At 60.3% G+C, this 56,761-nt stretch carries 54 protein-coding genes and 1 tRNA gene (2 of these 55 only partly in view); 27 read left to right on the top strand and 28 right to left on the bottom strand.

The window, feature by feature from the left end; all coding sequences use genetic code 11:
- Together hflC and ACEWMW_RS06475 are read left to right on the top strand one after the other, a co-directional pair.
- Nucleotides 1-702: the 3' portion of a protease modulator HflC gene (gene hflC, locus ACEWMW_RS06480; protein WP_409413076.1), read on the top strand. The gene continues 168 nt to the left of window position 1, outside the view; 702 of the gene's 870 nt are visible here — the last part of the coding sequence; its start codon lies beyond the left edge, outside the window; the stop codon is at nt 700-702.
- Between the two features lie 124 nt (nt 703-826).
- Nucleotides 827-2,353 carry a Do family serine endopeptidase gene (locus ACEWMW_RS06475; RefSeq protein ID WP_409413075.1) on the top strand — a complete coding sequence of 509 codons (1,527 nt, stop codon included), beginning with the start codon at nt 827-829 and terminating at the stop codon, nt 2,351-2,353.
- A 15-nt stretch (nt 2,354-2,368) separates the two neighbouring features.
- Here the strand turns inward: ACEWMW_RS06475 and ACEWMW_RS06470 are convergent, their stop codons facing one another.
- The 7 genes from ACEWMW_RS06470 to metX form a co-directional block, all read right to left on the bottom strand.
- Nucleotides 2,369-4,555, bottom strand: a complete 2,187-nt coding sequence (locus ACEWMW_RS06470; RefSeq protein WP_409413615.1) for a transglycosylase domain-containing protein — start codon at nt 4,553-4,555, stop codon at nt 2,369-2,371.
- Nucleotides 4,556-4,647: 92 nt separating this feature from the next.
- Nucleotides 4,648-5,049: a peptide-methionine (R)-S-oxide reductase MsrB gene (gene msrB / locus ACEWMW_RS06465; RefSeq protein ID WP_409413074.1), complete on the bottom strand. Its 402-nt coding sequence runs from the start codon at nt 5,047-5,049 to the stop codon at nt 4,648-4,650.
- A 43-nt stretch (nt 5,050-5,092) separates the two neighbouring features.
- Entirely contained in the window at nt 5,093-5,764 is a 672-nt protein-coding gene (locus ACEWMW_RS06460; protein ID WP_409413073.1) for a glutathione S-transferase family protein, read from the bottom strand.
- Between the two features lie 75 nt (nt 5,765-5,839).
- Nucleotides 5,840-6,301 (bottom strand): hypothetical protein, encoded by a 462-nt coding sequence (locus ACEWMW_RS06455; RefSeq protein WP_409413072.1) that lies wholly within the window; start codon nt 6,299-6,301, stop codon nt 5,840-5,842.
- Between the two features lie 71 nt (nt 6,302-6,372).
- Nucleotides 6,373-6,723: a hypothetical protein gene (locus ACEWMW_RS06450; RefSeq protein WP_409413071.1), complete on the bottom strand. Its 351-nt coding sequence runs from the start codon at nt 6,721-6,723 to the stop codon at nt 6,373-6,375.
- A gap of 56 nt (nt 6,724-6,779) precedes the next feature.
- Nucleotides 6,780-7,382: a methionine biosynthesis protein MetW gene (metW, locus tag ACEWMW_RS06445; protein WP_409413070.1), complete on the bottom strand. Its 603-nt coding sequence runs from the start codon at nt 7,380-7,382 to the stop codon at nt 6,780-6,782.
- Nucleotides 7,375-8,490, bottom strand: a complete 1,116-nt coding sequence (gene metX, locus ACEWMW_RS06440) for a homoserine O-acetyltransferase MetX (RefSeq protein WP_409413069.1) — start codon at nt 8,488-8,490, stop codon at nt 7,375-7,377. The genes metW and metX overlap by 8 nt, the downstream gene beginning before the upstream one ends.
- A 98-nt stretch (nt 8,491-8,588) precedes the next feature.
- Between metX and hisC the strand changes: the two genes are divergently transcribed.
- The 3 genes from hisC (at nt 8,589) to ACEWMW_RS06425 (ending at nt 11,173) form a co-directional block, all read left to right on the top strand.
- The gene (gene hisC / locus ACEWMW_RS06435) at nt 8,589-9,707 is read left to right on the top strand and encodes a histidinol-phosphate transaminase (protein ID WP_409413068.1); all 1,119 of its coding nucleotides are present in this window, start codon (nt 8,589-8,591) and stop codon (nt 9,705-9,707) included.
- Complete coding sequence (locus tag ACEWMW_RS06430; protein ID WP_409413067.1) at nt 9,704-10,615, top strand: prephenate/arogenate dehydrogenase family protein; 912 nt, start codon at nt 9,704-9,706, stop codon at nt 10,613-10,615. Before hisC ends, ACEWMW_RS06430 begins: the two co-directional genes overlap by 4 nt.
- Before the next feature lie 162 nt (nt 10,616-10,777).
- Complete coding sequence (locus ACEWMW_RS06425) at nt 10,778-11,173, top strand: hypothetical protein (RefSeq protein ID WP_409413066.1); 396 nt, start codon at nt 10,778-10,780, stop codon at nt 11,171-11,173.
- A gap of 156 nt (nt 11,174-11,329) precedes the next feature.
- Here ACEWMW_RS06425 and ACEWMW_RS06420 read toward each other — a convergent pair whose 3' ends face one another.
- From ACEWMW_RS06420 to ftsE, 6 genes are all read right to left on the bottom strand, one after another.
- Nucleotides 11,330-11,881 carry an MOSC domain-containing protein gene (locus tag ACEWMW_RS06420; RefSeq protein WP_409413065.1) on the bottom strand — a complete coding sequence of 184 codons (552 nt, stop codon included), beginning with the start codon at nt 11,879-11,881 and terminating at the stop codon, nt 11,330-11,332.
- 17 nt (nt 11,882-11,898) lie between these two features.
- On the bottom strand, nt 11,899-12,126 hold the full coding sequence (locus ACEWMW_RS06415; protein WP_409413064.1) for a hypothetical protein: 228 nt from the start codon (nt 12,124-12,126) through the stop codon (nt 11,899-11,901).
- 292 nt (nt 12,127-12,418) lie between these two features.
- Nucleotides 12,419-13,099: a lysophospholipid acyltransferase family protein gene (locus ACEWMW_RS06410; RefSeq protein ID WP_409413063.1), complete on the bottom strand. Its 681-nt coding sequence runs from the start codon at nt 13,097-13,099 to the stop codon at nt 12,419-12,421.
- A gap of 10 nt (nt 13,100-13,109) precedes the next feature.
- Nucleotides 13,110-13,640, bottom strand: a complete 531-nt coding sequence (locus tag ACEWMW_RS06405; protein WP_409413062.1) for a YdcF family protein — start codon at nt 13,638-13,640, stop codon at nt 13,110-13,112.
- A complete protein-coding gene (locus tag ACEWMW_RS06400; protein ID WP_409413061.1) occupies nt 13,637-14,572 on the bottom strand; it encodes a cell division protein FtsX in 936 nt (311 codons plus the stop codon). Before ACEWMW_RS06400 ends, ACEWMW_RS06405 begins: the two co-directional genes overlap by 4 nt.
- Nucleotides 14,569-15,309 (bottom strand): cell division ATP-binding protein FtsE, encoded by a 741-nt coding sequence (ftsE, locus tag ACEWMW_RS06395; protein ID WP_409413060.1) that lies wholly within the window; start codon nt 15,307-15,309, stop codon nt 14,569-14,571. The genes ACEWMW_RS06400 and ftsE overlap by 4 nt, the downstream gene beginning before the upstream one ends.
- Nucleotides 15,310-15,465: 156 nt before the next feature.
- Here ftsE and ACEWMW_RS06390 point away from each other — a divergent pair, with 156 nt between their 5' ends.
- Entirely contained in the window at nt 15,466-16,323 is an 858-nt protein-coding gene (locus ACEWMW_RS06390) for an MJ0042-type zinc finger domain-containing protein (RefSeq protein WP_409413059.1), read from the top strand.
- A 16-nt stretch (nt 16,324-16,339) separates the two neighbouring features.
- On the opposite strand, the gene ACEWMW_RS06385 is transcribed toward ACEWMW_RS06390, so the two are convergent.
- Nucleotides 16,340-16,561, bottom strand: a complete 222-nt coding sequence (locus ACEWMW_RS06385; RefSeq protein ID WP_409413058.1) for a hypothetical protein — start codon at nt 16,559-16,561, stop codon at nt 16,340-16,342.
- Between the two features lie 227 nt (nt 16,562-16,788).
- Here ACEWMW_RS06385 and ACEWMW_RS06380 point away from each other — a divergent pair.
- The 11 genes from ACEWMW_RS06380 to ACEWMW_RS06330 all read left to right on the top strand — a co-directional run bounded on the left by ACEWMW_RS06380 (nt 16,789) and on the right by ACEWMW_RS06330 (nt 32,910).
- Nucleotides 16,789-16,875, top strand: a tRNA-Leu gene (locus tag ACEWMW_RS06380).
- A 405-nt stretch (nt 16,876-17,280) separates the two neighbouring features.
- Nucleotides 17,281-20,241, top strand: a complete 2,961-nt coding sequence (locus ACEWMW_RS06375) for a S8 family peptidase (protein ID WP_409413057.1) — start codon at nt 17,281-17,283, stop codon at nt 20,239-20,241.
- Between the two features lie 80 nt (nt 20,242-20,321).
- Complete coding sequence (locus tag ACEWMW_RS06370) at nt 20,322-22,907, top strand: EAL domain-containing protein (protein WP_409413056.1); 2,586 nt, start codon at nt 20,322-20,324, stop codon at nt 22,905-22,907.
- A gap of 90 nt (nt 22,908-22,997) precedes the next feature.
- A complete protein-coding gene (locus ACEWMW_RS06365; protein WP_409413055.1) occupies nt 22,998-24,881 on the top strand; it encodes a beta-galactosidase in 1,884 nt (627 codons plus the stop codon).
- An 84-nt stretch (nt 24,882-24,965) separates the two neighbouring features.
- Entirely contained in the window at nt 24,966-25,877 is a 912-nt protein-coding gene (locus ACEWMW_RS06360; RefSeq protein ID WP_409413054.1) for a hypothetical protein, read from the top strand.
- Nucleotides 25,874-26,962, top strand: a complete 1,089-nt coding sequence (locus ACEWMW_RS06355) for a CaiB/BaiF CoA transferase family protein (protein WP_409413053.1) — start codon at nt 25,874-25,876, stop codon at nt 26,960-26,962. Before ACEWMW_RS06360 ends, ACEWMW_RS06355 begins: the two co-directional genes overlap by 4 nt.
- Before the next feature lie 75 nt (nt 26,963-27,037).
- Nucleotides 27,038-28,456: an aldehyde dehydrogenase family protein gene (locus ACEWMW_RS06350; protein WP_409413052.1), complete on the top strand. Its 1,419-nt coding sequence runs from the start codon at nt 27,038-27,040 to the stop codon at nt 28,454-28,456.
- Between the two features lie 55 nt (nt 28,457-28,511).
- Complete coding sequence (locus ACEWMW_RS06345) at nt 28,512-29,114, top strand: exopolysaccharide biosynthesis protein (RefSeq protein WP_409413051.1); 603 nt, start codon at nt 28,512-28,514, stop codon at nt 29,112-29,114.
- 87 nt (nt 29,115-29,201) lie between these two features.
- Nucleotides 29,202-31,124, top strand: a complete 1,923-nt coding sequence (locus tag ACEWMW_RS06340) for a DUF3604 domain-containing protein (protein WP_409413050.1) — start codon at nt 29,202-29,204, stop codon at nt 31,122-31,124.
- Between the two features lie 14 nt (nt 31,125-31,138).
- A complete protein-coding gene (locus ACEWMW_RS06335) occupies nt 31,139-31,948 on the top strand; it encodes a peptidyl-prolyl cis-trans isomerase (RefSeq protein WP_409413049.1) in 810 nt (269 codons plus the stop codon).
- Nucleotides 31,945-32,910 carry a HupE/UreJ family protein gene (locus tag ACEWMW_RS06330; protein ID WP_409413048.1) on the top strand — a complete coding sequence of 322 codons (966 nt, stop codon included), beginning with the start codon at nt 31,945-31,947 and terminating at the stop codon, nt 32,908-32,910. The genes ACEWMW_RS06335 and ACEWMW_RS06330 overlap by 4 nt, the downstream gene beginning before the upstream one ends.
- An 8-nt stretch (nt 32,911-32,918) precedes the next feature.
- On the opposite strand, the gene ACEWMW_RS06325 is transcribed toward ACEWMW_RS06330, so the two are convergent.
- Together ACEWMW_RS06325 and ACEWMW_RS06320 are read right to left on the bottom strand one after the other, a co-directional pair.
- Nucleotides 32,919-33,305 (bottom strand): DUF1761 domain-containing protein, encoded by a 387-nt coding sequence (locus ACEWMW_RS06325; protein WP_409413047.1) that lies wholly within the window; start codon nt 33,303-33,305, stop codon nt 32,919-32,921.
- A gap of 25 nt (nt 33,306-33,330) precedes the next feature.
- Nucleotides 33,331-33,939, bottom strand: a complete 609-nt coding sequence (locus ACEWMW_RS06320; protein ID WP_409413046.1) for a TetR/AcrR family transcriptional regulator — start codon at nt 33,937-33,939, stop codon at nt 33,331-33,333.
- A 159-nt stretch (nt 33,940-34,098) separates the two neighbouring features.
- Here ACEWMW_RS06320 and ftsH point away from each other — a divergent pair, with 159 nt between their 5' ends.
- The gene (gene ftsH / locus ACEWMW_RS06315) at nt 34,099-36,060 is read left to right on the top strand and encodes an ATP-dependent zinc metalloprotease FtsH (protein ID WP_409413045.1); all 1,962 of its coding nucleotides are present in this window, start codon (nt 34,099-34,101) and stop codon (nt 36,058-36,060) included.
- 14 nt (nt 36,061-36,074) lie between these two features.
- Here ftsH and ACEWMW_RS06310 read toward each other — a convergent pair whose 3' ends face one another.
- Nucleotides 36,075-37,169 carry a DUF3667 domain-containing protein gene (locus ACEWMW_RS06310; RefSeq protein WP_409413044.1) on the bottom strand — a complete coding sequence of 365 codons (1,095 nt, stop codon included), beginning with the start codon at nt 37,167-37,169 and terminating at the stop codon, nt 36,075-36,077.
- Nucleotides 37,170-37,295: 126 nt separating this feature from the next.
- The gene (gene rpoZ, locus ACEWMW_RS06305; RefSeq protein ID WP_409413043.1) at nt 37,296-37,643 is read right to left on the bottom strand and encodes a DNA-directed RNA polymerase subunit omega; all 348 of its coding nucleotides are present in this window, start codon (nt 37,641-37,643) and stop codon (nt 37,296-37,298) included.
- Nucleotides 37,644-37,755: 112 nt separating this feature from the next.
- Here rpoZ and ACEWMW_RS06300 point away from each other — a divergent pair, with 112 nt between their 5' ends.
- Entirely contained in the window at nt 37,756-38,946 is a 1,191-nt protein-coding gene (locus ACEWMW_RS06300; protein WP_409413042.1) for a phospholipase D-like domain-containing protein, read from the top strand.
- Nucleotides 38,947-38,954: 8 nt separating this feature from the next.
- On the opposite strand, the gene ACEWMW_RS06295 is transcribed toward ACEWMW_RS06300, so the two are convergent.
- Both ACEWMW_RS06295 and ACEWMW_RS06290 read right to left on the bottom strand, forming a co-directional pair.
- Complete coding sequence (locus tag ACEWMW_RS06295) at nt 38,955-39,209, bottom strand: hypothetical protein (protein ID WP_409413041.1); 255 nt, start codon at nt 39,207-39,209, stop codon at nt 38,955-38,957.
- Nucleotides 39,210-39,250: 41 nt separating this feature from the next.
- On the bottom strand, nt 39,251-40,780 hold the full coding sequence (locus ACEWMW_RS06290) for a replicative DNA helicase (RefSeq protein ID WP_409413040.1): 1,530 nt from the start codon (nt 40,778-40,780) through the stop codon (nt 39,251-39,253).
- A gap of 137 nt (nt 40,781-40,917) precedes the next feature.
- Here ACEWMW_RS06290 and ACEWMW_RS06285 point away from each other — a divergent pair, with 137 nt between their 5' ends.
- From ACEWMW_RS06285 to ACEWMW_RS06275, 3 genes are read left to right on the top strand one after another with little or no spacing between them, the layout of a single operon-like run.
- Nucleotides 40,918-41,412, top strand: coding sequence for a UPF0262 family protein (locus tag ACEWMW_RS06285; RefSeq protein WP_409413039.1), 495 nt, complete (start codon nt 40,918-40,920; stop codon nt 41,410-41,412).
- 17 nt (nt 41,413-41,429) lie between these two features.
- Nucleotides 41,430-42,167 (top strand): glycoside hydrolase family 25 protein, encoded by a 738-nt coding sequence (locus tag ACEWMW_RS06280; protein ID WP_409413038.1) that lies wholly within the window; start codon nt 41,430-41,432, stop codon nt 42,165-42,167.
- Nucleotides 42,164-42,580 carry a cytidine deaminase gene (locus ACEWMW_RS06275; protein ID WP_409413037.1) on the top strand — a complete coding sequence of 139 codons (417 nt, stop codon included), beginning with the start codon at nt 42,164-42,166 and terminating at the stop codon, nt 42,578-42,580. Before ACEWMW_RS06280 ends, ACEWMW_RS06275 begins: the two co-directional genes overlap by 4 nt.
- Here ACEWMW_RS06275 and ald read toward each other — a convergent pair.
- On the bottom strand, nt 42,577-43,692 hold the full coding sequence (gene ald, locus ACEWMW_RS06270) for an alanine dehydrogenase (protein WP_409413036.1): 1,116 nt from the start codon (nt 43,690-43,692) through the stop codon (nt 42,577-42,579). The genes ACEWMW_RS06275 and ald overlap by 4 nt on opposite strands.
- A gap of 219 nt (nt 43,693-43,911) precedes the next feature.
- On the opposite strand from ald, the gene edd reads away from it, so the two are divergent.
- Genes edd through ACEWMW_RS06245 form a run of 5 tightly spaced genes read left to right on the top strand, consistent with a single transcriptional unit; the run spans nt 43,912 to nt 48,924 of the window.
- On the top strand, nt 43,912-45,747 hold the full coding sequence (edd, locus tag ACEWMW_RS06265) for a phosphogluconate dehydratase (RefSeq protein ID WP_409413035.1): 1,836 nt from the start codon (nt 43,912-43,914) through the stop codon (nt 45,745-45,747).
- On the top strand, nt 45,744-46,721 hold the full coding sequence (gene glk, locus ACEWMW_RS06260; RefSeq protein WP_409413034.1) for a glucokinase: 978 nt from the start codon (nt 45,744-45,746) through the stop codon (nt 46,719-46,721). Before edd ends, glk begins: the two co-directional genes overlap by 4 nt.
- Nucleotides 46,721-47,332: a bifunctional 4-hydroxy-2-oxoglutarate aldolase/2-dehydro-3-deoxy-phosphogluconate aldolase gene (gene eda, locus ACEWMW_RS06255; protein WP_409413033.1), complete on the top strand. Its 612-nt coding sequence runs from the start codon at nt 46,721-46,723 to the stop codon at nt 47,330-47,332. The genes glk and eda overlap by 1 nt, the downstream gene beginning before the upstream one ends.
- A 58-nt stretch (nt 47,333-47,390) precedes the next feature.
- Nucleotides 47,391-48,368: an NAD(P)H-dependent flavin oxidoreductase gene (locus ACEWMW_RS06250; protein WP_409413032.1), complete on the top strand. Its 978-nt coding sequence runs from the start codon at nt 47,391-47,393 to the stop codon at nt 48,366-48,368.
- A gap of 1 nt (nt 48,369) precedes the next feature.
- The gene (locus ACEWMW_RS06245) at nt 48,370-48,924 is read left to right on the top strand and encodes an NADPH-dependent FMN reductase (protein WP_409413031.1); all 555 of its coding nucleotides are present in this window, start codon (nt 48,370-48,372) and stop codon (nt 48,922-48,924) included.
- A 14-nt stretch (nt 48,925-48,938) separates the two neighbouring features.
- Here ACEWMW_RS06245 and ACEWMW_RS06240 read toward each other — a convergent pair whose 3' ends face one another.
- From ACEWMW_RS06240 to ccoP, 7 genes are all read right to left on the bottom strand, one after another.
- Nucleotides 48,939-49,937 carry an acyl-CoA dehydrogenase family protein gene (locus ACEWMW_RS06240; RefSeq protein WP_409413030.1) on the bottom strand — a complete coding sequence of 333 codons (999 nt, stop codon included), beginning with the start codon at nt 49,935-49,937 and terminating at the stop codon, nt 48,939-48,941.
- Nucleotides 49,934-51,073: an acyl-CoA dehydrogenase family protein gene (locus tag ACEWMW_RS06235; protein ID WP_409413029.1), complete on the bottom strand. Its 1,140-nt coding sequence runs from the start codon at nt 51,071-51,073 to the stop codon at nt 49,934-49,936. Before ACEWMW_RS06235 ends, ACEWMW_RS06240 begins: the two co-directional genes overlap by 4 nt.
- Nucleotides 51,074-51,977: 904 nt before the next feature.
- Entirely contained in the window at nt 51,978-52,133 is a 156-nt protein-coding gene (gene ccoS / locus ACEWMW_RS06230; RefSeq protein WP_409413028.1) for a cbb3-type cytochrome oxidase assembly protein CcoS, read from the bottom strand.
- Nucleotides 52,130-54,265: a heavy metal translocating P-type ATPase gene (locus ACEWMW_RS06225; RefSeq protein ID WP_409413027.1), complete on the bottom strand. Its 2,136-nt coding sequence runs from the start codon at nt 54,263-54,265 to the stop codon at nt 52,130-52,132. Before ACEWMW_RS06225 ends, ccoS begins: the two co-directional genes overlap by 4 nt.
- Entirely contained in the window at nt 54,262-54,711 is a 450-nt protein-coding gene (locus tag ACEWMW_RS06220; RefSeq protein WP_409413026.1) for a FixH family protein, read from the bottom strand. The genes ACEWMW_RS06225 and ACEWMW_RS06220 overlap by 4 nt, the downstream gene beginning before the upstream one ends.
- Entirely contained in the window at nt 54,708-56,138 is a 1,431-nt protein-coding gene (gene ccoG, locus ACEWMW_RS06215; protein ID WP_409413025.1) for a cytochrome c oxidase accessory protein CcoG, read from the bottom strand. Before ccoG ends, ACEWMW_RS06220 begins: the two co-directional genes overlap by 4 nt.
- Nucleotides 56,125-56,761, bottom strand: partial view of a cytochrome-c oxidase, cbb3-type subunit III gene (ccoP, locus tag ACEWMW_RS06210; protein WP_409413024.1) — the 3' portion only. The gene runs 284 nt beyond the window's last position; the window shows 637 of its 921 coding nt (coding positions 285-921); the start codon falls outside the window, past its right edge; the stop codon is at nt 56,125-56,127. The genes ccoG and ccoP overlap by 14 nt, the downstream gene beginning before the upstream one ends.

The following is a 56,761-nucleotide window of genomic DNA, read 5'->3' as shown; positions in this document are numbered from 1 at the left end:
GGGAGCACCGGCGCAGGCCTGTGGTATCGCATTCCGATTATCGAGCGGATCCAGACTGTCGACCGACGCATTCTCGATCTCGACATGGAGCGCGAAACCGTGCTCTCGAACGACCAGCAGCGCCTCGAAGTGGACGCCTATGCCCGCTTCAGGATTTACGATCCGGTGCTGTTCGTCGAACGTGTAGGCAGCGAAGATTTGCTGCGCGGACAGCTGGCACAGATCCTCACCTCAGTCTTGAGGCAGGAACTGGGTCGCCGCACTTTCGCTTCGCTGCTCACAGCTGAACGCGGGAATGCAATGAACAACATCCGCGATGCGCTTGATACGCAGGCTCGCCAGTACGGCGCGCAGGTACTCGACGTGCGGATCAAGCGCGCCGACTTGCCGCAGGGAACGCCGCTGCAAGCAGCGTTCACGCGGATGGAATCGGAACGGCAAGAGGAAGCCGAAACGATCCGTGCCGGTGGTCGCCGCGATGCGCAGATTATTCGCGCGGAAGCGGAAGCCGAAGCGGCAGAGATTTACGCCGACGCCTATAACAAGGATCCGGGCTTCTACGATTTCTTCCGCGCAATGGAGAGCTATCGCCGTACCTTCGGCCCCGCTCGCGCAGGCGAGAATGCTGAAAACGTGGGAGAAAGCTCGGTAATCTTGTCGCCTGACAATGAATATCTGCGTCAGTTCCGCGGGGGTCGCTAATCCGCAACCGACACGACAATTACAAGTGTCGTTCAAAGCCCGTTAAGCGCCCGGGCGCTGTATCAGCGGGCAGAATTGTGGACTGCACGTCAGTAACCAGAACACTCGGAAGGAAGCCTTACTCGTGCGATATGTATATGGATTGACATCGGCGCTGCTGGTGGGCGGCGCGGCTATCACTCTCACCACCGGATATCCGGCCGGCGCTCAAGTCGCCCAGAATGACGATGCGCGTATCTCGTCGGTAGTGCCTCGCGCCGGCGCTCCGGCAAGCTTTGCCGACCTGACACAGGCGCTTCAGCCGGCAGTGGTCAATATTTCGACCCGCCAACGGATCGAAGTCCAGACCAACTCAAATCCCTTCGCCGGGACTCCCTTTGAGAACTTCTTCAATCGGCGCAATCGCCAACCGCAGCAGCCGCAGACACGCGAAGCGCAATCGCTCGGCTCGGGCTTCTTCATTTCGTCGGACGGATATGTCGTGACCAACAATCACGTCGTCAGCCCGACCGGTCGCGGTACGGTAGAGGAAATCACCGTCACCCTGCCCGATGGGACAGAGTATGATGCCACGCTGGTCGGTGCAGACGCCGATTCCGATCTCGCAGTGCTGAAGGTCAATCGCCGCGAGGCCTTCCCCTTCGTCGAATTCGGCGATTCGAGCCAGGCGCGCGCGGGCGACTGGGTGGTTGCGATCGGCAATCCCTTTGGCCTGGGCGGAACTGTGACCAGCGGGATCGTCTCCGCGGTGCTCCGTAATACCGGCCAGGGCGGCGCCTATGACCGCTATATCCAGACCGATGCGGCGATCAATCGCGGTAATTCGGGCGGCCCGCTGTTCGACATGCAAGGCAATGTGATCGGCATTAACAATGCGATCTTCTCACCTTCGGGCGGCAGCGTCGGGATCGGCTTTGCCATCCCGGCAGAGATCGCAGCCCCGATCGTTGAACAATTGCGGCGCGGCGAAGAAATCGAGCGCGGTTACCTTGGCGTGCGCATCCAGCCGGTCAACGACGACCTGGCAGATGCTCTCGGGCTAGAACGCAGCAGCGGTGAATTCGTGCAGATGGTCGAACCCGACGGCGCAGCAGATCGCGCCGGGATCCAGGCCGGCGACGTGGTCGTGGAAGTCAACAACCAGACGGTCACTTCGGAGCAAACGCTGTCCTACCTGATTGCAAACACCCCTCCGGGTTCGCGTATCCCGATCGAGCTGTACCGTGATGGCGAGCGCCGGACGGTCACGGCTACTGTCGGTCGCCGTCCGAGCGCGGAAGAGATGCGCCAGTCGCAGATGTTCGATCCCGATGCGGAACCAGAGGAGCCGGAAGGCGATTCGAGCACGATCATCGAGGAACGTGCCGGCCTCCAGGTGCTGGAACTTACACCGGACATCGCACGCCAACTGGGCGCTGATACGGATACCGTGGGTGTCGTGATCGGTGCGGTCGATCCGAATGCCGATGCGGGCCGCAAGGGGCTGCGCCGGGGCGATATCATCCTGAGTGCCGACTACCGCGAAACGGGGTCGATCCCAGCTCTAGAGGATGCGATCCGGGCGGCCGACAGCGATGATCGTGACGCGATATTGCTGCGCGTCCAGCGTCGCGGCGGCGCTGCGCAATACATTCCGATCCGGTTGCGCTAGTCCTCGCCAGCCCGGCTAGTTCTGGGGAATTTCGATAACCCTGACGCCGCGTTCCTGCCGGGAGCGCGGCGCATCTTCTCGCCTCAGCGCAGCACCCTGCGTTTGCCGGGGCGCACTGCGGGTCGCTTCATCGAGGAAATTCTCATCCACTGCGCGCGGCGCGGGTGCCGGTGCAGGCCTGATCGCGCCGGTCGGGTCGACGATCGTCCCCGGCGCCTGCTCGCCTTCGACGGGGAATGGCAGCGAGCCTGGCTCGCGGCTTCCGCCTGGTTCGATCAAATTGCCTTGCTCATCGATGAAGTAATAATCGTCGGGCTCACCGAAGAGATATTCGTCATCGGGCTCCAGCTGCCATTCGGGCAGTTTTACTTCGGTATCGAATTCCTCAACCGGACGATCTTTCACGGCATGACGCATGAAGGCGGCAAAAGCCCGGGCTGGCGCGGTGCCGCCCTGCAATCCGCGTACCGCGCGGGCATCGTCGCGCCCCATCCACACGCCGGTGGTAATCCCCGAAGAGAAGCCAAGGAACCAGCCATCCTTGTTTGAATTGGTGGTGCCCGTCTTACCTGCTACGGGCCTGCCGATCTGCGCCGCGCGACCGGTGCCGGTATTGACGGTGGTCTGGAGCAGGTCGGTAATCCCGGCCGCTACGTAGTCGGGCACCAGTGCTTTCGCGGTTCTACGCGGTTGACGATAAAGCTCTGTGCCGTCGGCTGCAGTGACCTTGACGATCCCGTAAGGCTCAACCGACTGGCCCTTGGCCGAAACCGCCGCAAACGCGCGGGTCATGTCGATCACGCGGACTTCGGAGCTGCCCAGCACCATGGCGGGAAAGGTCGATATGGAGGTGGTAATGCCGAAGCGCTTGGCCATTGACGCGACGGTGCCGAAACCCACTTCGTTGCCGAGCTGCGCGGCCACCGTGTTTTTTGAATAGGCAAAAGCGCTGCGGACATCGATTTCGCCCGCATACTGCCCGTTGGAATTCCGCGGGCTCCATCCGTCGATCGTGACCGGCGTATCGACCACAAGGTCGTCGGGCGTGTAACCTGATTCCAACGCCGCCAGATAAACGAACAACTTCCAGGCCGAACCCGGCTGACGCAGGGCGTTGGTCGCGCGGTTGTAGTTGGTTTCGACGTAGTCGGTCCCGCCCACCAGCGCGAGAATTGCCCCATCGCGGTCGAGACTGACCAGCGCACCCTGTGCCCCATCGGGAGTATTGGCCTGGATCGCTGCGGTCGCCGCGCGCTGCATGCCGACATCGAGCGTCGTCCACACTTCGATCGGCTCGAAAGTTTCGGGCAGCAGCAGATCAAGCTGCGGCAAGACATAGTCGGTGAAGTAACGGACTGAATTCTGCGATACCTCCTCCTTCAGATTGACCGCGGAAATGTCCACCGCCGCTTCGCTTGGAGAGATCCGTCCCTGCTCGCGCATAAGGCGCAGGACAACGCTTGCCCGCCCGACGGCAGCATCGACATCGGCAGTCGGCGCATATCGCGAAGGCGCCTTGACCAGACCGGCAATGATCGCAGCCTCGGCTGTCGAGAGCTCGGTGGCGGGATGACTGAAGAAGCGCCTGCTTGCGCTATCGACACCATAGGCCCCGCCCCCGAAATAGACCTTATTGAGATAAAGCTCGAGGATCTGCTCCTTGGAAAACTTCATCTCCATCGCCATCGCCAGCAGCGCCTCGCGCGCCTTGCGGTCGATCGTCCGGTTGGAATTGAGGAAAAGGTTTCGTGCCAGCTGCTGGGTGATGGTGGAAGTTGCGCCCAGGCGCCGGTCCCCTGTCACCCAAACAACAACCGCGCGCGACAGTCCGATGGGATCGACGCCGAAATGCGAATAGAATCGGCGATCCTCGACCGAGATCATTGCATCCTTCATTACCTGCGGGATCTCGTTGTAATCGAGCCACCTGCCATAGCTCGGTCCGAGTTCGACGATTTCGGTGCCGTCCCTTGCGCGCACGACAATCGTCTGCCCGACCTGCGTCGCTTTTAACTGGTGGTATCCCGGAAGCGACCGCATCGCGAAGGTGACCGCCAGCCCAAGACAGATGGCACCGAGTACCGCCAAAACGCCGGTCCAAAGCGCAAGACGCTTCAGCCGGCCGGGCCAGCCGCGCTCGCGCTTATCACGCTTGCGCGCCTTGGTATCGGCTTCGCGCCTGCGCCCACCGCGCTTGGTTATCTTACGACGCCTGTTAGCCACCTTGCCTCATCCGTAATCCGGAACTGCGGTGCATAGGCGAGTTGTAACCGCGCGTGAACGGTCTAGCGCGATCAATCCTCTGGTTTGAAATCGAGCGAGGCGCTGTTGATACAGTAGCGCAGGCCGCCGGCCTCGGATGGTCCGTCGGGAAAAACATGGCCGAGATGGCCATCGCAATTCGCACAGACCACTTCGGTGCGGATCATGCCATGCGAGGTATCGCGGTGCTCAGTAATCGCTTCGCCCTCGGCAGGCTTGGTGAAAGCGGGCCAGCCGCAACCGCTGTTGTACTTTGCATCGCTGGCGAACAGCAGTGTGCCGCATCCGGCGCACCGATATTCGCCGTCGTCATAGTGTTTGTCATACTGACCGGTGAAGGCGCGCTCTGTCCCCGCTTCACGCAACACATGGTACTGCTCCGGCGTGAGCTTCTCGCGCCAATCGGCGTCACTGATCTTCTTTGCTTTCGACATCGAAATCTCCTTGCCCGATATATGGGGCCGTGCCGCCAAAATCCTATACGTCGATCTCGGCATAGTGCGCCGGGGGCTGCACCACTTCCATCCGCTCGGTCAGCAGAGGCCGGAAGCTCGGGCGACTCTTGAACACCGAATACCAGCCCCGCGTCTGTTCGTGGCCCTTCCAGTCGATCCCGCCGAGATAGTCGGCAACCGAGATCTGCGCTGCCGCAGCCAGGTCGGCCAAGCTCATCGTCGAGCCCGCCAGCCAGGGGCGGTTGTCGATCAACCAGTCGATATAGTCGAGATGGCCGTGCGCCATCTTCATAGCCTCACGCAGCGCGCGCGAATCCGGCGGCTGGCGCAGCACGATCCGCTTCTTCATCCGCTCGTGCAGGAGCGGCGCGGTAACATCGAAGAAGAAATTCTCGTCGAACAGTGCGGTAAGCCGGCGGATTTCAGCACGCTGGACTGCCGTGCCGTTTATCATCGGCACGCGTTCGACCGTCTCTTCGAAGAATTCGCACATCGCCTGGCTATCGCAAAGCACGATTCGCTTGTCGGGATCATGCAGAACCGGCGTACGTCCCGCCGGATTGAGCGCGAGAAAGTCCTCGTTGCCTTCCCACGGATTTTCGCGTTGCAATTCGAAGGCAACGCCCTTTTCGCCCATCAGGATGCGCAGCTTGCGGCTGAACGGACAAAGCGGGAAATGGTGCAGGCGCCACATGACCGGTTCTCATGCCTCAAGCCGCCGCGCGCGTCTATATAACAGGAGGCCGAGCGCGCAATTTTCGTCGCAAAATCAGCTCTCAGGAGCGATATCGCGCGGCAAGGCGTCTTTCATCCGCTCTGCCATGTCGCGCAGCGCGGGCATCATCGCTTCGATCCCCTGCGCCATGGATGCCATGGCAGTCATGGCGCGCGGAAGATTCTCGGCGATTTGATCTGGCACCTGCTCGGCCTCGGGAGCAAGTTGGCGCAAAGTTGTATCTTCGGGGACTTCCTCAGCCAGATCGATACCTGCATCTGCGACCGCATTGGCAAGCGGAGCCAAGGGCAGGTCGAGCAGGATTTCGCTCAAGGTCGCAATTGTCGTTGCCAGTTGCTGCTGGGTTTCGGGATCGCCGAGCCGATCGATCGACTCGCTATCGATGACCGGCTCGGCCGCTGCCGCAAGGTCCGGATCGACCGTTTCTATCTGCGCCAAGGCAGGCACAGGCGCCAGCATGGCAATAGCCGCAAGAATGGAGACAGAATGGCGCATAGCGAACCCTTTCGAACAATCGAATCGTGCGACTGTGGCTAGCGGATCTCCGCTGACCCGATCGTGAACGGCTAGATTCCGCTCGCGTCGAGCAATGCGAGGCAGGCCGGCATGGTTTCGACGATGCGGCCATCATCAAACAGGCTCTGCGCTTCGGCGGATAGCAATGCGGCGACCGAGTCGCGATCGAGACCCGTTTCGTCCATCAGCTTCGCCATGCTCTGCACCATGAACTCGCGCCCGCGTTCCTCAAGCTTCGGGAACTGCATTGCATCAGCGTTGCCGATTTCCTGCCCATGCGAGACCAGCGCGAAAGCGGCCGAACAGCGCAACGCCGCCTGCTGCTCGAGCGAAAGCTGCGGCGCGGCCGGCGCAGACTGGGCCAGAAAGATTGCAGCGAAGAAGAATGTCGGATTGATCATGTCGTAACGCTTATCCCGGCAAAGCTGAATGAATCCCTCACAGGCGCCCAGCCATCCTATTTTGAGACTTCAAATAGCGCATACTCGGCGCGCCAATTGGCTCCCGGCCCTGTAAGCGGCCGCTCGCGCGTGAAGAACCATTTGCGGTCGATTGAAATGCCGAGCTGCGCAGCCAGTTCCTCGAAATCGCGCACTGTCACATGGTGGATGTTCTGCGTCTCATACCAGCTCACCGGCAGGTGACGCGTCACGGGCATACGCCCACCGACAAGCAGCGCCCGGCGCATGCGCCAATAGGCGAAATTGGGGAAGCTGATGAAGGCGCGGCGGCCCACCCGCAGCAATTCGTCCAGCATGTGATCGGGGCGGGTGGCAGTCTGCAAGGTCTGGCTAAGGATGGCATAGTCGAATGCGCCATCGGGATAGAATGTGAGGTCGCAATCGGCATCGCCCTGGACCACCGACAAGCCGCGCGCAACGCAGCGTTCGACCAGTTCGGCATCGATCTCGATCCCGCGCGCATCGACCCGCTTTTCCTCGACCAGCGCAGCCAGCAGTGCGCCATCGCCGCAGCCCACATCGAGCGCGCGTGAGCCCGGCTCGATCCGTTTGAGGATCGCCTCGAGGTCGGGGCGCAGATTGCTCGCGCGCTCAGCCATCGAGGAAGCCCTTCATGACCCGGTCGAGCGCGGGCACATCAAGCAAGAAACTGTCATGGCCGTATGGCGCGGAAAGTTCGACAAAACTGACCGCTGCCCCCGCTGCATTGAGCGCGTGGACAATGTGGCGGCTTTCGGCCGTGGGATAGAGCCAGTCGGTATCGAAACTGATCACGCAGAAGCGCGCCTTGCTTTGAGCAAAGGCGCCGGCAAGCGTGCCGCCGTGTTCTTCGGCGAGATCGAAATAATCCATCGCGCGGGTGATATAGAGATAACTGTTGGCATCGAAGCGCTGGGTGAAACCGCTCCCCTGGTAACGCAAATAGCTTTCGATCTCGAAATCGGCTTCGAAGCCATAGCTCTTTGCACCCGGCGTGCCATCGGGTGCCTGCTGGAAGCGGCGACCGAACTTCTCGGTCAGGCCTTCTTCGGAGAGATAGGTAATATGCGCCGCCATCCGCGCCACCGAAAGGCCGGCGACCGGCGCTTCGCCATCGGCATAGTAGTCGCCGCCGCGCCAGTTGGGATCGGCCATGATCGCTTGCCGTCCCACTTCGTGGAAAGCGATATTCTGCGCCGAATGCCGCGCCGTCGTAGCGATCGCCAGCACCCGCTCGGTCCGCTCGGGGAAGTTGGCCGCAAGGCTCAGCGCCTGCATCCCGCCCATCGACCCGCCAATCACGCAATAGAGCTTCTCGATCCCCATCGCATCGAGCATCGCGACTTGCGCGCGCACCATGTCGCGAATGGTGATGACCGGGAATTGCATACCCCAAGGCTTGCCATCGGGTCCCTCGCTGGCCGGGCCGGTCGAGCCCATGCAGCTGCCGATCACATTCGCGCAGATCACATGGAACTTGTCGGTATCGACGACCTTGCCCGGGCCAACCGACTGCTCCCACCAACCGGGCTTGCCGGTGATCGGGTGCGGGCTGGCGACATATTGATCCATTGTCAGCGCATGGCACATAAGGATCACGTTCGAGCGATCCTCGGCCAGCTCGCCATAGGTTTCGTAGGCAATCTCGACCCGATCGAGCACGGCCCCGCTGTCGAGCGGCAGCGGCTGCGGCAGCACGAGGCTGTTCGAGGGAGACGCGCTGTTCATTGTCGGCGGCTGATTGAGCGAGCGGAGGGGCACTGTCAATCTGCCCTGCCGCCAATCGGCTGTGCCAATCATACTGTCCAAGGCGCGGTAAAGCCGCTATGCGCGCCGCCGTTATGCAAGTGCGGCCCGTCATCAAGCCCTGGATCGAGGGCATTCATGCCTATGTGCCCGGCAAGGCCAAGGCGGACGATGGCCGCGTGCTGGTCAAATTGTCTGCCAACGAGAACCCGCTGGGAACAAGCGAAGCGGCGCTGGAGGCGATGCGCAAGGAAGCCGGGGCACCTTCACGCTACCCCGATCCGCAATCGGCCACATTGCGCCAGGCACTGGGCGAAATGCACGGGATCGACCCTGCGCGGGTCGTCTGCGGCACGGGATCGGACGAGCTGCTCAACCTTGCCGCGCAGGCCTTTGCCGGTCCGGGCGACGAAGTGCTGTTCTCGCGCTACAGCTTCACGGTGTACGACATAGCGGCGCGGCGCTGCGGCGCGACACCCGTCGAAGCCCCGGACAAGGACTACGCCAGCGATGTCGATGCGCTGCTGGCGGCGGTGACCGAGCGCACGCGCGTGCTCTTCCTTGCCAATCCCAACAACCCGACGGGTACATTCATGCCGCGCGGGGAACTGGCGCGGTTGCATGCCGGATTGCCCAAGGACGTGCTGCTCGTGGCCGACCAAGCTTATGCCGAGTATCTCAAGCCGCATGAAGACGACGGCGGGATGGAGCTTGCCGCAAGCCACGAGAATGTGCTCGTCACTCGCACGTTTTCCAAGATCTATGGCATGGCGGGCGAGCGGATCGGCTGGGCGACGGGCGCGCCGCACCTGATCGATGCGCTGAACCGAATTCGCGGGCCGTTCAATGTGACATCGTCCGGGCAAGCAGGCGCGCTCGCAGCATTGGGCGACCAGGCTTTCGTCGAGCAATCGCGCGCGGCCAATTCCGAAGGGCTGGACAAGCTCACTTCCGAGGTGGAGGCGCTGGGCAATCACGGCCTCAGGGCCATCCCCAGCAAGGCCAATTTCCTGCTGGTGCTGTTCGAAGGCGCGCTGGGAGCCGAGGCGGCGCTGGCCGGATTTGCCGATGCGGGCTACGCCGTGCGCGCTCTTGCCGGTCAGGGGCTACCGCAAGCATTGAGGATCACCATCGGAACGCCCAAACAGATGGATGAGATCACGAACACTCTTCGGGCGATGGCGGAGCAGGCCGGATGACTATCAAACGCGTCGCCATTGTCGGGCTCGGCCTGCTGGGCGGCTCCCTGGGCCTGGCGCTCAAGGAATATTGCCCGGATATCGTAACCACCGGCTATGATTCCGATCCCGAGACGCGGCGCCGCGCCGCAGAGCGCGGACTTGCCGGCACGATCTGCGAAAGCGCGAGCGGAGCGGTCGCCGAAGCCGACCTGGTGGTGATGTGTGTGCCCGTCGGTGCGATGGGCGCTGTCGCGACCGAGATCGCAGATGCGCTGCCGCGGCAAGCGATCGTGAGCGACGTTGGCTCGAGCAAGGCTTCGATCCATGCGGCCATTTCCGCAGCCCTTCCCGAACATATTGTGATACCCGCCCATCCGGTTGCCGGGACCGAACAGAGCGGGCCGGATGCGGGCTTTGCCTCGTTGTTCCAACACCGCTGGTGCATCCTGACGCCGCCGGACGATGTACCGGAGGAGGCCGTCGCCGCATTGCGCACCTTGTGGGAAGCGCTCGGTGCCGAAGTCGAGATCATGAGCGCCGAGCATCACGACCTGGTGCTAGCCGTCACCAGCCATCTGCCTCACCTGATTGCCTATACGATCGTCGGCACTGCGTCCGACCTTGAGGACGTCACGCGCGGCGAAGTCATCAAATACTCCGCCGGCGGTTTCCGTGATTTCACCCGCATCGCTGCGAGCGACCCGACCATGTGGCGAGATGTGTTCCTGAGCAACAAGGATGCGGTGCTCGAAATGCTGCAAGTGTTCAGCGAGGACCTGACGCGGCTCCAGCGTGCGATCCGCCGCGATGACGGTGATGCGCTGTTCGAGCTATTCTCGAAAACCCGCGCGATCCGGCGCGGCATTATCGAGATGGGCCAGGACGACGCGCGTCCCGACTTTGGCCGCTCGGATCATGAAGGGTAACCTTCCGCTAATGGTGCGGGAGGAGGGCACACCCGCCTGACCATTTCCGCTGATTGATTGACACCTTCGCTTTCTCCGCTCAGGATAGTCTCACAACAAGAACAGAGTCGCAATTTGGGTCGCTGACTGGACGTAGTTTCGCGTCTTAGACAGGGGACTCAAATGAAAATCTTCACCTCAACTATCGCGGCCGTGGGCCTAGCTGCAGCATCTTTGGTTACAGCCACGCCGGCACAAGCGCAGTCCGAGAACGCTGCAATCGTAATCACTGGCGAAGATTGCGCCATCTTCCTTTTTCGCCCTTTTATGCCACCCCTAATCTTAACAGGTGGCAATAGTCGTTACGTTGGGACTAATTCTGGTAGCGTCCGCTATACATGTCATGTCGATGTTGCGCCGGAACAGATTCCGGAAGAGACAATCAATGTCGACCAACCATGCCTTGGCGGTCGCAATGGCGAGTTAGTCGAGGGAATTGGTCGGGTAGTGATTACCAAGGGCGGCAGGGCTCTCACCACATGCCTGATTAATGGATCGGCCAAGGTTATCGAATTCTGAGTAGGCGGCACGAAGGGTGATCGGAATGCCTTGCTCGATCAAGGCTTCCGATTGCTTATGCCGGATGTTCGATTTGCTGACGTGCGGGAGATCGCTAGTTTGCTGGGTACGGATCGGGACAGACATTCCGACCGCACCCGACAAGCGAGCTCTCCACTAGACCCTCTGAAGCGCCTCATGCGGTTTGGGAGGAAGAATGACATCAATTGCGTCACCCTTCTTTACCGTGCCACCTTTCCGAACCACCGCCATCACACCGGTCTTGAGTATTGGCGGCGCGTCGGCTCGTGGCTCGACCATCTCCTTGAGCAGACCGGCGCGGAAGGCTTCGATCTGCTTGCAGGGGTTGCGCAGGCCAGTGATTTCAACCTCGGCCTCGTTCCCGAACTCGAGGAAGGCGCCTCGAGGGAGGTTGATCAAGTCGATCCCGGAGGTGGTGATATTCTCGCCAAGACCGGCGGGCGCAATCTCGAAGCCGTGTTCTTGCAACTCGTTGAATAGTTCCGAAGCGATCAAGTGCACCTGGCGCAGGTTGGGCTGGGATGGGTCGACCATGACGCGGGAGCGATGCTTGACCGTCTTGCCGCAATGCGCGTCACCTTCGACGCCAAGGCCTTCGAGCAGAACGATCTCGCTGACAAGTTCCTTTGAGAAATTGTGCGCCCCGTCGCGGGCCACCGCAACAACCGTGACCGTCTGCTCAGCCATTGAGCGCATTGATGGCTTCATCCCTGCGTTCCGCGAAAAAACTCGGTCTCAAGAACTTGGATGTGACCCATCAAATTGTCATCGAAATACATGATGGATTCCACGAGCTCCGTGATGTTCTCAACCGGCCAGCCGAGATAAATAAGTTTATTGGGAGCATCGTCGATGATCCGCATCTGCCACCCAACTGGGAATTCAGGTTGCAAAAATTTCTCGATACTTGAGTGATCGATGATCATTGGCATCGTATTGAAGCTTACCAGATAAGATATTTTGTCCTCTATCAATATAATGCAGTAAACGTTGCTCCGAATTCGCTTTCTCTCGAAGAAAACCTGGCGATCTTCAGTAAAGTCACCTATGCTGTCAAAGAATTCAACTATCATCAGATCTGGGTCTCATAGTTAGGTAGACTGTCCTATCTTTAGGACCTGTCAGATAGATTCTATCGTCAATGAGTTTCACACATTTTCGCCATTTCAAAGCGTTGACGACGGCTTTCACGGTAAAGCGAAATTCGAATATCCGCGTGATGTCTCACCCATTGAGCGCATTGATCGCAGCGTGGACCCGAGCCTCGACCTCTTCGCGCGGGAGGCCGGGCGGTATCGGCTCGCCGAACTTGTAGGTGATCGTGCCGCGCTTCTTGATGAGGTGGCGATAGAGCCTGCCGCTATCCACCGCGACCGGCACCACCGGCAATCCAACCAGCTTGTAAAGCCCGGCGAACCCGGCCCGTAGCGGGGGAGTGGTTCCGGCAGCAACGCGCGTTCCCTCTGGAAAAATCACCAGCGGGCGGCCCTGCGACACGCGCTTGCGCGCCTCGGTAATCATCGCCCGCAAGGCGCGCGCGCCTGCTTCGCGTTCGACCGCGATCAGGCCATATATCGCTGCTGTCCTACCCCACCCTGGGATCTCGAACAGCTCCTGCTTGGCGAACACCGCAGGCAGCCGGAACAGCGCGGTCGTGTCGATCGCCTCGAAGAAGCTTTCATGCTTGACCGCGTATAGAACCGGTTCGTCGAGTGGCGCGCCTTCCATCTTCAGTTCGATGCCGAGCAGGCCGGTGACGCAGCGGCGATGCCAGCGGCTCCAGCCGTGGACCTGGGAGCGAAAGGCGTCGCGGCTGAATATCACCGCAATCAGCGAAGTGGTCACATAGTAGAATGTGCCAATGTAGAAGGCGATGTAGAAGGCTAGGCTGCGAAGGATGGCCATGGGTCGAACCCTAAACCGGCCAGAGGCGTGCCGCCACGCTGGCCAGCAGCTTGTTGTATTCGAGGAACAGCGCTCCAAACGTCGGCTCCGAAGGAACGGCATCACGCACAACGGTTACGCTGGGCGGCAGGCTTGCTTCGAGTTCCGCGGCAGCGCGGCGCATGTGCCAATCGGTCGTCACCAAGCGCAAGCGGGAAACTTCCTGGTCGACAACCCACAGCGTGGTTTCGGCAGCATTCCCGCGTGTGTCGACAGCGGCATAGCCCAGCGTCACGCAGCAGCGCATCAGGCGCGTGGGGACATTAAACTCGGCGGCGAATTCATCCGGCGTCACTTCGGGATCGACCCCGGTCACCAGCATCTGCGGAGCCTGCTTGTCCCGCAGCACTTCGAGGCCGCGATCAATCCGCCCGGCTCCCCCTGTCGGCACCACGACCGCATCGGTCTCCACTTCCCCGACGGGCTGGGGGAGCGCCCCGGCGAACCACAGGAAGCCGAATGCCCAAACAAGCACCAGAGCTGCCAGCACTCGACCGATCACAACATTCTCCTCAAAGCAGCCAGAACCGTTATCCGGGCTGTCAGAATTGCAATGGCAACGCCAGCAAAAGGTATCGCTGCGAGCAGGATCCAGTCGCTTAAGCGCAATCCGCCGCCTGCTACCATACCCGATTCAAGCGCCGCAAAGCGATCCCCGAGCGCCACCACCGCAACAAGGCCCAGGATAAGCCCCACGGTTCCGCCAAGTACCGCGTCGAATGCGATCGAACGCTGGAAAATCCGCGCGATCTGCTTGTCCGTGCCGCCGAGCAAGTGGACAATCTCGATGGTCTTGCGATTGGTCCCAAGCGCATTGCGCGAAGCCAGCCAGACCGCCGCGACGCTGGTCAGTGCCAGAAGCACAACCAGCGCAATTGCCATCCACTGCAAGGATGACAGCGCCGAGAATACAGGCGCAAGCCAACTCGATTGCGCGTCAACCCGGGCAGACGGAACTGCTGCCCGCACCCGCTCCCTGAGTTGTGCAACCGCTGCATCGCCGCTGCCCGAAACAAGCTGCACATCGATCAGTGCGGGTACGGGCACGGTGGCAGTCGTGTCTTCGCCCAGATCGAGCCAGGGTTCGATCAGTTCCTTCAGTTCGTCTTCGGGTACGAGCCGGGCGCTCTCAACCGCCTGATCGCTTTCGAGCAGCCGTAATAGAGTGTTGGCAGCGACATCACGCCGGGCCGGATTGGCTTCGAGCAGCTGCACCGTTGCGCCGCCAGCGAGCTCCCCGCGGGCGCGATCGGCCAGATTGTCCAGCGCCAATCCTGCCGCCGCCGCTATCGCGGTCAGTGCGACCATGATCGCGATGACCCATGGCATTGGCCCCGAAAGCCGCGCCTGCGGCACCAGCTGCGAGGCACGCTCGCCGCGAAACGGCTTGAGGCCGCGCTCGACCGCGCGGGCCAGGACCGGCGGCCCCTTCATGATGCTGTCTCTTCGCTTTGGCGCGGCGCTGGGCGAGGCGGATAGCGCAAGGCACCGGTCGGATCGGATAACCGACCGCGATCCAGTCGCATTATGAGCGAGGACTGCACGCGCTTGAGCAGGTGCACATCGTGCGTAGCGACGACCACAGTAGTACCGAGCCGGTTGAGCGCTTCGAACAGGCGCAGCAGCTTGAGCGCCATTTCCGGATCGACATTGCCGGTCGGTTCGTCGGCCACCAGCAGGTCGGGCCGCCCGATCACTGCGCGTGCAATCGCCACGCGCTGCTGTTCGCCGCCCGAAAGCGTCGCCGGACGCGCATCGGCACGGTGCCCCAGCCCGACCCATTCGAGCATGTCGGACACCGGCTGGTGCAAATCGCGTTCGCGCACGCCCGCCACCCGCAGCGGTAGCGCCACATTGTCGAATGCAGACAGGTGTTCGACCAGCCGAAAGTCCTGGAACACCACACCGATCTTGCGGCGAAAGCGCGGCAAGCTCTCTCGCGGCATGGTGATCACGTCCTTGCCGAACATCGAAATGATCCCGCGCGAAGGGCGCTGGGCAAGGTACAGCAGCTTCAGAAGCGAGGTCTTGCCCGCGCCGCTGGCTCCGGTGAGGAAGTAGAAACTGCCCGGATAAAGGGTGAAAGAAACATCGCTCAGCACTTCCTTGCCGGTACCGTATCGCAGGCCGACATTGTCGAACGAGACGATTTCCTGTGCCTCTCTGCTCATGCCGCAACATGCAGTCTGGTGTGGGGAAGATGCATCTGGAGCATGGTCGGGGCCGCTATAGCGACCCTTCGGTGTGGAAAAAAGCCACTCATCGCCCTTAGCTGGGGGTCCAAGCCTTGTTGCGATTCTCTCGCATGCCTAAAGCCGAACCTAGCCATGATCATCGCCTGCCCCGCCTGCCAGACGCGCTATGTCGTGCCCGACAACGCCATTGGCGTGGATGGTCGCACCGTGCGCTGCGCCAAATGCAAGCATAGCTGGTTCCAGGATGGCGCTTCGGCGGAAGGCGTGGTTGCAAGCGAAACGGTGGCCAAGGCAGCCGCGGTTCCGCCTCCGCCGCCCCCTCCTCCACCCCCGCCTCCGGCTGTCGAAGAACCTGACGCTTCTCCGGAAGCTCCGGAGACACAAAGCGAAGTGGTGGACGAGCCCGAAGCGGCCACGCAGGAGGAAGAAGTTCCTCCCCCGCCAACTACCGGTTTTGACGAACCCGAGCCCGAGCCCGAGCCGCCGGTAGTCGAACAGCCGGTTGACGATTACGGCTACGACGACGCTTCACGATTCGATTACGAGCCGCCGTTCAAGCCGCGCCGTAACCCGCTCAAGATCTGGACCGCTGCCGCAGCAGTCTTCGCTGTTCTGGCGCTGGGGACGATTGCGGCGGTCAGCTATTGGGGAATGCCCGACTGGCTACCAATCCAGCGGCCGACCTTTGCCCTGCAGGAGCCCGACCTGCAGCTCGAATTCCCGGCCGAGCAGCAGGACCGCCGGACCTTGGCAAACGGGGCCGAGTATTTCGGAGCCAGCGGCACTGTGACCAATACCGGGCGCGAGACCCGCGAAGTGCCGCCGATCCTGATCGTACTACGCGACCGGCGGGACCGCATCGTCTACAGCTGGGAAGTCACTCCGCCCAAACGCACTCTCGCGCCGGGCGAAAGCGTGCGGATCAATGAAGCTGTGACGGACGTGCCGCGTTCGGCAGCGATCGCAGAGATCGGCTGGAAACCGCGCTAAGGCGCGCTGATCCCTATCAGGTGAATTCGAACCAGGTGGTACCCTGCGCATCGCGGGTAACCGTAACCGCACCGCCGTCTTGGTTGGCGAGTTCCTGCAGCGAGGCGAAATCGAGACGCGGCGCGGCGATGATGCGCACCGAAGCCGTTGCACTTACCGCAACCGGCGACTGCGACTTCGGCGGTTCAGCCGCAGCAGCGGCCTGGGCCAGGATCAAGGCGATAACGCTTGAGGTCATGCAAGCAGTTCACGCTTTGGTAAGCATATTTGCAAGCGAACCGTTAAGGCTGTCCCCAAGCGAGACACGCGCCTGGTTGCGCGCATTCCCGACGTAGCGGAGGGGATATCAGGCCGGGAAGCGCGCATTGATCCGACATGGTCCAAAGTGCTTGCGGACCTGCTACCCTGTTGCTAGGGGCGCGCACCTACCACGGATGGGCCGATCAGGGCCCTCCAATGCGATGTGCGGTCGTGGCGGAACTGGTAGACGCGCAACGTTGAGGTCGTTGTGGCCGAAAGGCCGTGGAAGTTCGAGTCTTCTCGACCGCACCAAGCACCCCATCTCGCCCATTTTGATGAGCTGTTCACCGCGTCTCGGGAGCGGGGATCACCTCATTTCGGCCACAACGACCTCCAATCTCTCGATGACTGGCGATTCGGTTTCACCGCGATTTCCACACCGGATCTGGGCGGCGCGATTAACTTTCGCGAAATATTTTTTCGACTGTTCTGGACCCCCGAATTGCGCGTTTACCTGTTCTTAACTGCTGAAGCGCGCACGCTGCCAAGATTCGTGCGTTTCGCGATCTGACACATTCCTTCCTGCAGAGCCGGCAGACTTCCTAATAAATTAACCACTCCCATGAACCGAACTCCAATCGGTCCTGCGCCAATATACTCGGACATCAAACGCATGTGCGCGCTTGATCATGGAAACGAGCAGATCGGATGATTGGGATGAAACAGAAGCTTGCAACCACTGTAGCGACTATCGCCATTATGGCGTCGCTGGGCAGCACTGCATCTGCGCAGGAAACATCAGCCAACGCCTCAGGTGAGGTCGGTGGCGCTGTGTTCTCAACTAAGAGCCTCGATGGGGCCACATCAAGCGAGGTGATCGCCTATGCCGATACGGTCGATCCGCAGTATCGCAACATCGATCCGTTCTACCGCGACATCAATGCGTTCTGGAAGAACATCAGCCCCTTCTATCGTGACATCAACGCGTTCTGGAAGAACATCAGCCCTTTCTATGGCGATATCTCCGCATTCTGGGGTAACGTCGATGCAAACTGGAAGAACATCGGCGCGTTCGATGCCGAGTACCTGGCCGCAATCGGAACATTCTGGCAGGAAACTTCGCTCCACTGGAGCGCCACCAACGAGACCTGGAGCCTCCTCGAAGCGAATTCCGGCGATCCGCTGCTCGCCGCTCAGGTCCAGGCTATGCTGAATGACCTGGTGGCACGATCGGACGCACAGTGGGGCGCCGCTGTTACTGCCGAAACCGGTCTGTCTTTCGAAGAAGGTTTCGCGGCTGACGTTCTTGCGCGCCACGGGATAGATCTGAATGATCCGGCGACGCTCGCAGGCATGACCGCGGTCGAGCGCAACCTGTTCTTCCTGGATTGGCATGATTCACTCATGACCTATGCAGGTTTCGATCATGTCGATCACTGGATGGGTGCGGTCAACTGGACCCCGGCGGTTACGCAGCAACAGGGTGCTGGCGCTGACGCGGTTATCGGCATCATCGATGCGAACTTCTCGGCAGATCCGGACCTGGCTGATAATCTTGTGTGGTCAGGCGGAGATACTGCTGGCCTCAACGGCCACGGCGCAGCAGTCGCCAGCCTGATTGCAGCCGCGCATGACGGTGAAGGCGTTATGGGCATCGCGCCCAACACCACCATCACCGCTTTCAATCCATTTGATGCGACCGGGTCGGCAACGTGGGATGACGTTGCGACAGGCATTCTCTCGCTCAAGTCGAATAACAATTCCGCCTTGAACAATGTGCTGGGTCAGAATGTCCGCGCGAGCGTCATCAATCTGTCGCTTGGTGAGCCCGGCTGGATGCTGGCACCAGGCCTGGCAGAAGTGTTCTCTCGCCCGGCCGTAGCCGCGCACAACATGTCGACCGTCTATGTCGTTGCCGCGGGCAATGACGGAATCGTCCAGTTGACTGACGTAGAGTGGGACTTCCGTAACGAGACAGCGGTCATTTTCGTCGGATCGGTCAATCCGATGGGCGAAATCTCATACTTCTCGAACCAACCGGGCAGCACATGCCTGCTCGACAATGGCGTATGCCACGAAGGCAACGAACTGTACCTGCGGACCGTCGTCGCTCCCGGCGAGATGCTGCTGACTTCGGATGGCATGGGCGGCCTAACGCGCAGTTCTGGCACGTCTTTTGCCGCTCCGCTGGTTTCGGGTGCGATCTCGCTGCTGCATGACCGCTGGCCTTGGCTGACTTCCAAACCGCAGGAAACGACCGAGATCATCTTCCGCTCGGCGCGCGATCTTGGCGCACCAGGCCCGGATCCTGTCTATGGCTGGGGAATGTTGGACGTCACCGCGTCGCAGGCGCCGCTGGATTTCAACACGATGCGTTTCGTGCTCTACCAAAAGAGAGGTCGAATGTACCGCTCTTACAATATTTCCGCATCCGAGCTCATTACTTCGGGTATCCCGAATTGGTGGGAAAGTGACGACGTCTGGTTTGATATCTACGAAGATATCGGGACCACTTTCCGTGACTTCCTCGTCCCGATGTCGACGGCAGCGCAGGGACGACAGTACGCCGGGCTGCAAGGCGGCAGGGAATACATGCAGGAATTCGTCGCCGAGCGTTTCTCGCAGTGGATTCTCAGTGGCGGGACCGACAGCAATGGTGACGGCGTGGCCGGCTTCTCGCAAATCCGCTCGACCAATTCGAAATTCTCAAGCGGCTGGGCGCTGACCTATGATGCCATCCTTCCGCAATATACCGAAACCGGCTCGATGCAGCCGATTCACACGGCTGCAACGCTGAGTGATCCCAGCGCGACCGTTTCGCTGACACTGGGCCACGGCCAGGGAGCCATGGCGATCGCCGGCGGCAACTTTGGGCGCATGCAGGATTTTGACCGCAATAGCGGGGGCGTGAATCCGGTACTGGGATTTGCTTCGGGTGAGGCATTTGCCAAAGCGAACTACAAACTGGGGCTACGTACGACGATTGGCCTCGGTTTTTCCGAAAACCGTCAGAGCCATGACGAGATCAAGGGATTGACTCAGCTTGACCTCGCCACCCTGTTTGGCCGCGATGCGCACACCGCTGATGCGCTGACGTTCGACATCGAACACCGCGCCGCCAAGAACGTCACGCTGGGTGCCCAGTGGACCCGCCTGCGCGAAGACAACGCACTGTTGGGTGTCCAGACCAATTCGAGCGCACTGCTCGGTTCGGGATCGCGCACTGATGCCGTTACGCTTTCGGCATCGGTCGACCTGGGACGGGGTCTCACTTTTGATGCTTCGGCCACGGGCGGCCTTACTGCCACGGCAGATGGCAACGCCATCAATTCTTTGAACCGCTCGCTGAGCACTGCGGCTCAGATCACGGTCGGGAAACAGGGCCTGTTTGGCAGCCATGACGCCTTGCGCGTCTCGGTTGCCCAGCCGCTGAAAATCGAGTCGGGCTCGGTCGAATTGCGCAGCTTGACCGTTGTCGATCGCCAGACTGGCGAGCTGGGCGAAAAAGTCCATGAATTCAACATCGAAACCAAGCGCCGCGTGGTGGGCGAAGCACTCTATGCCGCTCCGATTTCCAGGATGGGCGAACTGGCCATCTTCGGTCGTTACGAATCTGAAGGGAATTTCGGGGTAGAGGAAAGCTATATCGTCGGGGGCAGCGTGAACATGAGATTCTAGAGCGAGGACAGAGTTCAGGGACGCAGAATCGCACCGCGATAGGGACGACGGGCCTCAAGGGCCTCAGGGGGTACAACAAGGTGGCAAAAGCAAAGCTCATAAAGGTAATGGCGCTCGGCGCGATGCTATCGATGGCGTCACCCCAGCCGCTCATGGCCCTGTCAGCCACCGCAGCCGACAAGCTCGAAGAAGCCAAATCGCTGATGATGGCCGATTCCGGCGCGGCGCTTGAACTGGCCCGCGAAGCGGAATCGCTGACCACCGAACAGACCGAAGAAGCAAAGAAAACTCGCCTCACTGCGCGCTGGCTGGAAGGCGAAGCGCTGATGCGCCTCAACCGGGCCCCGCAAGCAGCGGAGATCATCGAATCTGCATTGGAAGAAGCAGAGCGCAACTTTCCCGATAACAAGCTTTACGCTGACCTTTTGCGATCCAACGCCTCGCTGCACGCCAACCAGGGTGAGTATGGCACAGCGCTGGAATTCTTCCTCAAGGCACATGATCGTTACAAGGCTTTGGGCGAATCCCGGAGCCGGGCGATCGTATTGCAGAACATCGGTTCGCTCTACTCGGACGCACGCGACTATGAACGCGTCCTGCGTTACTATCGCCAGGCGCACGAGGCCTATGCCGAGGACGTTGCGCTTTCGCTGTCCGCTCACAACAACAAGGGCAACGCGCTCAAGGAATTGGGCCGGTACAAGGAAGCGGAACAGGAATTTCGCACCGCATTGGAATACGCCGGGAAAATGGAAAGCCCGATGCTCGAGGCGCGCATCCTGACTAATATCGCCTCGACCCAGTATCTGGATAACCGCTATGATGCGGCACAGGACACTGTGCGGCGCGGGCTTGCAATCAATGACGAGCAAGCGGCCCAGTGGCACCCGTTCCTTTACGGTGTGCGCGCGCAGGTCGAGCTAGCGCGGCGCGATCTCCGGAGTGCTGAATTCTACGTACAGCGCACCTTCCGCGGCCAGGACCTCGGCCAGACCTCACCCTTCTTCCGTGATTTTCACGAGACCGCGTTCCAGGTCTACTCCGGCCTTGAGGACTACCAGCAGGCTTCGCGCCATCTTGAAGCATTTCATCGTCTCGATGGCCAGGCGAGCGACCTTTCGGCAACCGCCAACAACTCGCTGCTGGCAGCACGTTTCGACGCCGAAAGTCGCGAACTGCGAATCTCCAAGTTATCGGCTGACAAAAGCGCAAACGAAGCGCGCCTTGCCAACGCCCAGCAACAGGTGATCTTGCTAAGCGTAGCCATTGCGCTGTTCATTGCCGCAATCTTTGCGATCCTTCTGGTGCTACGAACCGTGAATCGTTCGAAGCAGGCCATCAGCTCAGCCAACGCAAAACTGGTCTACGCGACCCAGCATGATGGATTGACTCGGCTGTTTTCGCGCGAGCATTTCCGCGAGTTGCTGGAGCAGGAGAATATTGCCTGCGCCGAGGCCGATGAGCAGGCCGTATTGATGCTCATCGACCTTGATCGCTTCAAACAGGTCAATGACATATATGGTCATGCTGCAGGTGATACGCTGCTGAAGATGGTCGCAGAGCGGTTCCGTCTCGCTGCCGGTCCCGACGCAGTCATTGGCCGGCTTGGCGGTGACGAATTCGGTGTGTTCCTGCCTCATCAGGTGGGCAAAGACGACGCATCGGTAGTTGCTGCGGAAATCGTCTCACGAATTGGCGAACCCTTCCTTATCGAAGACAAGGCGATCTCGATCGGAGCTTCGGTGGGTCTTACGGTCATCAACGGTGACGGCACCAACACGAGCACCCTGATGACCAATGCCGACCTGGCGCTCTACGAGGCGAAGGATCGCGGGCGCGGGACGCACGTGGTCTATCGCCAGAAGATGAGGCAACAGCTGGAGGAACGTTCCGACATCGAGAACGATCTGGCGCGTGCACTTGCCAATAACGAACTCTCGATTTCCTATCAGCCGATCGTCGGCGGCGGCAACCGCGATGTGATCTGCTATGAGGCGCTGATGCGGTGGGAGCATCCGGTGCGCGGTAACATTACCCCGGACGTTTTCATCCCCATCGCCGAGGACACGCTGTTGATCCAGCAATTGGGCGCGTGGATGCTGCGCACAGCCTGCAAGGAAGCGGCGACATGGCCTGACAATATCAAGCTCACGGTCAACGTTTCGACCTTGCAGCTTTCAACCAACGCTTTCCTCGCGACAGTGGTCGATGCGCTCGCCTCGAGCGGTCTTGCTCCCAACCGCCTGGTCCTGGAGCTGACCGAATCTATCGTTCTTGAAATGAATGACCAGCTCGAATGGCTCGTCAACAGCCTGAACGATCTCGGCGTGAAGTTCGCACTGGACGATTTCGGACGCGGCTATTCTTCGCTCAACTATATCGAGAAGATGCATTTCTCGATGATCAAGATCGATCGCGATTTCGTGCAGGCCGCAGCAGCAGGGTCGGAGCGCAGCAAGGCCATCGTATCTGCCATCGTTTCACTGGCGCAGTCGCTCGAAATTGACGTAACCGCCGAAGGTATCGAAGCCGAAGATCAAGCCGAAGCTATGAGCTTGCTGGGTTGTTCAAGCTTTCAGGGGTTCCTTTTCGGATATCCCGAACCCCGCGATGGCGCAGAGCAGGCGCAGATGACCGGGAATGTTGCCCGGCTCAAGGTCGCATAATAACGAAGCAATCGGGCGCTGCGGACCAGCGCGCGAATGCCCTACGCAATAGGTTATTGACCCGCTGCCGCCGAAGCGGGATGAGCGGGCATGGTCGAAGCCAACCCCGCAATGGACCTCGGTGTCTGCTACTATCCCGAACACTGGCCCGAAGAGCGCTGGGCAACCGATGCGCAGATGATGGCCGAGCTCGGGCTCACCACCGTTCGGATCGGTGAATTTGCCTGGAGCCGGATCGAACCTGATGCGGGCCGTTTAGAATGGAACTGGCTCGACCGGGCAATCGAGACGCTACATGCGGCGGGCCTCAAGATCATCCTCGGCACGCCGACCGCGACCCCGCCCAAATGGCTGGCCGACCAGATGCCGGATATGGTCGCGCTCGATCGTCAAGGCCGCCCACGCGGCTTCGGTTCGCGGCGGCATTACTGCTTCAGCCACAAGGGATACCGCGAAGAGGCAGCGCGGATCACGCGCGCGGTGGCAAAACGCTATGGCGAGCATCCGGCGATCACTGGATGGCAGACTGACAACGAGTTTGGCTGCCACGATACGGTGCAGAGTTTTTCGGCCGCAGCGCGCGGCGCATTCCGCGAGTGGCTGGCTGCGCGGTATGAAGATATCGCGGCGCTGAACGAGGCATGGGGCAATGTCTTCTGGAGCATGGAGTATCGCTCCTTTGGCGAGATCGAGCTGCCCAATCTCACCGTGACCGAAGCCAATCCGGCGCATTGGCTCGCCTTCCGCCGGTTCTCGTCGGATCAGGTGGTCTCGTTCAACAAGGCGCAGGTCGAGATCTTGCGCGAGCTTTCACCCGGCCGCGACGTCATGCATAACGCGATGGGTTTCTACACCGGCTATGATCATCATGATCTGGCGGCTGATCTCGACGTGCTGGGCTGGGATAGTTACCCGCTTGGCTTTCTCGAGCAGTTCCGCTTCTCGGACGAAGAAAAGCGAAAGTATGCGCGGCAGGGACATCCCGATATCGCCGCCTTCCACCACGATCTTTATCGTGGCTGTGCGAAAGGAGGACGCTGGTCGGTGCTCGAGCAGCAGCCCGGACCGGTCAACTGGGCGCGGCATAACCCGGCGCCGCTCCCTGGCATGGTGCGGCTGTGGTCACTCGAAGCGCTGGCGCACGGCGCGGAGCTTGTGAGCTACTTCCGCTGGCGGCAGTTTCCCAAGGCGCAGGAGCAGATGCATGCCGGCTTGCTGAGACCGGACGGCGAACCCGCTCCGGCTTTTGGCGAGGTTGCGCAAGTGGCGGAGGAACTCGGCTCGCTGAAGCTGGCGGGCGAGGCTACCAAGCACGCCGCGCTGGTCTTCTCCTACCCATCGGAATGGATCACGCAGATCCAGCCGCAGGGAGAGGGTTGCTCGGCATCATGGGCCGCGTTCGCCTGCTACTCGGCGCTGCGCAAACTCGGCCTTAATGTCGACATCGTCTCGCCCGAAGCATCGCTTGATGGGTACGCCCTGGTGGTCATACCTTGCGAGCCGATCGTGTCGGAGGGGTTCTCAGCCAGGCTCGCGGAGTTTTCGGGTCAGATCGTTATTGGTCCCCGCTCGGGAAGCCGGGGCGAAGACTTCGCGATCCCAGCGAACCTTGCGCCGGGCCGATTGGGAGAGCTGGTCGGCGGAAAAGTGGTACGCAGCGAAAGCCTCTCGCCATTAGTCATACATCAAGGCGATGGCTGGCGCATCGCGAAATGGCTCGATCATCTCGAAGGCGATGCCCAGCCCGAATTCACTGCCGAAGATGGTGCCATCGCCTGTTGGAAGCACGGGCCGGTTCGATATTGCGCGACTTGGCCGGAAGGCGCGATTGTCGATCGTCTAATCGAACAAGCGGCGAAGGATTCCGGATTGCCGAGCGAGCGGATGCGGGAAGGTTACCGCCGCAGGACTCGCGGCAACCACCGTTTTGACTTCGACTACCTTTCGGTCTCGGTCGATATCGAGGATATCTAGCTGCCCGCGCTATCATCTAAGGCGGTTTGCGGGTGATCTCACGTTATCTAGGGTAGGTCTATTGCCGGGGAGAGAATGATGAAGATGGGCAAAATCACGAGCTTGATGGGAGCCGGAATCCTGCTGGGATGGTCTTCGCTGGCCATCGCGCAAGGCCAAGATAGCACGCGCGCCGAGCGCGATGCGCTGGTGATCGCAAAGCTGCTCGAAGGGCGGTACGACAACGCCAACCAGGCCTATTTTGACCGCCGCCTCGGCGATCCGGAAAGCGAGCGGCACGAGCGGATTCACATCCTAGTCGAGAAGGATGAAGGTGGAAGTGATCTCGCCATTTCTGTGAGCGAAGGCGGCGATTCCGAGGCAGAAAATCTCTTGGTCAAACTCAGCCCAGAACCCAACGGACGGCATGTGCGAATGCGTTTTTCACGGGCAGCCGGGAGTCAACTCGCTGGATGCGACCTGCTCTTCCGGCAGGAGGCCGGCCAATTCCGTGCCACTGCCGAGAGAAAAGATTGCAACACGAACGGTCTCTCCCTCCCCCAAGAGATCATGCTCGGTGAACACGAGCTCTGGTGGCAGAAGCGCGGCGATGACAAGCGCCCCTATGCTCTTGAACGCGCACGCGATTTCGCCTGCTATATCGATGTTCCCGGCGTGGGTGGTGGGCGCGACATTCCCTATAAACGTTACGAAATCGGACACATCCACGACAAGGGCGGCAAGCAGTGGATCAAGCTTGCTGACGGGTCCGAAGTCTCGGTGACACTGACCAATGTCCGCTGGCCGATCAACAACCTCAAGGGCATTTTCACGCGCCATTCGCTGGTGGTCTATGTCGGCGAACGCAAGGATGGCGAAGAACGCGAGATCGCTTACAGCTGGACCCAGCCCGATGCGCAGCGGGTTGGGATCAATCTCAAATCGATGCTCGTCAATTGCTTCATGCTGAGCAATGAAGAGATTGAACCATTCTATCGGCAGGAGCCCCAAGCATGAACGAAGCAGCATCGAACGGACCTTTGACCGGGCTCAAGGTAGTCGAATTTGTCGGCATCGGGCCGGGACCGCATGTCGTGATGATGCTGGCTGACCTCGGAGCTGAAGTGGTCCGGATCGAGCGGCCCGGCGGGCAGGCATCAAACCCGGTGGTCGAGCGCGCCCGTCACCGCGCCGAAGTCGATCTGAAGTCAGATGACGGCCAGGAATTCGTACGCAAGGCGATCGAGCATGCCGATGTGCTCGTCGAGGGTTATCGGCCCGGCGTGATGGAACGGCTCGGCCTCGGTCCGGAAGAAATGCTGGCGCTTAATCCGCGGCTGATCTTCGCGCGGATGACCGGCTGGGGGCAGGACGGGCCGCTGGCGCAGGCTGCCGGGCATGACATCAACTATATCGCCATCACCGGCGCACTCTCTGCGGTCGGCAAACCAGGCGAAACAGCCACCCCGCCGCAAAACCTGGTCGGCGATTTCGGCGGCGGCTCGATGTATTGCGCGATGGGCGTCCTTGCGGCGCTTTACGAACGCGAGCGCTCCGGCAAGGGACAGGTCGTCGATGCTGCAATCGTCGATGGAGCGACGAGCCTGATGAGCTTCTTTTTCGGCGTTCGTCACGTCCCGCACCTCTCGACCGACCGCGGCAAGGGCATGCTGAGCGGCGGTGCACATTTCTACCGCTGCTACGAATGCTCGGACGGCCGCGAGATCTCGCTGGGCGCGATCGAGCCGCAATTCTACGCCGAGTTGCTCGACAAAGCCGATGCGCCCGACGAGCTGCGACAGGGCCAGATGGATCCTTCCAATTGGGAAGATTATGCCGCGAAGCTCGCTGCCCTGATCAAGACCAGAACGCAGGCCGAATGGTGTGACATTCTCGAAGGCAGCGATGCCTGTTTCGGTCCTGTGCTCTCAGTAGAAGAGGCGCGCGACCATCCGCATATGAAAGCGCGCGGAGCCTATGTGGAACGCGATGGCACGTGGCACACTGCCCCTGCCCCGCGCTTCAGCCGCACACCCGGCGCCATCCGTGACAGCAAAGGAGACGGTGCAGACGTTGTCGAGCGCTGGGCCTCTTCAGGATAAAGCAAACTCGCCATCGCTTCCCGATTGCTAGCCCTTCGCCGCTTCGATAGGAGCAGCGGTTGAAGGAGTGATTTCATGCGAGACTATCTGCAGTTCTATATCGATGGCCAATGGGTCGATCCGGTCGAGCCCAAATCGATCCCGGTCGAAAATCCCGCAACCGAAGAAACGATCGGAAACGTCTCGATCGGATCTGCTGCAGATGTAGACAAGGCAGTGGCGGCGGCACGGCGAACATTCGCCAGCTGGGGCATCTCCGGCAAACCCGAGCGATTGGATTTGCTCCGATCGATCCAGTCGGAACTGGACAAACGCCGCGAAGATCTGGCCGAAATGGTCAGCATGGAGATGGGCGCGCCGATGTCGCTCGCAAACGGGCCCCATGTTCAGCTCATGATTGGTCATGTTGCAAACACCATCGAGATTCTTGAGCGCTTTGAATTCGAGCAGCCTCTCGGACCAACGATGCACATCTACGAGCCGATCGGTGTGGTGGGCATGATCACGCCATGGAACTGGCCGCTCAACCAGATTGCCTGCAAAGTCTTTGCTGCATTGGCGGGCGGCAATACAATGGTGCTCAAGCCCACCGAAATCGCCCCGTTCAACGCCTGCATTTTCACCGAAGTGATGCACGCTGCAGGTGTTCCCGCCGGGGTTTACAACATGATCAATGGCGATGGACCAGGTGTCGGCACGGCCATCTCAGGCCATCCGGGTATCGACATGGTTTCCTTCACCGGATCAACCCGGGCCGGGATCGAAGTGGCACGCAACGCCGCCCCGACGGTCAAACGCGTCGCGCAGGAGCTGGGCGGCAAGAGCCCCAATATCATTCTTGACGATAGTGTTTTTGCCGAAAGCGTGGCGCGAGGCACAACCGCGATGATGGGCAATTCGGGCCAGACTTGCACCGCACCCAGTCGCATGCTGGTACCCCACGCACGGATGGAAGAAGCCAAGGCCGCTGCGAAAGAAGCAGCCGAGAAGGTCATTCCCGGTGATCCCAATGGCAATGCCACGATCGGGCCGGTTGTCTCCAAAGCGCAATGGGACAAAATCCAGGGGTTGATCGAAGCCGGGATCGAAGAGGGCGCGACGCTAGTCGCCGGCGGACCGGGCAAGCCCGAAGGGCTCGAAACCGGGCACTATGTCAAGCCCACCGTTTTCGCTGATGTCACCAACGACATGCGGATCGCGCGCGAAGAAATCTTCGGACCAGTGCTCTCGATCTTGGGCTATGACGACTACGACGATGCCATCGCGATCGCGAACGATACCGAATATGGCCTTGCCAGTGCGATCATGGGGGAAGACCAAGAACTGGCGCGCTCGCTTGCTCGCCGTATTCGCGCCGGACGGGTCGCTATCAATGGTGGCTACGATCTTAACGCTGCCTTTGGGGGCTACAAGCAAAGCGGCAATGGGCGGGAGTGGGGCGAAGCAGGCTTTCACGAGTTTCTCGAGCTGAAGGCGGTGATGGGCTACGCCTGATACTCCGCCGGAGCCAAATTGATCTTGGACCGTTTAGCTCCTGAAAGGGAGCCGGATGGCCGACGAGAAGCCGCCTCACAATATGGAAGAGGTACTCGACGGAATCGAAGAGATTGCCGAAGAGCAGGACGAGGTGTGCCTGGGTGACGCACTCGACCGGTTTGGTCCCGCCAGCTTCACCCCTCTGCTGATCATTCTGCCTCTCGTGGGGATCAGCCCTATCGGCGGCGTTCCGGGTGTGCCTACCGCGATAGCGGTGATCATTGCGCTGCTGGCGCTCCAGATGCTGTTCGGCAAGAAACATGTCTGGTTGCCAGATTTCATCCAGAATCGTGCCGTAGATTCGGACAAGTTGGCCGCAGCGGCGCATAAGCTCGACAATCTTGCTGCCAAGGTCGATGAGGTACTGGGTCAGCGCTTGGACTTCCTGACAAAAGGCGCTTGGGTCCGCCTCGCTGCGCTGTGCATCGTATTCCTCTGCGCTGCGGTACCTCCGCTTGAAGTGCTTCCTTTTGCCGCCATACTGCCTTTCATGGGCATTGCCTCGTTCGGGTTGGCCTTGCTTGTACGGGATGGGCTTTTGGCCCTGATTGGCTACGCATTGGCCGGCGGCGCGGCTTACACCATCGGCAATATGCTGATGGCAGGGCCGAGCTGACGCTACGGCGAGGGCGCATCGAGCAGAGGCGCTTGACCAAAGCCGATGTGAAGGCAAAACTCCCCGGTAGAGAGGGGAATCGAGACTATGCGCTCAATCAGGAACATTGCACTCGTAGTGACCGGAGCAGCGATGCTCGCCGCTTGCAGCGAAAGCGCTACCGAAGATCAAACCGGAGACGGCGAGGGAACCATCGAACTCGCCGAATTTCCAGATCGACCCTATTGGGGCGACACCCACCTTCATACCGACAATTCGATCGATGCGTTCGGTTTCGGTGTCAGGCTCGGGCCGGAAGAGGCGCTGCAATTCGCCAGCGGGCAGGAAGTCACGTCAACCACTGGTACCAAGGCAAAGCTCTCCCGTCCGCTCGACTTCCTGGTGATTTCGGACCACTCGGACGGTCTGGGATCGACCCGCAGACTTTATGACGCGCCGCGCATCGCAGTTGTTGCAATGGGCGATGAGACCGTGCTGCGCTGGTATGATATGATGCATGAGAGCCCCGAGCAATCGCAGCGCGCGATCGGTGAACTTATCTCTGCCGCTGCGAATGGCGAGGTCCCGGAAGCCTTGCTCAGCAATGCCGAGGAGCAAGAAGAGAACACACGCAACATCTGGTCAGCCCACCTCGACACGCTCGACCGCTATAACAAGCCTGGCGAGTTTACCGCGCTCGCCGGATACGAATACACGCTTATGCCGGGCGGCAACAATCTCCACCGCGTCGTTATGTTCCGCGATGGGAGCGCGCGCACGAAGCAGGTTCTCCCTTACCCAGGCCTCGATACCGAGGTCGAAGGGCTATGGGACTATATGACCGCCTACGAGCAAGCGACCGGGGGGCAAGTGCTAGCAATCCCGCATAATTCGAATGTCTCCAACGGCTTGATGTTTGAACTTACCATGCCCGGCGGCGGTCCTATGACCGCCGATTATGCCCGCAAGCGTGCGAAGGCCGAGCCGGTGGTCGAGATTACCCAGATCAAGGGTGATAGCGAAACGCACCCGTTTCTCTCGCCAAATGACGAGTTTGCTGGCTTCGGTGTGAAAGGATGGGAGCTTGGCAACCTGTCGATGACTATCCGGAGCGAGCCGAATGACTATGCCGGCGGATATGTTCGCGACGCGTTGAAGCGCGGCCTCTCCATTGAAGAGAGGCTGGGCGTAAATCCTTACGCGTTCGGGGTTATCGGCTCGACCGACAGCCACACGGCGTTCGCGACGGGCGACGAAGACAACTTCTTTGGCAAGCATACCGGCAGTGAGCCAGCCATCAAGGAACGCGCACTCAATGGCCAGAACCTCGGGGTGAACGCCGACCGCTTCGGCTGGCATTATCTCGCGGGTGGCTATGCTGCAGCATGGGCACGCGGAAATACGCGTGCCGAGATCTTCGACGCCTTCAAGCGCCGCGAGGTATACGCCACCACCGGGCCGCGCATGACCGTGCGGATTTTTGCCGGATTTGATTTCAGCGAGACGGATTGGGATGGCGACTGGGTGCGTGCCGGATACTCACGCGGAGTCCCGATGGGCGGAGTTCTCGCCGATGAAGGCAAAGCGCCAAGCTTTCTGATCTCGGCCCTGAAGGACCCAGAGGGCGCAAACCTCGACCGCGTCCAGGTGATCAAGGGCTGGGTTGATGCCTCGGGTGAATTGCGTGAGCAGATCTACGATGTTGTGTGGTCAGACATGGAAACGCGGCGCGCAGCCGACGGCAAGGTTCCTGCGGTGGGCGACACGGTTGATCGTTCGACCGCGACATACGAGAACTCGATCGGCGCGGCAGAGCTGCGCATCGCGTGGACCGATCCGGACTATAGCCGCGGGCAGAACGCATTCTACTATGTGCGTGTCCTCGAGATACCCACACCGCGCTGGACACTATTCGACATGGTCCGCTTTGGTATCGAGCTACCCGAGGAAGCGCTGGCTGACGCCGTCGCGCAGGAGCGCGCCTATTCGTCCCCGATCTGGGTCAAACCGGTTTCAGACGCTGCCATTTAGGCGAAAGCTTCGACATGAAATTGCCTGCTTGGACGCGAGAGCCGTTGGTCCAATTCCTATTCGGTGGCGCGCTTTTGTTCGTCTTTTTCGCCTGGCGTGGGGAGCCGGCCGACCCGGCCAGCCGCGATATCGAGGTTTCCCGCGATGACCAGGCGCAGTTGGCAGTGCGTTTCGAAGCGCTGATGCGGCGCCCACCGACCGATGCCGAGCTCGACAACCTCATCGAGCAGTATCTGCGGGAGGAAATTCTTTACCGCGAGGCTCTGCGTTTGGGGTTGGATCAGGACGATCCGGTTGTCAGGCGCCGCCTGTCTCAGAAAATGGATGAGATTGCTGGTGCGCGAGCGGAAACAGCTCCCGTTACGGATGCGATGCTGCAGGAGTGGATTGAGGCTCATCCCGAGCGGTTCGCGGCGGATGCCACATACAGTTTCGACCAGCTTTGGTTCAGCGAAGGCGATGAAGCCGCCTTGGTTCTCGCGCAATTGACTGATGATGAGAATTGGCAAGGTCTAGGCGGTGAGATTTCCCTCCCAGCGTCGCTTGAGAACGCAAGTTTCACGGATATCGAGAATAGGTTCGGGCAAGCATTCTCTACCAGCCTGAATGATTTTTCAGTATCCCCTAAATGGTATGGCCCTGTTTCATCCGGCTTTGGATGGCATCTCGTGCGCGTGCGAAAAAAGCAAATTGGCGAAGTACCCGAACTTGCCGATATCCGCAGCGATGTTGAGAATGACTGGCGATCCAGCACCATCGCCGATCGCAAGAAGCAAGCCTACGAATTGCTGCGTGAGGCCTATGATATCGATATCGAGCGATGAGATGGCTCCTCACGCTGATGCTGATACTCTTGCCCGGTGCGGTGCACGCGGATGAACTGCGTCCATCTTCGATAGAGCTCTCGCAGCAAAGCGAGACCGAATGGCATCTGGGCTGGAAGCAGAATATCGGCCAGCAAACCGCCAAGTCGCTGCGTGTTCCGAAAGTTCCCGAAGTGTGCGAAGTGACCGGAGAGCCGGTCCAGCGGTTTGGTGCGCAGGCGCTGATCGGTAGCGCAACGGTCAGATGCAGCGGGTCACTCGAGGGTGGGCAGGTCGGCTGGAGCGAAATGGTCGGCGAGGATGCCTTGCTGCGGGTGGTGCCGATTGAGGGCGCATCGCAGGCATTCCGCCTTACGCCCGACGAGCCGCTCGCGACCATCGCAGCCGCACCAGATAGCTGGCAGGTTTGGCAAAGCTATTTCCCGATGGGCGTGGAGCATATCCTCGAAGGGTGGGATCATCTGCTTTTCGTTATCGCGCTGGTATTGCTCGTCGCCGGAGGTTGGGCCGTAGTAAAGGCGATCACAGCCTTCACTGTGGCGCATTCGATCACCCTCGCCGCCGTATCGCTTGGATTGTTCGGATTGCCCGCCAAGCCTGTCGAGGCTGCCATTGCTCTCTCGATCGTATTTCTTGCCGTAGAACTGGCCCGCGGAGACCGCGAAAGCTTCACGCGGCGCTGGCCATGGGTTGTGGCCTTCGCATTCGGCCTGCTCCACGGTTTTGGTTTTGCCGGAGCCTTGCGCGAGATCGGGCTGCCGCAAGGCGAGATTGCCCATGCCTTGGTGGCATTCAATCTTGGGGTCGAAGCCGGTCAGCTCATGGTGATCGCTGGAGTCGTTGCTCTACGCCGGGCATTGAGGCGGCTCATCCCGAAGACCGAACCGCATGCCCTCAAGCTGGCGACCTACGGCATCGGCATCACCGCGAGCTTCTGGCTGATCGAGCGGGTGATTACCTGACCTCTGGCCTAACCGAGCAGGCCGATCAGCAGACCGTAGAGGGTGAATTGCAATGTCGCATATCCCCCGTCGATCAACCACAGCCCGAACGGACGCTGCGCGAATAGATAGTTTATGCCGAAGCTCGCGGCCACCCAGCCCAATCCGGCCGCGAAGCCGGCTGCAGTTGCGAACTCAACGCCAGGATTCGGACCGAGAAATGCCGCAAACACAGCGGCAGCGATCAGGGACAGGACTAACGCGCCACCGAACACTTTGCTCATGCTTGCACTCTTCTGGTCCTCTTCGCTGAGGCCGACGTAACCTGCCCATTTTTTCCCAAAGAGCGGCCCGTACCAGACCCCGCCCAAGACAAAGGCCGACACGCCGGCCGCGGCAACTGCAATCCAATTCATTTCCATTAATCTTCCTCCCTTTTATTCAGCCTGCCGACGTTTCGGCTCCGGCGGTATGTGTGAGCATCGCAAAGTGCTGTCGCAACACGTCAATGTTTCGATCAAACACGGCGATATCGCGCGCGGTTCGCGCCTGCATGATCGCCCCTTCCATGGTGGTGAGGATGAACTCTGCGAGAGCCCGCCGATCAGTATCGGCAGGGATTTGCTCGCGCGCTTCAAACAGACATCGTTCAACCGCATCGATCCAGTTATCAAAATTGACCTGAAGTAGCTCGCGAATACGCGGATCGGGTTCCGATATCTCAAGCGCCAGATTGCCGATCGGGCAGCCGTGGGCGAAATCACTCATTAGCAGGCCGGTGCGATATCCATTGAGAAGCGCAAAGATCTTCTCGATCGGATCATCGACACCCACCCAGGCGAGATCGAGCAAATTCTCCTGAATGCCATCGCGGTAGAACTCGAGGACCGCGACCAGCAGATCCTGTTTGCCAGGGAAAAAATGATACAGGCTGCCCGAATGCACCTGGCTGCGGCTGAGAATGTCGCTGATCGACGTCGATTGATAACCCTTCACATAGAAGAGCTCCAACGCGGTCATCACTATACGGTCACGGGTCGCGGTATTCACGAATCACCTCACTTGATTGAACGATCAATCAAGCAGAAGTTGAGTGGTCGATCAAGTTCTATTTCACAGGCGTGTGAGATGCCCAAAAAGAGAATGGAGTGATCAACTTGTCATTCACTCCTGCGCGCCTACATTGGCATGCACGAAAGGATCGCCCTGATGAATGAGCAGAACCCACAGCAGGACCCGGAAGAAAACGGGCCCAATCCGTGGATCAAGAGCCTGATGATCTGGGGCGGGATCTTTCTCGCCCTGCTGCTGGTCGTCTCTGCATTCGGCAACACGGGGCAGCCCGCCGGAACGCAGATTGGCTATTCAGATTTTCGTGACCGCGTGGCCGAGGGATCGGTCAAAGAGGTTCAGATCGCGCCGGACAAGATCACCGGCACGCTCAAGAACGACGAAGCGTTCAGCACTGTCCCCGTAGGCAACGATACCCAGCTTACCCGCTTGCTCGACGAAAACGGGGTGAAATATTCGGGTCAGGCCGCTGATGAGCCCAACCTGCTACTCTACATTTTGGTTCAATCCCTACCGTTTATCCTGATCCTCGGCATTGCCTTCTTTGCACTGCGGCAGGTCCAGAAAGGCGGCGGCGGCGGCGCGATGGGTTTCGGCAAGTCCAAGGCCAAGCTGCTGACCGAACGCCAGGGCAAGGTGACTTTCGAAGACGTCGCCGGGATCGACGAGGCCCGCGAAGAACTCGAAGAGATCGTCGAGTTCCTGCGCGATCCGCATCGCTTCTCCAAGCTCGGTGGACAGATACCCAAGGGCGCACTGCTGGTAGGCTCACCCGGCACCGGCAAGACACTCCTTGCCCGCGCGATTGCCGGTGAAGCAGGCGTACCTTTCTTCACTATCTCCGGCTCCGACTTCGTCGAGATGTTCGTGGGCGTGGGCGCAAGCCGCGTGCGTGACATGTTCGAACAGGCCAAGAAGAATGCGCCGTGCATCGTCTTCATCGACGAGATCGACGCGGTGGGTCGCCACCGCGGCCATGGGCTCGGCAATTCCAACGACGAACGCGAGCAGACGCTCAACCAGCTGCTCGTGGAGATGGACGGCTTCGAGGCCAATGAAGGCATTATCATCATCGCCGCGACAAACCGCCCCGATGTACTTGATCCCGCGCTGCTGCGCCCGGGCCGCTTCGACCGGCAAGTCGTCGTTCCTGTGCCCGATATCGACGGTCGCGAAAAAATCCTCGCCGTCCACATGAAGAAAGTGCCGCTGGCACCCGATGTGAACCCGCGCACGATTGCTCGCGGTACCCCTGGCTTTTCCGGTGCGGATCTCGCCAACCTCGTCAACGAGGCCGCCCTGCTAGCCGCACGGCGCAACAAGCGCCTGGTCGCGATGCAGGAATTCGAAGACGCCAAGGACAAGGTCATGATGGGCAGCGAACGGCGCTCAATGGTCATGACCGACGACGAGAAGAAGATGACCGCTTATCACGAGGCCGGCCATGCGCTGGTCTCGCTAAATGAGCCGGCATCCGACCCGATCCACAAGGCGACGATCATTCCGCGCGGACGCGCGCTGGGCATGGTAATGCGCCTGCCCGAACGGGATAACTACTCCTACCACCGCGACAAGATGCATGCCGACCTTGCTGTCAGCATGGGCGGACGCGTGGCTGAGGAGATCATCTTCGGCCATAATAAGGTTTCGTCCGGCGCAAGCTCGGATATCCAGTATGCCACCAGTCTGGCGCGCAACATGGTCACCAAATGGGGCATGTCAGACAAGCTTGGCCCGCTGCAATATGAAGAGCAGCAGGAGGGCTATCTGGGCATGGGCCAAACCGCCCGGACCATGGGTTCGGCGGAAACCAACAAGTTGATCGATGCCGAGATTAAGTCACTTGTGGAAGGCGCTCACAAACGCGCAACCCACGTTCTGACGGAGAAGGAAGACCAGCTTCACCTTCTAGCCCAAGCGATGCTCGAGTACGAGACGCTGACCGGAGACGAGATCAAGCAGCTCCTTGAAGACGGCAAGATCGATCGGCCCGATGAGCCCAAAGGCCCGACGCCGGTCCAGTCTGCTGGCGGAAGCTCGGTGCCAAAGGCAGGGAAGAAGTTCGGAGGCTCGGGCGGCACAGCACCGCAAGGCGCCTGATCTCGCGATCCTGATCAGCCCATCAGGCCCAGCAGGAGCAATACCTGCAGGAAGAGTACCAGCACGGTCACGATAAAGATCGTCAGCAATACCAGCCGCCAAGCTGCGCCGAAGCGCGTCAGTCCGTAGGCAAGCTTCAGTTGCTTGTAGAGATGGATCGGCGGGATCAGCAGAGCGGCAGGGATCAGGATGGCACCGGGCAGACCGGCCATGCTGCCCAGCACAAGTACAATGAACAAGAGCGACATGAAAGCCAGCGAATAGGTCACGAAAATCGCGTGATCATAGGCCTTGAAGCGTCGCTTCCAAGCGAACAGCAACCACACGAATGGCGTTGAAAGCGGGATCAGCAGCCAGCTGAACTTGTAAAAATTGGCCTGCAATTTGTAGAGCATGAGGCTGGGATTCTCGACCCACTTGCGCAGACCGCTGTCAATCCAGTCTACGCCAGTCAACTTGCCGGTTAACTTCAATTCGCCGTCCTCGCTTTCGGCTAGGACGAATTTTTCCGCCCCCTCGATGAAATCCTCTGCTTCGTCGAGCTCATCCAGCTGCTGCTCAATCTCCGCATACTTGGGATCGGACGGATCTAGCTGGGTGAGCTGCGCGGTAAGCTCAGTTCGCGCTGCATCGGAGCGCTCATGCAGAGTGGTTGCCGCCTCATCTATCTGCGCGGCGTCAATTCCTTGCGGCTGAAGGTCAGTCGGAGTGGTGATGCCTGCAACCTGGAACACGGCAAACATCAAGAAAATGGAGAACAGGAACAGAGCCATCGGCGAGACAAACCTGGCGCGTTCGCCTTCTATATAGCGCCGGGTCAATTGGCCCGGCTTGCGGACGAGCAGGGGCAGGGTGCGCCATGTCTTCCCATCCAAATGCAGCGCCCCGTGCAGCAGATCGTGAAGGAACGCGCCGATAGTGCGATGAAGATGCGCCTTCTGGCCGCACGTGTGACAATGCAGCCCGGCCAGCTCGGTCCCGCAGTTGAGGCACTCTTGCTCTGCAAAGCGGCCGTCCTCGATCGGACTCGCAGTCTTCTCGCCCTCTACAGCCCTAGCGAACAGCCCACCTTCGATCGCGGTACCCAGACCTTCTGTGAAATCGCTCATACATTCCCCCACAGCGATACTACGTCGGGGATCGTCCAAGGGGCAAGCGTGCAGGATAGCACCCAACGAAAAAGGCCGCCTCCAAAAGGAAGCGGCCTTTTCAAGCCTGGCTTGTCGATTAGCCGATCAACCCGGATCGTAATCCGCGCCAATCGAAGTCGAACGGGTCGGAGCGGCAGCGGTGATACGCAGCGCTTCGGCCGACTGGCTCAGCGAAGCGATCTCATCGGCATCGTCCTCGTCATCCGGCAGGATCTTCTGCAGGTTGGTTACCACCGCTTCCTGCAGGTCCTTCGGCCGCATGGTCTGCTCGGCAATCTCGCGAAGAGCCACGACCGGGTTCTTGTCGCGGTCGCGGTCAACGGTCAGCTCAGCCCCGCCGGAGATTTCACGCGCCCGCTGGGCGGACAAAAGCACAAGATCAAACCGGTTGGGGACCTTGTCGACACAATCTTCAACTGTAACGCGCGCCATGGGGGCACTCCGTGAGAATCATTAAACCTGCATGAGAGCGCCCGCACTTAGGTAGCGCCCGGTGCCAAGTCAAGGATTTGCGCGGGACAGAGCAAAGGGTAAGGCGGCTATCATGGTCACGCAATCCAATCATCCGGATGACCCGCAGGAGGCGCATTTTCACGATGCAAAGCCTTTTGCGGTGCAAGCTCAGGGCCACGATTTCCAGTTCATTCCCGCTGGCAAGGACCGTCTCGATGCATTGACCGAGCTGATTGGCAGCGCGCGCAAGACTATCGCGATGTGCTTTTACATCTTTGCGGAGGACGATGCCGGAATGCGGGTGCGTGACGCACTCGTCGATGCAGCCAAGCGCGGGGTCGATGTCCACCTGATCATCGACGGCTTCGGCGCGGAAGCAAGCGGGAAGTTTTTCGAGCGGCTTGTTGCTGTGGGCGGTCGCTACGATGTCTTCAGTGCCAAGTGGGGCCTGCGATATCTCATTCGCAACCACCAGAAGATGGTAATCGTCGACCGCGACAAGGCAATGATCGGCGGATTCAATGTCGAGCAGAGCTACTTTGACCCTCCAGAAAGCAATGGCTGGCACGATCTGGGACTGATCGTCTCGGGCGAAGCTGTCGATCTGCTGGGAAAATGGTTCGGCGAATTGGAGGATTGGGCTGCACGTCCAAACGCTCAGCTTCGCGCCATCCGCAGCAAGGTAAGAACCTGGGATGGAGGGCAAGGTCCGGTGCGTCTGCTAATCGGCGGGCCGACCGAGCGTCTTTCGAGCTGGGCAAGCTGTGTGGGGCGGGATCTTGCGCGTGGAAAACGCCTCGATATGGTGATGGCCTATTTCTCACCTTCGACGCGTCTGACACGGCGGATCGGCGAGCTGGCATCGCGGGGAAATGCTCGGCTCATCATGGCGGGCAAATCGGATAATGCGGCAACGCTGGGCGCGACCCGTTCGCTTTACCACTACCTGCTTAAGCATGGAGCCGAAATCTATGAATTCGCGCCGTGCAAATTGCATATGAAGCTAATCGTCATCGATGATGCCGTTTATGTTGGGAGCGCGAATTTCGATATGCGCAGCCTATTCATCAATCTCGAACTAATGCTGAGGATCGAAGACCAGGGATTGGCGGACAAGATGCGCGATTTCATCAGTCAGCATGTCGAGGCTTCTGACGAAATCACTCCGGCAAGCCACCGCAAGAACGCGACCTTGTGGAACCGGATCCGCTGGAACCTTTCCTGGTTCCTCGTTGGGGTGCTGGACTACACGGTGAGCCGGAGACTCAATCTGGGCCTGTAGCGATCCGGCTAGCCGCCGAAAATCTTCTCGAGCACACTGCGCTTGTGCCGAGTTGGTGCCGCTTCGCCCGTCAGCTGAAACAGGTAATAGCCAAGCTGCACCGCTTGCTTGCGATCCATCATGAAGAGGAAATCATGGACGTCGTCTGCACCGTGCGGCGGCGGCTTTGTCACGCTCTGCATCGTAAGAACGACGCGCTGCCCGAGATCCTGCCCAGTCCATCCGACCAATGCTCCATGATCTACTTGCGTCTGCGTATCCATGTCCTTTCCCCTCAACTGGAACGCGACCCCAGTATCGAAACTTAGTCGTAGTCGTAGCCTCCCCGGCGATCCTCGTCAGCGAGGTCCGAGAAGCGGGTGATCCGCGGCTCGAAGCGTAAGCGGACCTTGCCGGTTGCGCCATGGCGCTGCTTGGCCACGATCAGTTCGGCAAGACCATGCACGCGTTCCATTTCCGACGCCCAGGCAGCATGCGCCTCATGCGCGGCGACATCATCGTCACCCGCTGGCACCTTGGGTTCGCGCGCAGCGATGTAGTAATCTTCGCGATATATGAACCAAACCATGTCGGCGTCTTGCTCAATGGAACCGGATTCGCGCAGATCGGAAAGCATCGGGCGCTTGTCTTCGCGCTGCTCGACCGCGCGGCTGAGCTGCGAAAGCGCGATCACCGGCACTTCGAGTTCTTTGGCAAGTGTCTTGAGACCACGCGAAATCTCGGAGATTTCGTTGACGCGATTGTCCTGGTTGCGCTTCGAGCCCTGCATCAGCTGCAAATAGTCGACCACGATCAGGCCAATACCGTGTCGCCTCTTGAGGCGTCTCGCGCGGGTCCGTAGACCAGCGATCGTCAATGCTGGCGTATCATCGATAAAGAGCGGCAGTTCGGCCAGACGTTGGCTGGCAAATGAAAGCTGTTGGAATTCCTCGCGGCTGATCTTGCCCATGCGCAGCTTCTCGGAAGAGATTTCCGCCTGCTCTGCCAAGATACGTGTCGCCAGCTGGTCGGCGCTCATTTCAAGACTGAACAGGGCCACTGGCGCGCCCACCGATTGGCCATCTTCGATCTCGTCGCGTTGGTCACGCAGGAGGCGATCCGCGCAGTTAAACGCGATGTTGGTTGCTAGCGAGCTCTTGCCCATGCCGGGACGGCCGGCAAGTATGATGAGGTCCGAATCGTGCAAGCCGCCGATCTTCTCGTTGATGCTGGCAAGCCCGGTAGTCTTCCCAGAGATATTGCCGCCCGAATTGATCGCCTTCTCGATCATGCCCAGAGCCTTGTGCGTCGATACGCCAAAGCTTTCGGCTTGGGACTCGCTCGTTGCCCCTTCCGCGACACGGAAAAGCTCGGCTTCGGCGTGCTCAATCTGCTCCATTGGCGCAACACTTTCCGAAGTGTCGAGCGCGCCTTCTACCAGTCCCCGGCCAACGCTCACCAACTCGCGCAGCAATGCCAGGTCATAGATTTGCTGCGCCAGTTCACGCGGAGCGAGCAACCCTTGTCCATCCGCCGTCAAGCGAGCGAGATAGGTAATCCCGCCCAGTTCCTTGAGCGCCTCGTCCGCCTCGAAATATGGCTTGAGCGTTACCGGTGTGACCACAGCATTGCGCTCAAGCAGCGCCAAGACGCGTTCAAAAACGCGCTGATGGAGCGGCTCGAAGAAGTGTTCGGGAGCGACCGGAACATTGAGCTCCTCAACCACGCGATTGTCAATCAACACCGCGCCAAGGAAGGCGGCTTCGGCTTCGATATTGGCCGGAAGGGCGCGCATTGCCGGGATATCCGGGCTGTCAGAACGGGACTCGCGAATAAGAAGGTCTTGATCGGCCATGCGGGTGCTTTGCGCGCCAAGCGATGCGATTGGCAAGGCCAATCCGTGACCGATTTGCCAATAACGCTTGTGGATATCGGGGATGGAAAGAGAGACCCTTGCCCAATGTGGTCCGCTTCTGCGAAAGCGGGGCTCGCATGACTGGCACAGTCCCCTCCTGGCACATCGCCCACATCTCGCTCGATGACGAGACGATCCTGTGGCGCAATGCGGATGTGGAACAGGAGCGGCGTGTCGCAATCTACGATTTGATCGACGAGAATACATTCAAGCCAATGCGTCCGGTCGAAGCGGGCAAGAACGGCCCTTACAAGATTCATCTCTCTGTGCAGGACGGACGTCTGGCCATGGCAATCCGCGACATGGATGACGAGCCACTCGAAACTCTGATTCTGGGGCTGGCGCGTTTCCGCCGCCCGATCCGCGAATATTTTGCGATCTGCGACAGCTACTACCAAGCGATCCGCAAAGCGACGCCGGCCGAGATCGAAACGATCGACATGGCCCGGCGCGGCATTCATAACAACGCAGCCGAACTGCTGCTCGAGCGACTTGAAGGCAAGGTCGAAACCGATTTCCCCACGGCGCGGCGCCTGTTCACGCTGATCTGCGTCCTACACATTCGCGGCTAGGATCGGGCAGGACTTCCATGGCATCAAAGCGGAAATCTGGCACCAGGCGCAAGGCAAGAAGCACAGCCAAGCGCGGGCCATGGCGCAGGCGCATATTGCTTGGCATCATTCTGGTAGCCGCTGCTATTGCCGCCTGGAGTTGGTGGAAGCTCCAGCATTGGACACCGCCTGCCGACAAGTTTCCCGAGCAGGGCTTGGTGATCGGACGCGACGATGCACCGATCAATCTGCGCACCGCGAAGGCTCTGGGGGCAGGGTTTGTCTACCTCGAAGCCAGTGTCGGAGCGAGCGGACGCGATCCTGCCTTCGATGGCTATTTTGCCGAGGCGCAGATGATTCGCATGCGGCGCGGCGCAGTGCATATGTTCGATCCCTGCGAGGTGGCGGATGGCCAGTCGGCCAACTTCGTCACCATGGTACCGCGAGACAATGAACTACTCCCGCCAGTAATCGCGCTCGAGCAGACAGCGCGTAACTGCCTAAATCCGGTGGGTGAGGCAGCCGTCGAAAGCGAGCTGATGACGCTCATCAACCAGATCGAGGCGCATGCGGGCAAGCCGGTGATTCTGCGGATTTCTCCCTCATTCGAGGATGAGTACGGAATTGCCAGAAGGATCGAGCGCAATTTATGGCTGACGCGCACGCGGCTGGAGCCGGACTATGCTGGCCGGCCGTGGTTGTTATGGACGGCGAACACCGCCTTGCGTAGCGAGGCGTCGAACGAACCGATCCGGTGGATGGTGGTGAGGCCATGAACGATAGCGAACTGATCGAAGCGGCGCGCGCGGCGGCAAGGCACAGCTACTCGCCCTACTCCGGTTTTGCGGTTGGCGCGGCGCTATTGTTCGAGGACAGATCGGTGGTGACGGGCACCAATATCGAGAACGCGAGCTACGGCCTTGCGCTGTGCGCGGAAACCGTGGCGGTCGCAAATGCGATGGCGGATGGTCGGCGCGGCGGGCTTGTGGCAGTCGCAGTGACCGGACCGGCTGACAAAGGCGGCGGCGAACCGATAACCCCCTGCGGCCGTTGTCGTCAGGTTCTCAACGAACTCGCGCAGTTGGGCGGCACTGATCCGCGAATCCTGTGTATCGGCGCAAACGAGGTGCACGAGACCACGCTTTCTGCGCTACTTCCCGATGCGTTTGGCCCGGCTAGCCTCTCCTAGGCCAGCAAATCTTCGACCGAGGTGAAGTCGTAGCCTAGCTCTTCGGCGACCGCTTGATAGGTCACTTGTCCCTTATGGACATTGAGCCCCTCGGCAAGATGCGGGTTCGCGCGCATTGCGTCTTTCCAGCCGACGTCAGCAATCCTCAAAGCGTGCGGCAATGTGACGTTGTTAAGCGCATATGTGCTAGTGCGCGCCACCGCTCCCGGCATGTTGGCAACACAGTAATGCACAACATCGTCGATTACGTATGTGGGCTCGGCATGAGTGGTCGGCTTACTCGTCTCGAAGCATCCGCCTTGGTCGATCGCAACATCGACCAGCACCGCGCCGGGCTTCATGCACTTGAGCATTTCACGTGTGACAAGCTTGGGCGCAGCCGCACCCGGGATCAACACCGCTCCGATAATAAGGTCGGCTTCGCATACCGACTCATCGAGGTTAGCCTTGTTGGAGAAGCGCGTTTTGGCGCGGCTTTCGAAATGAATTCCGACACGCTCGAGCACCTCGGGATCGCGGTCGAGAATGGTCACGTCAGCGCCCAGCCCCACCGCCATTTGCGCGGCATTGAAACCAACCACGCCCCCGCCGATCACGATCACCTTGCCCGGCATGACACCCGGTACGCCGCCCAGTAGCACGCCGCGCCCACCTTGCGCTTTCTCAAGCGCGGTCGCGCCTGCCTGGATGCTCATGCGGCCCGCAACCTGGCTCATCGGCTTTAGCAGCGGCAAAGTCCCGCCTGCACCCGTGACTGTCTCATAGGCGATGGCTGTAGCGCCCGATTCGACCAGCTCGCGGGTCTGGTCCGGATCGGGTGCGAGATGGAGATAGGTGTATAGGATCTGGTCTTCGCGCAACATTGCGCGCTCGCCGGCTTGCGGCTCTTTGACTTTCACTACCATTTCGCACTCAGAGAAGATCGTTTCGGGGCCAGCGACGATTTCTGCGCCCGCGTTTTGGTATTCCGCATCGGTTGCACCAATACCAAGTCCCGCGCCGCTCTCGATTACGACTGCGTGTCCACGGCTAGAAAGCTCGCGAGCACTCTCGGGCGTCAAGCCAACGCGGTACTCGTGATTCTTAATCTCTTTCGGACAACCAATACGCATCAAATTTCTCCTAGCGAGAGTTCCCGTCGTCGCGCTCGCTCCTACATTATATTTCACGCTTCCGCAATTTTCTTACGTCACTTGAACTGGCGGACGCCTTAGGTGTATGTGAACGTTATCAATCGCCGAGTGGATCAGCTATAACCGAGTGAACAAGAGCAATGTTGCAGGCGCCCCTGCAAACTTGCACAAGCATATTGTCTACCCCAGCGAGGAACCATGTCAGAACCACAAGTCCCCTTGAATGACACACTCGCCCGCGTGACCAACCGCATCATCGAGCGTTCGCGCGCGAGCCGGAGAAGCTACCTCGAGCTGATCGATCGCGCACGTGACCAGGGCGTCAACCGACCGAGCCTCTCTTGCGGCAATCTCGCACACGGGTTTGCCGCAAGCGGTGACGACAAGCCCGCAATCCGCGGCGGCGAAGGGATGAACATTGGTATTGTCACCGCCTTCAACGACATGCTCAGCGCGCATCAGCCCTACGGACGCTACCCGGAGCAAATCAAGATTTTCGCCCGCGAGGTCGGCGCTACAGCGCAAGTCGCAGGCGGTGTTCCGGCGATGTGCGACGGCGTTACGCAGGGCCAACCCTCGATGGAACTCTCACTCTTCAGCCGCGACGTGATCGCGATGGGTGCGGCAGTGGGCCTCAGCCACGGCATGTTCGAAGGCGCATTGCTGCTGGGGATATGTGACAAGATCGTCCCGGGCCTGCTGATCGGCACGCTGCGCTTCGGGCATTTGCCGACTATCTTGGTTCCGGCCGGTCCGATGCCTTCAGGCCTTGCGAACAAGGAAAAGATTCGCATCCGCCAACTCTATGCCGAGGGCAAGGTAGGCGAAGAAGAGCTGCTTGAGGCCGAATCCGCCTCCTATCACGGCGCAGGTACATGCACGTTTTATGGCACGGCCAATTCCAACCAGATGATGATGGAGATGATGGGGCTGCACATGCCCGGTTCAAGCTTCGTCAATCCCGGCCAAAAATTGCGGCAGGAGCTCACTCGCGCGGCAACCCACCAAATCGCCAGACTGGGATGGCGCGGCGATGATTATCGTCCACTTGGTCGCTGCGTAGACGAGAAAGCCATCATCAATGCGGTGGTTGGGCTGCTTGCCACCGGGGGATCGACCAATCACGTGATCCATCTGCCGGCCATTGCCCGTGCAGCTGGCGTAATCCTCGATTGGGATGACATGGACGAGTTGTCCAATGCTGTCCCGCTGATTTCGAGCGTCTACCCTAACGGATCGGGCGATGTGAACCATTTCCATGCCGCCGGAGGCATGCCCTATGTGATCCGCGAATTGCTCGGCGCGGGCCTCGCCCATTCCGATATTATGACCATCTATGGCAGCTCATTGTGGAAAGGCGCTCAGGAGCCGGTGATGGATGCGGATGCGCTCGCCTGGACACCCGCAGTTGAGCAAAGTCGCGATCCATCCATGCTCAAGCCTGTCGCCGATCCATTCCAGCAAGACGGCGGACTGAAACTGCTCCAGGGGAGCCTCGGGCGTGGGACCATCAAGCGCAGTGCCGTAGCGCCCGAGCGCTGGACTATCGAGGCCCCCTGCCGTGTCTTCTCCGACCAGAACCAGGTCAGCGAAGCCTTCCAGAAAGGGGAACTCGACAAGGATGTCGTGGTTGTTGTCCGCTTCCAGGGGCCCGCAGCAAACGGCATGCCAGAGCTGCACAAGCTTTCGTCCCCTCTCGGTGTGCTGCAGGATCGCGGCTACAAGGTGGCCTTCGTGACCGATGGCCGAATGTCCGGCGCGAGCGGCAAGGTCCCAGCAGCTATCCACATCTCGCCCGAAGCCTATCATGGCGGTCCGCTCGCCAAGCTGCGCGATGGGGACATCGTGCGCGTCTGTGCCAAGGATGGCACGCTCACCGCACTCGTAGATGATGCGGAATGGGAAGCGCGTGCACTTGCCAAGGCGCCGCCCGCTCATTTCGGCACGGGACGCGAGCTTTTTGCGCTGATGCGTCACCATGCCGACGAAGCGGAAAAAGGCGGGAGCGCGATGCTGGCAGAAGCCGGCCTGTGAGCACCACGCGCGAGATAGTTGTCGCCGATATCGGCGGTACGCACGCGCGCTTTGCCTTGGCAGAGGTTGAAGACGGGCGCTGCGTCTCACTGGGCGAACCGGTCAAGATGCAGACCAGCGAGCACGCCAGCCTTCACACTGCATGGGAGGCATTTGGCGCCAGTCTTGGGCGCGATCTGCCAAGCGCTGCGGGGATTGCGATTGCCGCTCCGATTGCCGGTGATACGATCAAGATGACCAACAATCCCTGGATTGTCCGGCCCGCCCAGATCGCCCAACGGCTTGGTCTAGATGCCCATGTGCTGATCAACGATTTCGCAGCGGTCGCCCATGCCGTGGATGGTGTCGACGCCGCGCACCTCATGCATCTGACTGGCCCTGACGACCCGCTGCCCGATGATGGGATCATCAGCATTGTCGGGCCGGGCACCGGGTTAGGCATCGCGGCTTTACTCCGTACCCGGAGCGAAACCCATGTCATCGCCACGGAAGGCGGCCATACCGACTACGCTCCGCTCGACAGCGTCGAGGATCGGCTACTTGCGCGCCTGCGCGAAAAACATCCGCGGGTTTCTGTCGAGCGCGTCGTATCCGGCCCCGGGTTTCGCACGATTTTTGAAGTCATTGCCGAACTTGAAGGTCGCGATATGCCGAAGGGCGATGACAAGGCGCTGTGGACGATGGCGCTCGAAGGCAAGGATAGCGTCGCCGAGGCTGCATTGGATCGCTTCTGTCTCTGCCTTGGCGCAGAGGCAGGGGATGTCGCTTTGGCGCACGGTCCTGGGCCTGTCGTCATTGCCGGGGGCCTGGGCTATCGGTTGCGCGACTATCTACCGCGGTCCGGATTTGCAGAGCGATTTACCGCCAAGGGCCGCTACACCAGCCTGATGCGGACTTTACCCGTCAAACTGATCACCCACCCCGAACCCGGACTCTTCGGTGCGGCGGTGGCCTTTGCGAAAGAACACAAGTGATGAATTCAATCGAGCGGATCATGCGCACCGCGCCGGTTATCCCGGTTCTGGTTATCGACGATTTGGACCATGCGATTCCGGTGGCAGAAGCATTGGTTGCAGGCGGTTTACGCGTCCTCGAGGTAACCCTGCGGACCGACTGCGCGCTCGACGTGATCCGCGCCATGAAGTCAGTCGAAGGCGCGATCATCGGCGCCGGTACGGTCACGAATCCACAGCAACTCCATGACGCGGTCGAGGCAGGCAGCGAGTTCATCGTGTCGCCCGGCCTGACCACGGAACTAGGCCAGGCCGCCATCCAGTCCGAAGTGCCATTCCTTCCCGGAATTGCCAATGCGGGCGACATCATGCGCGGGCTCGACCTGGGGCTTTCGCACTTCAAGTTCTTTCCGGCCGAAACCAGTGGCGGATTGCCCGCTCTCAAGGCGCTCGCCGGACCCTTTGGCGGCGTCAAATTCTGTCCTACTGGTGGCATCAAGCAGGAAACGGCCGGGACTTGGCTGGCATTCGATCCGGTTCTTTGTGTCGGAGGAAGCTGGCTCGTCGAGAAAGGCGAAACCGATCAGGACGCGATATCAGAACGAGCGAAAGCGGCCACCTCGCTAGTTTGAAGGATTGAAGCGAAGGCCGTGCAAGGCTAGCGCGTCCTGGCAAGACAGGGAGACGGCCATGGCATTCAAGACGCGCATCACCGAAGAGTTCGGGATCGAAACCCCCATCATCATGGGCGGTATGACCGGCGTCGGCTATGGCGAGCTCGTCGCGGCTGTGGCCAATGCCGGTGCGCTCGGATTCATCACGGCGCATATGTTTGAAAGCGGCGCGGCACTGAAAGAAGAGATCGCGAAAACGCAGGAGCTGACTGACAAGCCCTTTGGCGTGAACCTCACCCTGCTGCCTTCGATCAACCTGATCCCCTATGATGAGTACCGAGAAGCGATCATCGAAAGCGGCCTCAAGATTGTCGAGACTGCCGGCCGCGCGCCCACTGATCACCTGCCCGCGTTCAAGGAAGCTGGCGTCAAGGTGATCCACAAATGCACCAGCGTGCGCCATTCGGTATCTTCGGTGAAGAAGGGTGTCGACATGATCAGCATCGACGGCTTCGAATGCGCCGGCCATCCGGGCGAGGATGACGTGGGCCTAATCGTCTTGCTTCCCGCCACGGTGGATGCGCTGCCACAAACACCCATCATTGCCAGCGGCGGGATGGCCGATGGGCGCAGCCTTGTCGCTGCGCTGGCGCTGGGCGCCGATGCGATCAACATGGGCACGCGCTTTTGCGCCACGCAGGAAGCGCAGATCCACCAGAATGTGAAGCAGAAGATCGTCGACAATACCGAGCTTGATACCGTGCTGGTGGGGCGGACGTTGCGCAACACCGCGCGGGTCGCGAAGAATGCGATTTCGGTCGAGGTGGCGACGATCCAGAGCGATCCGACTAAGACCTTCGATGATGTAAAGCACCTGATGGCGGGCGCGACCGCGCGCGAAAGAGTTCTTTGGCAGGGCGATCTCGATGGCGGGATCTGGACCAGCGGGCAAAGCCAGGCGCTCATCCATGATATTCCGACCTGCAAGGAAATGGTCGACAACATCATGGCGCAGGCCGAACAAGTGCGCGCACGAGTGGATTCGCTCGCCTAACATGGGCTTGATCGTCGGCATCGGAGGCACCACTCGCCCAGACAGCGCGACAGAGCGCGCGCTCCGCATCGCCTGCGATAGTGCGGCGGGCGATGGCGATACGTGCCACATGTTCGACGGCGCCTACCTCACCGGCCTCCCGTTCTATCGAGGCCCAGGCTGGAGCGAAGATTCGGCTTCTGAAATGGTCGAGGCAATCCGCAATTGCGATGGGCTGATCATTGCATCCCCGGGCTATCACGGGACTATTTCCGGCGTTCTCAAGAACGCGCTCGACTATATCGAGGAATTGGCCAGCGACGACCGGGTCTACTTGCATGATCTTCCGGTGGGGTTAGTCGTAACCGCGCATGGCTATCAGGCTGCGACCAGTGCGATGATCACGCTGCGCACGATCGTACATGCACTGCGCGGATGGCCCACTCCTTTCGGAGCAGCGCTCAAGGTCGATGCAGACAGTTTCGATGAAGCGGGTGCTTGCATCGACCCGGTTATTCATGAGCAGTTGGAAATGGTGGGATCACAGGTGCGGCGAGTGTTCACCCGCGACAATTGATCGCCCCGGCTGCGTTATGGATCGGTTCGCTCAACCAGGTCGGGCCAAAGCCGATCCGCCCCTGCATCTACTACCTGCTGACCAAGCCGCTTCGACCAGACGCTTTCACCGCCGAATTCGGATCGCCATGCGAGCAAACGCCGCGTGAGGTGATGGAGAGCATATTCCTCGGTAAAGCCGATGGCGCCATGCACCTGGTGCGCGATCGCAGCGCCCTTGCTCGCGGCCATTCCGCAGCGCGTCTTGGCGGCGGCAATCTCGAAATCCGCCGAGCCCCGGTCGAGCGCTTGCGTCAGCCCTTGGGCAGCGCAACCGGCCGCCGCTGCCTCCATTGCCATTTCCGCAAGTGACTGCTGCACCGCCTGAAACTTAGCGAGGGGACGACCGAACTGCTGGCGCTCGCTGACATAATTCGCCGCGAGCGAAAGCGCTCCATCAAGCGCTCCTGCGATCTGGATAGCGCGCACCGCTGCGGCGAGCAGCAAGACGCTATCACCGAGCATGGTCGCAGGAGCATTCTCGAAAGTGAGAATATCGCGCGGCTCTCCCGACAAGCCCGTGCGCTCTGTCACAGTCGCGGCTTCAGTCGCAAGAATGATTCCGTCATCGCCCGCCGTTTCGGCCACGACGAAACGGGCGTTCCTTCCCCAAGGAACGGCGCTCAAAGTGCCGGTGAAATTCTCTTCAAGCAGCTCGCCATCGCAGTGGCCGGCGATAGTTCCAAAGCCTTCACCATGCCAGCCGGCTCGGTCGGCCCAATAGCTAGCGAGGACGCTTTCGACGATCGGCAAAGCCACAGCATGCTGGCCCGCCAGCCGCATCACCAGCCCGGCCTCAATCCAGCTTCCGCCAAAGCCGTCTCGCTCTTCAGGGACCAATAGTGTGGCAAACCCCAGCTCCTCGATCTTGCTCCAGTCACGCGCGAAATCGGCATGAGGGCCAAGCTCGGCAAAAACACCGCTGGCCATATCGGCAAGCATGCTCTGACGGTCATCTGATTGGACCTCTGTCATCGCAGGCCCAGTCCTCGGGCGATAATCCCACGCAGGATCTCACGCGTTCCACCGCGGAGCGAGAAACTGGGGGCAACTTGCAATTCATAAGCGACCAGCATCTCCAAGATCTCTTCTGAAGACAGATCGAGCTCCAGCTGTTGCTCGATCAACTGCGGGATTGCCTGTTCAAACGAATTGCCCAGATCCTTGACCATGGTCGCTTCAAACGCCGGATCTTCGCCTTCGGCGAGTCGCGCGGCGACCGCCATCGACATCTGGCGTAGCGTCCAAAGCTCGCTCATCATCCGACCGGCGAGGCGCAGCGCTCCGGCATCGGATTGCACCTCCAGTCGGCGGATGAATTCCGTCATAAGAAAATGGCTCGAGAGGTAGCGTTCTGGACCGGATCGTTCGAGCGACAACTCGGCGGTTGCCTGCGCCCAACCATTCCCCTGTTTGCCCACGAGAGCGCCTTCAGCCAGGCGTACATCGTCAAAGAAAACCTCATTGAAATCATGCGCGCCCGACAGGTCGATGATCGGCTTCACCGTGATTCCCGGCGTATCCATGGGAATGAGGAATTGGCTGAGGCCCGCGTTGCGCTCGGAGCCTTCCTCGCTGCGGAACAGCCCAATCATGATTTGGGCAATATGCGCGCCGGTAGTCCACACTTTCTGGCCATTGAGAACCCACCCCTCGCTATCCTTGCGCGCCGCCGATCGCACCGAAGCGAGATCCGATCCGGCACCGGGTTCCGACAATCCAATGCAGGCATAAACTTCGCCACGGGCGACGCCGGGAACCCAGCGATCGACTTGCTCCGCGGTCCCGTAGCGCATCAGCAGCGGAGCTGTTTGGCGGTCGGCGATCCAATGTGCACCCACCGGCGCGCCCGCTGCCAGCAATTCCTCGAGCACGATATAGCGTTCGAGCGCGCTGCGCTCATGCCCGCCTTGCTCCTTGGGCCAGGTCATCCCGAGCAATCCGGCAGCGCCCAGCGCTCGGCTGAATTCGGGATCGATGGCGACCCAGCAGTTCGCGCGGCGCACCGGATCAAAACGATGTTCATGCGCGGAAACGATATCCCGGACCTGGGCTCGAAGCTCCCTCGCGGCAGCTGGCATTTCGTACGGCTTGATATCGAATGTCTGCATCAATTTCCGCCGATACCATGCGGTTCGCTGATTGGCAGGCTATTGTTTTATTAGGTGGCTAAACCGCCGAAACTAGAACGTTGCTCCAATCGCTTGCGTGAGGGGGCCAATGCGTGTCATACTCCGGTCAACTTGGATCGGAGTCTTATGATGGGACGCAGACCTTCTCGCAGTCATTTCTCAGTTTCGGCAATAGCTTGCCTCTTGTTCGCAGCGATGCCTCTGGCAGCGCAGACAATCGAGGAATTGGACACCCTTTCCGACCTCGCTTCGAACGAAGCAGAATGGATCAGCGCCAATCGGGTAGCAGGCCAACGGGGCACTACTTTTCGGTCGCGGTGAAGATGCCATTCTGGCATTCGCCGAGATGATTCGCCTACAGGTCTCTCAGACGATCGCGGTCAGGCCGGCCCAAACCGAAATTCTCATACGCGCCATAGGATGAATTAGCCTGATCAAGCACGCTCTCCGCCCTATTCCAGTCTTGCTCCCAGTAAGCCCCCATAGGGAATTGTGATACACCGAGAGCTGTTCGAATATGGCACCATTGCGCACATCTCCGTCATCGATGATAGTGTAAATCGTTTGGGGACGATCGCGACCGACCACCCCACCCAGCCGATCTCAAGAAACGGAAACTGATGGAGATCAGCTGCCAGATCACTTCCCACGGTCAACGTCACTCAAAAATCCGGGATCGGATTTGTCGGAACAAGCAGGTGCCTCTTGCACAAGAACGCCAGCCAGATGCCCGCCGAGGACAAATACAACCAACATCTTGAGGCCAAATGCCCAATTCGGGCCGATCGAGGAAATGTCCTGAAACGATCTGGTCCGCGGCCGCAGCGTGCAGCGTTGCAGCGTTGCAGCGTTAGTCAGATTACTCGCCGGTGCCGAAAGCTAGCTATGGCCGAGGTTCATAGTCTTCGTCGATCAGGATCCGGTTTGCGGCCCCGTCCATGTCTTCGAACTGGCCATCGCGCATTGCCCAGAAGAATACCGCGAGGCCGAATGCGCCCATCAGCAGAGCGATGGGAATGAGAATGGTGAGCCCCGTCATCCCGCGATGCTCCGCCCAGCTCGCGCAAGCCTAAGGGAGTTCGCCACGACCACCAGTGAACTGACCGACATGGCGATTGCCGCGATCAAGGGCGTCACAAAGCCGAACAGGGCAAGCGGCACTGCCAGGACGTTATAGCCGATCGCCAAGGTGAAGTTCTGCCGGACAATGCTCATGGTTTGCCGTGCGACTTTGACCGCCAGTGCCACAGGCAGGAGCTTGTCGCCGATAAACACCGCATCGGCGGCTTGCTGGCTGGCATCGCTGGCGGTGCCGGGCGCGATCGATGCATGCGCTGCGGCAAGGGCGGGGCCATCGTTGAGGCCATCGCCAATCATTAGAGGCCGATGACCGGCAGTCTCGAGTTTGCGCAGGGCTTCCAGTTTTCCATAGGGACTGACCCCGGCTTGGGCGAATAGACCCAGTTCGCGCGCAATCGGCCGTACTGCCTCCGTCCTGTCGCCTGACAGGATCTGGCTCTCAACTCCCATCATAGTAAGTTGCCTCACAGCTTCTGCCGCATCGCTGCGCAATGGGTCGGAGAATTCAAGCGTCCAGTTACGCTCACCTATCCGCAAGCTCGACGCCATCGCTGCGACATCGGCTTGCGGCCGTTCCAGAGCGACGCGCTTGCCTTGCCAAGTGCCGGAAAGGCCGCTGCCGCTTTCCTCGCGCAGATCATCAATCTGCGCAGGCTCAGCCCCTTCGACCTGGAGCGCATGGACAAGCCCTTGGCTCAATGGATGACGGCTGTTCTGCGCGAGGCCCAATGCGACGCTACGCGCCTCACCATCAAGCACCGAAACATCCGGTCGTGGCGCGCCGATCGTCAGCGTGCCGGTTTTGTCGAACAAAGCGATATCAACCTCGGCCAGCCGCTCAAGCGCATTGCCGTCCTTGAGCAGCAGGCCGCGCTTGATCAGCGCGCCCGATGCGGTGACCTGTGCGGCCGGAACCGCCAGCCCCATGGCGCAGGGACAGGTGATGATCAGTACGGCAATGGCGATGACGAGCGACTGGTGCCAACCCGCGCCCGCAATCATCCAGCCGATAAATGCCAGTGCCGCGAGACTGTGGACCGCCGGCGCGTAGAGCCGCGATGCACGATCGGCGATCCGGACGTATTGGCTGCGCGATTGGCCCGCTTCGTCCATCAGGCGCGCGATCTCGGCGATAGCAGTCTGTTCGGCAACTGCGGTCAGGCGCACCTGCAAGGGCTGGAAAAGGTTGATCGCTCCTGCATGCACAGTGCTGCCGATAGCAACCGGATCGGGCGTGCTCTCGCCTGTTAGCATCGCATTATCGACCGCGCCCGATCCCGCTTCGACTATGCCGTCCGCCGCCAGCGCCTCGCCTGCGGCGACCAGCACCAGCATGCCAGGTTGCAGTTCTTCGGCCGCGACCCGACGCGTCGATCCGTCAGGCTGGAGAACGCTGGCACTCTTCCCCATGCGGCCGAGCAATGCGCCGATCCCGGCGCGGGTCCTTGTCCGCATCGAGGCATCGAGCGCCCTCCCGCACAGCAGGAAGAACAGCAGCATGACTGCGCTTTCGAAATAGGCGTGCCCACCGCCCGCAACTGTCTCGTAGATGCTGAGGCCGGTCGCCAACAAAACACCAATGGAGATTGGCACGTCCATATTGGTCCGCCGAAATTTCAGCGCCATCCATGCCGAGGAGAAAAATGGGCGGCCCGAATAGGCGATCACCGGCAGGGCAATGAGGCCGCTGAGCCAATGGAACATTTCGCGCGTCGCACCGCCTGCGCCCGCCCATACGCTGATCGAGAGCAGCATGATGTTCATCATGCCGAAGCCGGCGACTGCGGTCGCGCGCAGTAGCGCCTTGGCCTCCGCATCGTCGCGCCCCAGCGGGTTGTCGGCTATAGGTTGCGATACGTATCCGAGACTGCGCAGGGCTGCCTCTAGATCGTCCTCGCCGAGCGAGGGTTCATGGCGGATTGCGACCCGCTTGGCTGACAGGTTTACCCGCGCGCTATCGATCCCGTCCACGCGCGGCAATTCGCGCTCGATCTTGGCCATGCAGCCGGCGCACCGCATGCCGGGGACAGTCAGCCGTGTGTCGACCAGCTCCCGCGCGCGCACGGCGGTGTTGAACGTTGGTGCATTCATTCGAGCGGCACCTCACTGGTCCAGCGCTCGACATCTGCCGCTATCGTGATCCGTGCGATCCAGCGCCCCGTGGCAATCGGCTCGACGGAGCGAAATGCGCCAGTCTCAGTTTGGGCGAATTCGAGACCAGCCTCTTCACGTTCACCCAGAGGACGTCGCAATTGCGCGGAGACCTGCGCGCCGAGCGGTACACCAATGGTCTCGAGCGTGAGGTAGCCGTCCTCTCCCTGCCGCAACTGCGCGCTCCAGCCGAGTTCTTCCGACTTGCGCGCTTCCTCCAGCCAGCCATTGAACTTCTGGCTCGCGGCATAGGAGTTTTCGACGATCACACCGGAGAAACTCTGCGCTGCGAGCGTTGCCATCAGCATGTTCACCGCGAACACCACGCCAAAGCCCGCAACCAGAACCTTGGCCATGTCGCGTCCAGTAAATTCGCGTTGCATCATGGGGCTCCCGGTGCAGTGAATAGGGTTTCGGAAATGTCGGTCTCGCGCTGCTCGTCAAGCGAAGTCACCGTGAATGCGAAGTTCTGTCCGAAGGTCTCCGACGGTGCGAGAACATAAGCCCGCACGGTCTTGATCGCATCGGCATTGACCTCGACAACGTAGCTGCGCCCGGCATCCTCGCGGCGCGTGGTTTCAGTCCAGAACACGGCTCCGGGCAAGCCCTCCAGCGCGATCTCCATTTTGCGGGGGCGGCTTTCCATATTGCGCAGCTTGAGCGTGTAGGCATTGCGGACCGAACCGTCGCGCATCAGCATGAAAGGCGGATTGCGATCAGGCGATACGGAAATGTCCGTGTGCGTCCGCACGCCAAGCGCAAAAAGCATGGCAAGGCCGATAGATGCCCATACGCCGAAATACACCAGCGTGCGCGGGCGCAGCAGTGTCTTGATAACCGGAACCGGAGGCGCTCCCGCTGCTTCGCGCTCGCAATCCTCGAGCGTAGCGTAGTCGATCAAACCGCGCGGGCGGCCAATATCCGCCATCACCTTGTCGCAGGCATCGATACACAACGCGCAGGTGATGCAGCCGATCTGTTGCCCTTCGCGAATATCAACGCCTGTCGGGCATACCTGCACGCACTGCATGCAATCGATGCAATCACCGAAAGCGTCGGGCGCTTTTTCAGCTTTCTTGAGGCTCCCGCGCCGTTCGCCCCGCCAATCCTTGTAGGTGACGATGAGCGAGCCCTCGTCCAGCATCGCGGTCTGAATACGCGGCCACGGGCACATGTAGATACAGACCTGCTCGCGCATGAAACCGCCCAGCGCGAAGGTCGTCGCCGTAAGGATCGCGACAGTCCCGTAGGCGATCGGCGCTGCCTCACCGGCAAAAAACTCGCGGAAGAGCGTGGGTGCATCGGCAAAATAGAGGATCCATGCGCCGCCCGTCACGAAACTGATCAACAGATAGACCGCCCATTTTGAGCCGCGGCGTGCGATCTTGGATGGCCCCCACGGTGCCTTGTCGAGCCGGACGCGGGCGTTGCGATCGCCGTCGAACAGGCGGTCGACATGCTGGAAGACATCGGTCCACACCGTCTGCGGGCAGGCATAGCCGCACCATGCGCGACCGACGGCACTGGTCACGAGGAACAGTCCGATACCTGCCATGATCAATAGCCCAGCAACGAAATAGAATTCGTGCGGCCAGATCTCGATCCCGAACATGTAGAAACGCCGGTTTGCGACATCGACCAGCACCGCCTGGTCCGGCGCATAAGGGCCGCGATCCCACCGCAGCCACGGCGTGACGTAGTAGATCGTCAGCGTAACCGCCATAATCGCCCATTTGAAGCGCCGGAAGGGTCCGTCGATCCGCTTGTTATGGACCGTCTGGCTTTTCTCGTAGAGATGCTCAGGGTTGTTCATCGTCGCCAGCTGCCGGTTCCTCGGCAATTTGGGCGATATCCTCGCCGCCTCCGCGCGAATGGACGTAGGCCGCCAACATCTTGATCGTCACGGGATCGAGCCGGTCTTTCCAGCCGGGCATCACGCCGTGGCTGGGCTGGCGGATCTGCTGACGGATCTCTGCTTCACTGCCCCCGTAGAGCCAGATCGCATCGTTGAGCGCGGGTGCACCTTGCGCGCGATCACCAGAGCCGTCGCTCTGGTGGCATGACGCGCAGTTGATGTCGTAGAGTTCGGCTGCCACCGGGCTCGATTGACCGCGCCCGGTAAAGCTCATGACATGACTGGCGAGGCTACTGATCTCTCCGGCAGTAAAGATGTCTCCGAATCCGGGCATCAGGCTGAAGCGCGTCTCATCCGATCCATCCCAGCGGACACCATGCAGCAGCGTAGTCTCAATCGATTGCAGGTCTCCTCCCCAGATCCATTCGTCGTCATTGAGATTGGGATAGCCGGGCGAACCCGCCGCACCCGCACCATGACATTGCACGCAATTGACCTTGAATGCCGCCGCGCCGCCAGCGACGGCGCGCTGCATCAGCTCGGGATTGTCCTGCAGCTTGACCACATCGATCGCTGCCAGC

The organism is Litorerythrobacter xanthomarinus, assembly GCF_046254955.1.
Lineage (GTDB): Bacteria > Pseudomonadota > Alphaproteobacteria > Sphingomonadales > Sphingomonadaceae > Qipengyuania_C.
This window is presented reverse-complemented; position numbering and strand designations above follow the sequence as displayed.

Excerpts from the sequence above, each read along its gene's own strand:
- msrB (WP_409413074.1), bottom strand. The coding sequence starts at position 5,049 with ATGTCGAAAGCAAAGAAGATCAGTGACGCCGATTGGCGCGAGAAGCTC.
- ACEWMW_RS06460 (WP_409413073.1), bottom strand. The coding sequence starts at position 5,764 with ATGTGGCGCCTGCACCATTTCCCGCTTTGTCCGTTCAGCCGCAAGCTG.
- ACEWMW_RS06455 (WP_409413072.1), bottom strand. The coding sequence starts at position 6,301 with ATGCGCCATTCTGTCTCCATTCTTGCGGCTATTGCCATGCTGGCGCCT.
- ACEWMW_RS06450 (WP_409413071.1), bottom strand. The coding sequence starts at position 6,723 with ATGATCAATCCGACATTCTTCTTCGCTGCAATCTTTCTGGCCCAGTCT.
- metW (WP_409413070.1), bottom strand. The coding sequence starts at position 7,382 with ATGGCTGAGCGCGCGAGCAATCTGCGCCCCGACCTCGAGGCGATCCTC.
- metX (WP_409413069.1), bottom strand. The coding sequence starts at position 8,490 with ATGAACAGCGCGTCTCCCTCGAACAGCCTCGTGCTGCCGCAGCCGCTG.
- hisC (WP_409413068.1), top strand. The coding sequence starts at position 8,589 with ATGCGCGCCGCCGTTATGCAAGTGCGGCCCGTCATCAAGCCCTGGATC.
- ACEWMW_RS06430 (WP_409413067.1), top strand. The coding sequence starts at position 9,704 with ATGACTATCAAACGCGTCGCCATTGTCGGGCTCGGCCTGCTGGGCGGC.
- ACEWMW_RS06425 (WP_409413066.1), top strand. The coding sequence starts at position 10,778 with ATGAAAATCTTCACCTCAACTATCGCGGCCGTGGGCCTAGCTGCAGCA.
- ACEWMW_RS06420 (WP_409413065.1), bottom strand. The coding sequence starts at position 11,881 with ATGGCTGAGCAGACGGTCACGGTTGTTGCGGTGGCCCGCGACGGGGCG.
- ACEWMW_RS06415 (WP_409413064.1), bottom strand. The coding sequence starts at position 12,126 with ATGCCAATGATCATCGATCACTCAAGTATCGAGAAATTTTTGCAACCT.
- ACEWMW_RS06410 (WP_409413063.1), bottom strand. The coding sequence starts at position 13,099 with ATGGCCATCCTTCGCAGCCTAGCCTTCTACATCGCCTTCTACATTGGC.
- ACEWMW_RS06400 (WP_409413061.1), bottom strand. The coding sequence starts at position 14,572 with ATGAAGGGGCCGCCGGTCCTGGCCCGCGCGGTCGAGCGCGGCCTCAAG.
- ftsE (WP_409413060.1), bottom strand. The coding sequence starts at position 15,309 with ATGAGCAGAGAGGCACAGGAAATCGTCTCGTTCGACAATGTCGGCCTG.
- ACEWMW_RS06390 (WP_409413059.1), top strand. The coding sequence starts at position 15,466 with ATGATCATCGCCTGCCCCGCCTGCCAGACGCGCTATGTCGTGCCCGAC.
- ACEWMW_RS06385 (WP_409413058.1), bottom strand. The coding sequence starts at position 16,561 with ATGACCTCAAGCGTTATCGCCTTGATCCTGGCCCAGGCCGCTGCTGCG.
- ACEWMW_RS06375 (WP_409413057.1), top strand. The coding sequence starts at position 17,281 with ATGAAACAGAAGCTTGCAACCACTGTAGCGACTATCGCCATTATGGCG.
- ACEWMW_RS06365 (WP_409413055.1), top strand. The coding sequence starts at position 22,998 with ATGGTCGAAGCCAACCCCGCAATGGACCTCGGTGTCTGCTACTATCCC.
- ACEWMW_RS06360 (WP_409413054.1), top strand. The coding sequence starts at position 24,966 with ATGGGCAAAATCACGAGCTTGATGGGAGCCGGAATCCTGCTGGGATGG.
- ACEWMW_RS06355 (WP_409413053.1), top strand. The coding sequence starts at position 25,874 with ATGAACGAAGCAGCATCGAACGGACCTTTGACCGGGCTCAAGGTAGTC.
- ACEWMW_RS06350 (WP_409413052.1), top strand. The coding sequence starts at position 27,038 with ATGCGAGACTATCTGCAGTTCTATATCGATGGCCAATGGGTCGATCCG.
- ACEWMW_RS06345 (WP_409413051.1), top strand. The coding sequence starts at position 28,512 with ATGGCCGACGAGAAGCCGCCTCACAATATGGAAGAGGTACTCGACGGA.
- ACEWMW_RS06340 (WP_409413050.1), top strand. The coding sequence starts at position 29,202 with ATGCGCTCAATCAGGAACATTGCACTCGTAGTGACCGGAGCAGCGATG.
- ACEWMW_RS06335 (WP_409413049.1), top strand. The coding sequence starts at position 31,139 with ATGAAATTGCCTGCTTGGACGCGAGAGCCGTTGGTCCAATTCCTATTC.
- ACEWMW_RS06330 (WP_409413048.1), top strand. The coding sequence starts at position 31,945 with ATGAGATGGCTCCTCACGCTGATGCTGATACTCTTGCCCGGTGCGGTG.
- ACEWMW_RS06325 (WP_409413047.1), bottom strand. The coding sequence starts at position 33,305 with ATGAATTGGATTGCAGTTGCCGCGGCCGGCGTGTCGGCCTTTGTCTTG.
- ftsH (WP_409413045.1), top strand. The coding sequence starts at position 34,099 with ATGAATGAGCAGAACCCACAGCAGGACCCGGAAGAAAACGGGCCCAAT.
- ACEWMW_RS06310 (WP_409413044.1), bottom strand. The coding sequence starts at position 37,169 with ATGAGCGATTTCACAGAAGGTCTGGGTACCGCGATCGAAGGTGGGCTG.
- rpoZ (WP_409413043.1), bottom strand. The coding sequence starts at position 37,643 with ATGGCGCGCGTTACAGTTGAAGATTGTGTCGACAAGGTCCCCAACCGG.
- ACEWMW_RS06300 (WP_409413042.1), top strand. The coding sequence starts at position 37,756 with ATGGTCACGCAATCCAATCATCCGGATGACCCGCAGGAGGCGCATTTT.
- ACEWMW_RS06295 (WP_409413041.1), bottom strand. The coding sequence starts at position 39,209 with ATGGATACGCAGACGCAAGTAGATCATGGAGCATTGGTCGGATGGACT.
- ACEWMW_RS06290 (WP_409413040.1), bottom strand. The coding sequence starts at position 40,780 with ATGGCCGATCAAGACCTTCTTATTCGCGAGTCCCGTTCTGACAGCCCG.
- ACEWMW_RS06285 (WP_409413039.1), top strand. The coding sequence starts at position 40,918 with ATGACTGGCACAGTCCCCTCCTGGCACATCGCCCACATCTCGCTCGAT.
- ACEWMW_RS06280 (WP_409413038.1), top strand. The coding sequence starts at position 41,430 with ATGGCATCAAAGCGGAAATCTGGCACCAGGCGCAAGGCAAGAAGCACA.
- ACEWMW_RS06275 (WP_409413037.1), top strand. The coding sequence starts at position 42,164 with ATGAACGATAGCGAACTGATCGAAGCGGCGCGCGCGGCGGCAAGGCAC.
- ald (WP_409413036.1), bottom strand. The coding sequence starts at position 43,692 with ATGCGTATTGGTTGTCCGAAAGAGATTAAGAATCACGAGTACCGCGTT.
- edd (WP_409413035.1), top strand. The coding sequence starts at position 43,912 with ATGTCAGAACCACAAGTCCCCTTGAATGACACACTCGCCCGCGTGACC.
- eda (WP_409413033.1), top strand. The coding sequence starts at position 46,721 with ATGAATTCAATCGAGCGGATCATGCGCACCGCGCCGGTTATCCCGGTT.
- ACEWMW_RS06250 (WP_409413032.1), top strand. The coding sequence starts at position 47,391 with ATGGCATTCAAGACGCGCATCACCGAAGAGTTCGGGATCGAAACCCCC.
- ACEWMW_RS06245 (WP_409413031.1), top strand. The coding sequence starts at position 48,370 with ATGGGCTTGATCGTCGGCATCGGAGGCACCACTCGCCCAGACAGCGCG.
- ACEWMW_RS06240 (WP_409413030.1), bottom strand. The coding sequence starts at position 49,937 with ATGACAGAGGTCCAATCAGATGACCGTCAGAGCATGCTTGCCGATATG.
- ACEWMW_RS06235 (WP_409413029.1), bottom strand. The coding sequence starts at position 51,073 with ATGCAGACATTCGATATCAAGCCGTACGAAATGCCAGCTGCCGCGAGG.
- ccoS (WP_409413028.1), bottom strand. The coding sequence starts at position 52,133 with ATGACGGGGCTCACCATTCTCATTCCCATCGCTCTGCTGATGGGCGCA.
- ACEWMW_RS06225 (WP_409413027.1), bottom strand. The coding sequence starts at position 54,265 with ATGAATGCACCAACGTTCAACACCGCCGTGCGCGCGCGGGAGCTGGTC.
- ACEWMW_RS06220 (WP_409413026.1), bottom strand. The coding sequence starts at position 54,711 with ATGATGCAACGCGAATTTACTGGACGCGACATGGCCAAGGTTCTGGTT.
- ccoG (WP_409413025.1), bottom strand. The coding sequence starts at position 56,138 with ATGAACAACCCTGAGCATCTCTACGAGAAAAGCCAGACGGTCCATAAC.